Source organism: Dysosmobacter sp. (assembly GCF_034093755.1).
GTDB lineage: Bacteria > Bacillota > Clostridia > Oscillospirales > Oscillospiraceae > Oscillibacter.
On the sequence record NZ_JAXEBZ010000009.1, the window covers coordinates 1 to 55,358 of the forward strand.

The 55,358-nt window shown below is 63.7% G+C and carries 55 protein-coding genes, 1 tRNA gene and 1 pseudogene; 36 read left to right on the plus strand and 21 right to left on the minus strand.

What is annotated here, in order from left to right; genetic code table 11:
• The first annotated feature begins 183 nt into the window (after positions 1-183).
• From SOX55_RS00635 to aspS, 16 genes are all read left to right on the plus strand, one after another.
• On the plus strand, positions 184-762 hold the full coding sequence (locus tag SOX55_RS00635) for a Maf family protein (protein ID WP_325285498.1): 579 nt from the start codon (positions 184-186) through the stop codon (positions 760-762).
• Between the two features lie 41 nt (positions 763-803).
• Positions 804-1,646, plus strand: a complete 843-nt coding sequence (mreC, locus tag SOX55_RS00640; protein ID WP_325285499.1) for a rod shape-determining protein MreC — start codon at positions 804-806, stop codon at positions 1,644-1,646.
• Between the two features lie 27 nt (positions 1,647-1,673).
• Positions 1,674-2,180 carry a hypothetical protein gene (locus tag SOX55_RS00645; RefSeq protein WP_325285500.1) on the plus strand — a complete coding sequence of 169 codons (507 nt, stop codon included), beginning with the start codon at positions 1,674-1,676 and terminating at the stop codon, positions 2,178-2,180.
• Positions 2,181-2,192: 12 nt separating this feature from the next.
• The gene (locus tag SOX55_RS00650) at positions 2,193-4,283 is read left to right on the plus strand and encodes a penicillin-binding transpeptidase domain-containing protein (protein WP_325285501.1); all 2,091 of its coding nucleotides are present in this window, start codon (positions 2,193-2,195) and stop codon (positions 4,281-4,283) included.
• 32 nt (positions 4,284-4,315) lie between these two features.
• On the plus strand, positions 4,316-6,190 hold the full coding sequence (locus SOX55_RS00655; protein ID WP_325285502.1) for a glycoside hydrolase family 13 protein: 1,875 nt from the start codon (positions 4,316-4,318) through the stop codon (positions 6,188-6,190).
• A 253-nt stretch (positions 6,191-6,443) separates the two neighbouring features.
• Complete coding sequence (locus SOX55_RS00660; RefSeq protein WP_325285503.1) at positions 6,444-7,202, plus strand: ParA family protein; 759 nt, start codon at positions 6,444-6,446, stop codon at positions 7,200-7,202.
• 16 nt (positions 7,203-7,218) lie between these two features.
• On the plus strand, positions 7,219-8,127 hold the full coding sequence (locus SOX55_RS00665) for a ParB/RepB/Spo0J family partition protein (RefSeq protein WP_325285504.1): 909 nt from the start codon (positions 7,219-7,221) through the stop codon (positions 8,125-8,127).
• Positions 8,117-8,707 (plus strand): hypothetical protein, encoded by a 591-nt coding sequence (locus SOX55_RS00670; RefSeq protein WP_325285505.1) that lies wholly within the window; start codon positions 8,117-8,119, stop codon positions 8,705-8,707. The genes SOX55_RS00665 and SOX55_RS00670 overlap by 11 nt, the downstream gene beginning before the upstream one ends.
• 229 nt (positions 8,708-8,936) lie before the next feature.
• Positions 8,937-10,241 (plus strand): serine--tRNA ligase, encoded by a 1,305-nt coding sequence (gene serS / locus SOX55_RS00675; protein WP_325285506.1) that lies wholly within the window; start codon positions 8,937-8,939, stop codon positions 10,239-10,241.
• Between the two features lies 1 nt (position 10,242).
• Positions 10,243-10,938 (plus strand): hypothetical protein, encoded by a 696-nt coding sequence (locus SOX55_RS00680; RefSeq protein ID WP_325285507.1) that lies wholly within the window; start codon positions 10,243-10,245, stop codon positions 10,936-10,938.
• Positions 10,939-10,973: 35 nt separating this feature from the next.
• Positions 10,974-11,417 carry a large-conductance mechanosensitive channel protein MscL gene (gene mscL, locus SOX55_RS00685; RefSeq protein WP_325285508.1) on the plus strand — a complete coding sequence of 148 codons (444 nt, stop codon included), beginning with the start codon at positions 10,974-10,976 and terminating at the stop codon, positions 11,415-11,417.
• 31 nt (positions 11,418-11,448) lie between these two features.
• Entirely contained in the window at positions 11,449-12,144 is a 696-nt protein-coding gene (rsmG, locus tag SOX55_RS00690) for a 16S rRNA (guanine(527)-N(7))-methyltransferase RsmG (protein WP_325285509.1), read from the plus strand.
• A 19-nt stretch (positions 12,145-12,163) separates the two neighbouring features.
• Positions 12,164-12,919, plus strand: a complete 756-nt coding sequence (gene minD / locus SOX55_RS00695; RefSeq protein ID WP_325285510.1) for a septum site-determining protein MinD — start codon at positions 12,164-12,166, stop codon at positions 12,917-12,919.
• An 18-nt stretch (positions 12,920-12,937) separates the two neighbouring features.
• On the plus strand, positions 12,938-13,354 hold the full coding sequence (locus SOX55_RS00700) for a methylglyoxal synthase (RefSeq protein ID WP_325285511.1): 417 nt from the start codon (positions 12,938-12,940) through the stop codon (positions 13,352-13,354).
• A gap of 426 nt (positions 13,355-13,780) precedes the next feature.
• Positions 13,781-14,944, plus strand: a complete 1,164-nt coding sequence (locus SOX55_RS00705; protein ID WP_325285512.1) for a hypothetical protein — start codon at positions 13,781-13,783, stop codon at positions 14,942-14,944.
• Positions 14,945-14,996: 52 nt separating this feature from the next.
• Entirely contained in the window at positions 14,997-16,772 is a 1,776-nt protein-coding gene (aspS, locus tag SOX55_RS00710) for an aspartate--tRNA ligase (RefSeq protein WP_325285513.1), read from the plus strand.
• Positions 16,773-17,617: 845 nt separating this feature from the next.
• Here aspS and SOX55_RS00715 read toward each other — a convergent pair.
• The 5 genes from SOX55_RS00715 to SOX55_RS00735 form a co-directional block, all read right to left on the minus strand.
• The gene (locus SOX55_RS00715; protein WP_325285514.1) at positions 17,618-18,793 is read right to left on the minus strand and encodes a toxic anion resistance protein; all 1,176 of its coding nucleotides are present in this window, start codon (positions 18,791-18,793) and stop codon (positions 17,618-17,620) included.
• Between the two features lie 41 nt (positions 18,794-18,834).
• Positions 18,835-19,527 carry a 5-bromo-4-chloroindolyl phosphate hydrolysis family protein gene (locus tag SOX55_RS00720; protein WP_325285515.1) on the minus strand — a complete coding sequence of 231 codons (693 nt, stop codon included), beginning with the start codon at positions 19,525-19,527 and terminating at the stop codon, positions 18,835-18,837.
• Between the two features lie 80 nt (positions 19,528-19,607).
• Positions 19,608-20,132 (minus strand): DUF6512 family protein, encoded by a 525-nt coding sequence (locus tag SOX55_RS00725; RefSeq protein WP_325285516.1) that lies wholly within the window; start codon positions 20,130-20,132, stop codon positions 19,608-19,610.
• Positions 20,133-20,203: 71 nt separating this feature from the next.
• Positions 20,204-20,815: an MBL fold metallo-hydrolase gene (locus tag SOX55_RS00730; RefSeq protein WP_325285517.1), complete on the minus strand. Its 612-nt coding sequence runs from the start codon at positions 20,813-20,815 to the stop codon at positions 20,204-20,206.
• Positions 20,816-20,853: 38 nt separating this feature from the next.
• Positions 20,854-21,789: a DUF4349 domain-containing protein gene (locus SOX55_RS00735; protein WP_325285518.1), complete on the minus strand. Its 936-nt coding sequence runs from the start codon at positions 21,787-21,789 to the stop codon at positions 20,854-20,856.
• A gap of 83 nt (positions 21,790-21,872) precedes the next feature.
• Between SOX55_RS00735 and SOX55_RS00740 the strand changes: the two genes are divergently transcribed.
• Together SOX55_RS00740 and SOX55_RS00745 are read left to right on the plus strand one after the other, a co-directional pair.
• On the plus strand, positions 21,873-22,211 hold the full coding sequence (locus SOX55_RS00740; RefSeq protein ID WP_325285519.1) for a tautomerase family protein: 339 nt from the start codon (positions 21,873-21,875) through the stop codon (positions 22,209-22,211).
• Positions 22,212-22,237: 26 nt separating this feature from the next.
• Positions 22,238-23,257 (plus strand): alpha-hydroxy-acid oxidizing protein, encoded by a 1,020-nt coding sequence (locus SOX55_RS00745; protein WP_325285520.1) that lies wholly within the window; start codon positions 22,238-22,240, stop codon positions 23,255-23,257.
• A 108-nt stretch (positions 23,258-23,365) separates the two neighbouring features.
• On the opposite strand, the gene SOX55_RS00750 is transcribed toward SOX55_RS00745, so the two are convergent.
• From SOX55_RS00750 to SOX55_RS00775, 6 genes are all read right to left on the minus strand, one after another.
• Positions 23,366-24,703: a sodium-dependent transporter gene (locus SOX55_RS00750; protein ID WP_325285521.1), complete on the minus strand. Its 1,338-nt coding sequence runs from the start codon at positions 24,701-24,703 to the stop codon at positions 23,366-23,368.
• A 9-nt stretch (positions 24,704-24,712) separates the two neighbouring features.
• On the minus strand, positions 24,713-25,321 hold the full coding sequence (locus SOX55_RS00755) for an HD domain-containing protein (protein ID WP_325285522.1): 609 nt from the start codon (positions 25,319-25,321) through the stop codon (positions 24,713-24,715).
• 10 nt (positions 25,322-25,331) lie between these two features.
• Positions 25,332-26,990, minus strand: a complete 1,659-nt coding sequence (ilvD, locus tag SOX55_RS00760) for a dihydroxy-acid dehydratase (RefSeq protein ID WP_325285523.1) — start codon at positions 26,988-26,990, stop codon at positions 25,332-25,334.
• Between the two features lie 109 nt (positions 26,991-27,099).
• On the minus strand, positions 27,100-28,062 hold the full coding sequence (locus tag SOX55_RS00765; RefSeq protein ID WP_325285524.1) for a tRNA dihydrouridine synthase: 963 nt from the start codon (positions 28,060-28,062) through the stop codon (positions 27,100-27,102).
• A 17-nt stretch (positions 28,063-28,079) separates the two neighbouring features.
• The gene (locus tag SOX55_RS00770; RefSeq protein ID WP_325285525.1) at positions 28,080-28,355 is read right to left on the minus strand and encodes a hypothetical protein; all 276 of its coding nucleotides are present in this window, start codon (positions 28,353-28,355) and stop codon (positions 28,080-28,082) included.
• A 91-nt stretch (positions 28,356-28,446) separates the two neighbouring features.
• The gene (locus tag SOX55_RS00775; RefSeq protein ID WP_325285526.1) at positions 28,447-29,430 is read right to left on the minus strand and encodes a helix-turn-helix transcriptional regulator; all 984 of its coding nucleotides are present in this window, start codon (positions 29,428-29,430) and stop codon (positions 28,447-28,449) included.
• 145 nt (positions 29,431-29,575) lie between these two features.
• On the opposite strand from SOX55_RS00775, the gene SOX55_RS00780 reads away from it, so the two are divergent.
• Positions 29,576-29,857, plus strand: a complete 282-nt coding sequence (locus tag SOX55_RS00780; RefSeq protein WP_325285527.1) for a hypothetical protein — start codon at positions 29,576-29,578, stop codon at positions 29,855-29,857.
• Entirely contained in the window at positions 29,854-30,324 is a 471-nt protein-coding gene (locus tag SOX55_RS00785) for a metallophosphoesterase family protein (protein WP_325285528.1), read from the plus strand. The genes SOX55_RS00780 and SOX55_RS00785 overlap by 4 nt, the downstream gene beginning before the upstream one ends.
• A gap of 44 nt (positions 30,325-30,368) precedes the next feature.
• Here the strand turns inward: SOX55_RS00785 and SOX55_RS00790 are convergent, their stop codons facing one another.
• Complete coding sequence (locus SOX55_RS00790) at positions 30,369-31,493, minus strand: DUF362 domain-containing protein (protein WP_325285529.1); 1,125 nt, start codon at positions 31,491-31,493, stop codon at positions 30,369-30,371.
• Between the two features lie 43 nt (positions 31,494-31,536).
• Positions 31,537-31,953 carry a hypothetical protein gene (locus SOX55_RS00795; protein ID WP_325285530.1) on the minus strand — a complete coding sequence of 139 codons (417 nt, stop codon included), beginning with the start codon at positions 31,951-31,953 and terminating at the stop codon, positions 31,537-31,539.
• A 220-nt stretch (positions 31,954-32,173) separates the two neighbouring features.
• On the opposite strand from SOX55_RS00795, the gene murI reads away from it, so the two are divergent.
• The 5 genes from murI to SOX55_RS00820 all read left to right on the plus strand — a co-directional run bounded on the left by murI (position 32,174) and on the right by SOX55_RS00820 (position 36,342).
• Entirely contained in the window at positions 32,174-32,989 is an 816-nt protein-coding gene (murI, locus tag SOX55_RS00800) for a glutamate racemase (RefSeq protein WP_325285531.1), read from the plus strand.
• The gene (locus tag SOX55_RS00805; RefSeq protein ID WP_325285532.1) at positions 32,976-33,419 is read left to right on the plus strand and encodes a DUF1934 domain-containing protein; all 444 of its coding nucleotides are present in this window, start codon (positions 32,976-32,978) and stop codon (positions 33,417-33,419) included. The genes murI and SOX55_RS00805 overlap by 14 nt, the downstream gene beginning before the upstream one ends.
• Positions 33,420-33,451: 32 nt before the next feature.
• On the plus strand, positions 33,452-35,197 hold the full coding sequence (gene argS, locus SOX55_RS00810; RefSeq protein ID WP_325285533.1) for an arginine--tRNA ligase: 1,746 nt from the start codon (positions 33,452-33,454) through the stop codon (positions 35,195-35,197).
• Between the two features lie 120 nt (positions 35,198-35,317).
• On the plus strand, positions 35,318-36,019 hold the full coding sequence (locus tag SOX55_RS00815; RefSeq protein ID WP_325285534.1) for an AzlC family ABC transporter permease: 702 nt from the start codon (positions 35,318-35,320) through the stop codon (positions 36,017-36,019).
• Positions 36,016-36,342 (plus strand): branched-chain amino acid transporter permease, encoded by a 327-nt coding sequence (locus tag SOX55_RS00820; protein ID WP_325285551.1) that lies wholly within the window; start codon positions 36,016-36,018, stop codon positions 36,340-36,342. The genes SOX55_RS00815 and SOX55_RS00820 overlap by 4 nt, the downstream gene beginning before the upstream one ends.
• Positions 36,343-36,385: 43 nt before the next feature.
• Here SOX55_RS00820 and SOX55_RS00825 read toward each other — a convergent pair whose 3' ends face one another.
• Positions 36,386-36,814 (minus strand): hypothetical protein, encoded by a 429-nt coding sequence (locus tag SOX55_RS00825; RefSeq protein WP_325285535.1) that lies wholly within the window; start codon positions 36,812-36,814, stop codon positions 36,386-36,388.
• A 120-nt stretch (positions 36,815-36,934) separates the two neighbouring features.
• Between SOX55_RS00825 and SOX55_RS00830 the strand changes: the two genes are divergently transcribed.
• Positions 36,935-37,156: a helix-turn-helix domain-containing protein gene (locus SOX55_RS00830; RefSeq protein WP_325285536.1), complete on the plus strand. Its 222-nt coding sequence runs from the start codon at positions 36,935-36,937 to the stop codon at positions 37,154-37,156.
• Positions 37,157-37,196: 40 nt separating this feature from the next.
• Here SOX55_RS00830 and yfbR read toward each other — a convergent pair whose 3' ends face one another.
• Together yfbR and mtaB are read right to left on the minus strand one after the other, a co-directional pair.
• Positions 37,197-37,772 (minus strand): 5'-deoxynucleotidase, encoded by a 576-nt coding sequence (gene yfbR / locus SOX55_RS00835; RefSeq protein WP_325285537.1) that lies wholly within the window; start codon positions 37,770-37,772, stop codon positions 37,197-37,199.
• A gap of 13 nt (positions 37,773-37,785) precedes the next feature.
• Positions 37,786-39,072, minus strand: coding sequence for a tRNA (N(6)-L-threonylcarbamoyladenosine(37)-C(2))-methylthiotransferase MtaB (mtaB, locus tag SOX55_RS00840; protein WP_325285538.1), 1,287 nt, complete (start codon positions 39,070-39,072; stop codon positions 37,786-37,788).
• Positions 39,073-39,223: 151 nt separating this feature from the next.
• Here mtaB and SOX55_RS00845 point away from each other — a divergent pair, with 151 nt between their 5' ends.
• The 4 genes from SOX55_RS00845 (at position 39,224) to SOX55_RS00860 (ending at position 43,647) form a co-directional block, all read left to right on the plus strand.
• Positions 39,224-40,357, plus strand: a complete 1,134-nt coding sequence (locus SOX55_RS00845; RefSeq protein WP_325285539.1) for a cysteine desulfurase family protein — start codon at positions 39,224-39,226, stop codon at positions 40,355-40,357.
• A 26-nt stretch (positions 40,358-40,383) separates the two neighbouring features.
• Positions 40,384-41,775: an MATE family efflux transporter gene (locus tag SOX55_RS00850; RefSeq protein ID WP_325285540.1), complete on the plus strand. Its 1,392-nt coding sequence runs from the start codon at positions 40,384-40,386 to the stop codon at positions 41,773-41,775.
• Positions 41,772-42,599: a putative RNA methyltransferase gene (locus SOX55_RS00855; protein ID WP_325285541.1), complete on the plus strand. Its 828-nt coding sequence runs from the start codon at positions 41,772-41,774 to the stop codon at positions 42,597-42,599. The genes SOX55_RS00850 and SOX55_RS00855 overlap by 4 nt, the downstream gene beginning before the upstream one ends.
• Positions 42,600-42,681: 82 nt before the next feature.
• A complete protein-coding gene (locus SOX55_RS00860) occupies positions 42,682-43,647 on the plus strand; it encodes a stalk domain-containing protein (protein ID WP_325285542.1) in 966 nt (321 codons plus the stop codon).
• 49 nt (positions 43,648-43,696) lie between these two features.
• Here the strand turns inward: SOX55_RS00860 and SOX55_RS00865 are convergent, their stop codons facing one another.
• Positions 43,697-44,263: a flavodoxin family protein gene (locus tag SOX55_RS00865; RefSeq protein WP_325285543.1), complete on the minus strand. Its 567-nt coding sequence runs from the start codon at positions 44,261-44,263 to the stop codon at positions 43,697-43,699.
• Between the two features lie 100 nt (positions 44,264-44,363).
• Positions 44,364-45,311: a hydroxyacid dehydrogenase gene (locus SOX55_RS00870; RefSeq protein ID WP_325285544.1), complete on the minus strand. Its 948-nt coding sequence runs from the start codon at positions 45,309-45,311 to the stop codon at positions 44,364-44,366.
• Positions 45,312-45,542: 231 nt separating this feature from the next.
• Between SOX55_RS00870 and SOX55_RS00875 the strand changes: the two genes are divergently transcribed.
• A complete protein-coding gene (locus tag SOX55_RS00875) occupies positions 45,543-46,502 on the plus strand; it encodes a threonine ammonia-lyase (RefSeq protein ID WP_325285545.1) in 960 nt (319 codons plus the stop codon).
• A 104-nt stretch (positions 46,503-46,606) separates the two neighbouring features.
• Here the strand turns inward: SOX55_RS00875 and SOX55_RS00880 are convergent, their stop codons facing one another.
• Together SOX55_RS00880 and SOX55_RS00885 are read right to left on the minus strand one after the other, a co-directional pair.
• Positions 46,607-47,866, minus strand: coding sequence for a dicarboxylate/amino acid:cation symporter (locus SOX55_RS00880; protein WP_325285546.1), 1,260 nt, complete (start codon positions 47,864-47,866; stop codon positions 46,607-46,609).
• A 34-nt stretch (positions 47,867-47,900) separates the two neighbouring features.
• Complete coding sequence (locus SOX55_RS00885) at positions 47,901-49,073, minus strand: pyridoxal phosphate-dependent aminotransferase (RefSeq protein ID WP_325285547.1); 1,173 nt, start codon at positions 49,071-49,073, stop codon at positions 47,901-47,903.
• Between the two features lie 228 nt (positions 49,074-49,301).
• On the opposite strand from SOX55_RS00885, the gene SOX55_RS00890 reads away from it, so the two are divergent.
• A complete protein-coding gene (locus tag SOX55_RS00890; protein ID WP_325285548.1) occupies positions 49,302-50,195 on the plus strand; it encodes a LysR family transcriptional regulator in 894 nt (297 codons plus the stop codon).
• A gap of 44 nt (positions 50,196-50,239) precedes the next feature.
• Here the strand turns inward: SOX55_RS00890 and typA are convergent, their stop codons facing one another.
• The gene (gene typA, locus SOX55_RS00895) at positions 50,240-52,066 is read right to left on the minus strand and encodes a translational GTPase TypA (protein WP_325285549.1); all 1,827 of its coding nucleotides are present in this window, start codon (positions 52,064-52,066) and stop codon (positions 50,240-50,242) included.
• Positions 52,067-52,421: 355 nt separating this feature from the next.
• On the opposite strand from typA, the gene SOX55_RS00900 reads away from it, so the two are divergent.
• The 4 genes and pseudogenes from SOX55_RS00900 to SOX55_RS00915 form a co-directional block, all read left to right on the plus strand.
• Positions 52,422-53,594, plus strand: a complete 1,173-nt coding sequence (locus tag SOX55_RS00900) for a phosphoglycerate dehydrogenase (RefSeq protein WP_325285550.1) — start codon at positions 52,422-52,424, stop codon at positions 53,592-53,594.
• Between the two features lie 271 nt (positions 53,595-53,865).
• Positions 53,866-53,942: transfer RNA gene (locus SOX55_RS00905), tRNA-Arg, on the plus strand.
• An 852-nt stretch (positions 53,943-54,794) separates the two neighbouring features.
• Positions 54,795-54,899 (plus strand): annotated as a pseudogene (locus SOX55_RS00910) (DUF5348 domain-containing protein); the annotation flags it as partial.
• 264 nt (positions 54,900-55,163) lie between these two features.
• A partial coding sequence (locus SOX55_RS00915) for a hypothetical protein (protein ID WP_442873593.1) occupies positions 55,164-55,358 on the plus strand: 195 nt, incomplete at its 3' end.

Consider the following 55,358-nt stretch of genomic DNA (forward strand, 5'->3'; position numbering starts at 1 on the left):
CTTAGCGTTTTACTTTCCCCCCGGGCGCGGCGACTTTACTTGGGACGCGACAAAAGAAACGTGGGGGCGCATTCCGCCGGCAAAGCCGGCACCCCCGCACCGAAATCGGTGCATCATCCCGCCGACGATGGCCGGCATCCCCCGCCCGGACCGGCGCAAAACCAGAGATAAAGGACAGAGATTATGGCTAAAATCGTATTGTGTTCCGCCTCGCCCAGGCGGCAGGAGCTGCTGCGGCGCATCGGCATTGAAAACTTTGACATCCGGGTTCCGGAGGTAGAGGAATCCTTCCCCGCCGGGCTGACGCCCCGGGAGACGGTGGAGTACATCTCCCGGGAAAAGGCGCAGGCCGCCCGGGCGCTGTGCGTCCCCGACGAGATCTTCATCACCGCCGACACCATGGTGTTTCTGGACCACCAGCGGCTGGGCAAGCCCCGGGACGAGGCGGAGGCCCTGCGGATGCTGACGGCCCTCCAGGGCCGCTGCCACACCGTCTGCACCGGCGTCACCGTGTGCCGGGGAGACCGGATGGAGACGGAGAGCGAGGCCACGGAGGTCACCTTCCGCCCCGCTTCGGAGGCGGAGCTGCTGGGCTACATCCGCACCGGCGAGCCGATGGACAAGGCCGGCGCCTACGGCGTCCAGGGCAAGGGCGCGCTGCTGGTGGAGAAGCTCAACGGCGACTTTTTCAACGTCATGGGCCTGCCGGTGCTGCGGCTGTCCCGGATGCTGGGCCGGTTCGGCGTGTCCTTTTTCGACTGAAATTCCCTTGTTGAGCGCCGGCGGGCGCGTGGAGGTCTGCTTTGAAACAATTTCTGAAACAACACGGTCTGTGGGTTCTGTTCGCCGCCGCGGTGGTGGCGGTGGCGCTGTCGCTGATGTCCTTTTTCTCCACCACCTCCTCGCCGCTGGTGAATCTGGCGGGCATCCTCTCCTCCCCCTTCCGGTCGGCCCATGCCGCCGTGGCCGGGTGGGCGCGGGACAAGCAGAACTATTTCGCCGACAACGCGGCGCTGAAAGCGGAAAACCAGGAGCTGAAAAACCAGATCGCCCAGATGGAGCAGGAGCTGCGGCAGGCCCGGTCCGACAGCGAGGAAAACGCCCGGCTGCGGGAGCTGCTGAACCTGCGGGAGAAGAAGCGGGACCTGGGGGACCTGGAGCCTGCCCGCATTCTGGAGCACTCCACCTCCAACTGGACCTCCTCTCTGACGCTGGACCAGGGCACGGAGCATGACGTGGCGGTGAATGACTGCGTCATCACCGAGGAGGGGTATCTGGTGGGCGTGGTGTCGGAGGTGGGGCTCAACTGGTGCACCGTGCTGACGGTCACCGACACCGACACCTCCCTGGGCGCCCAGGTGTTCCGCACGGAGGACATCGGCGTGGCGGAGGGCGATTTCTCCCTCATGAGCCAGGGGCGGCTGAAGCTCAGCTACCTCCCCGCCGGCTGCACGCTGCTCAACGGCGACCTGGTGACCACCTCCGGCCTGGGGGGCTACTACCCCTCCGGGCTGGTGATCGGCACGGTGGAGGAGGTGCGGCTGGACGACTCCGGCGCCACCCAGTACGCCGTTGTGGCGCCCTCCGCCGATTTTGACGCCCTGTCCCAGGTGTTCGTGGTCAAGTCCTTTGAGATTGTCAACTGATCCTCCCCTTACGGAAAGGAGCCGCCCATGATCGGCCGTTCGGAAATCTATATCAAGTGGCTGCTGTACGCGCTGGCCACCGCCGCGCTGTTCATCCTCCAGGATCTGCTGCAGGATCTGCGGCTGCTGGGGGTTCTGCCCTTCCTCTACCCCGTCATGGCGGCCGCGCTGTCCATGTACGAGGGGGCCTTCGCCGGAACGGTGTACTCCCTGGTGCTGGGGGTGGTGTGCGACCTGCTGCTGCCGGGGCCCATCCCCTGCTTTTACACGCTGGTGTTTCCCCTGGCGGGGCTTTGCGCCGGGCTGATGGCCCGGAACTGGCTGCCCGCCGGGTTTGCCTGCTGTCTGGCGGCCTCCGCCGTGGCCTTCTTGCTGACGGACGCCTTCCATTGCCTGCTGCTGGCTTTCCGCGGCGAATTCTGCACCGCCGCCCTCACCACGGCCGCCGCCGAGATCTGCCTGACCCTGTGCTTCTCCCCGGCGGCGGTGTTGCTGTTCCGCCCCATCTACCGCAAGTGCCATCTGGACAACTGACGGAGGTACCCCATGCCCGATTCCGAAAACAAGCAAACCCGCCCCCGGCGGCTGTACCTGCTGGCCGGCTTCCTGCTGGCGGTGCTCACCGTCTACACCGGCGTGCTGCTGGACACCCAGTACAACAAGGGCCAGTACTATCTGGAGCAGTCGGTGCGGACCATCACCCGCACGGAGACCATCGAGGCCTCCCGGGGCATTCTCACCGACCGAAACGGCCGGGAGCTGGTGGCCAACCGCCAGACCTACAACCTGACCTTTTCCCCCTCCCTGCTGGGGAAGGAGGATGACCGGAACGAGGCCGTGCTGCGGCTGATCCGGCTGTGCCGGGACCAGGGCCTCACCTGGCAGGACGGCCTGCCCGTCAGCCGGGAGGCGCCCTATGTCTACACGCTGGACGAGGCCGGCTCCGTCACCCGCAGCCGGTTCAACACCTTCCTCCAGAAGCGGATGAAGCTGGTGTCCGCCGACCTGAAGGACGAGGACCTGACCGCCGCCATGCTGAACACCGCGGGCCTGTCCGCCAATCTGCTGATCCGCACCATGCGGGAGGAGTTTGACATTCCCTCCGCCTGGAACGATCAGGACGCCCGGGACGTGCTGGGGGTGCTGTACGAGCTTTCCGTGCGGGAGCTGATCAACACCTCCTCCTACGTGATGGTGGAGGACGTGGACTCCTCCCTGGTGGCCCTCATCAATGACGGCAGCTACCTGGGGGCCAAGGTGGTCAGCGCCGCCACCCGGGAGTACAAAACCGACTACGCCGCCCACATTCTGGGCACCGTGGGGGACATCAGCCCGGAGGAGTACGCCCAGCTCAAGGATCAGGGCTACGCCATGGACGCCACCGTAGGCAAGTCCGGCGCGGAGCTGGCCTTCGAGGAGTATCTCAAGGGCACCAACGGCCGGCGGGTGGTATCCACCAACAGCGCGGGAAAGATCACCGGCGAGTACTACAAAACCGAGCCCCAGCCCGGCAGCACCGTGGCCCTCACCATCGATCTGGAGCTGCAGCAGGCCACGGAGGACGCCCTGGCGGCCACCGTGTCCAAAATGACCGGCGAGGACGGCGTCAGCCGGGGCGCCGGCGCGGCGGTGGTGGAGATCGGCACCGGCGACATTCTGTCCCTGGCCTCCTATCCCACCTATCAGCTGTCCACCTACCGCCAGGACTACACCGCCCTCAGCCAGGACCCGGCCCAGCCCCTGTTCAACCGGGCCACCCAGGGCCGCTATCCCCCCGGCTCCACCTTCAAGCCCCTCACCGCCGTGGCGGCGCTGGAATCCGGAGTCATCACCCCCAGCACCACCATTCAGGACAAGGGCCGCTACACCTACTACGCCCCCACCTACCAGCCCAAGTGCTGGATTTACCCCGGCTCCCACGGGAAGATCAACGTGTCCCAGGCCATCACTCACTCCTGCAACTACTTCTTCTATGAGGTGGGCCGCCTCACCGGCATCGAGACCCTGAACAAGTACGCCAGGGCCTTCGGCCTGGGCGAGAGCACCGGCGTGGAGATCGGCGACAGCGCCGGCGTGCTGGCGGGGCCGGAGTACTGCGAGCGCACCGGCAAGACCTGGACCGACGGCCAGACCATCTCCGCCGCCATCGGCCAGTCCTACAACCTGTTCACCCCGCTGCAGCTGGCCAACTACATCGCCACCCTGGCCGGCGGCGGCCAGCACTGCAAGGCCCACCTTCTCAAGGAGGTCAAAACCTACGACAACACCGCCGTGGTGTACACCGAGCCGGACACCCCCCTGAACACCGTGGAGATGTCCGACTCCACCCTGAAGGCCGTGAAGGAGGGCATGCTGGCCCTCACCTCCACCGGCAGCCTCTCCGGCTACTTCCAGAACTGCGTTGTGTCCGCCGGCGCCAAAACCGGCACCGCCCAGATCACCAAGGACGTGGAGAACAACGGCGTGTTCGTCTGCTTCGCCCCCTATGACGACCCGAAAATCGCCGTGGCCATCGTCATTGAGAAGGGCGGCTCCGGCAGCGCCCTGGCCTCCACCGCCGTGGAGATTCTCAACGCTTACTTTACCGCCGACGAGTCCGGCGCCGCCATTCAGGGCGAATCCGTTCTGCTGCCCTGAGAATTCCCAATAAATGGAAAGGATTTTCTGCCATGAGCGAGCCTTTTGTGTTTGACCCCCGCTGCGACGCCTGCAAAACGCCCTATGGCGCGGTGCCGCTGGGCACCGCCGTGTCCCTGCGGGTCCGCCCGCTGGAGGCGGAGGGCTTTACGGACTGCGCCCTGGTCCGGCTCCATGAATTCGCCGGGGAGCAGCTGGAGACGGCCCTGGTGCGGCAGGGAGCGGACGGTGACCGCCGTCGCTTCTCCCTCACCTTTTCCGCTCCGGAGACGCCGGAGCTGGTGTGGTACTGGTTCCGGTTCCGCCGTGCCGACGGCACCGTCCGGTACCTGGACAAAAACGGATATCACGACAGCGGCGAAAACCTCAGCGCCTGGCAGCTGACGGTGTACGATTCCGCCCTGAAGACCCCGGACTGGTTCGGGAAAGGAATTACCTATCAGATTTTCCCGGACCGGTTCTGCCGGCTGGAGACGCCGGACCCGGCGGGGATGATCGGTGACCGGTGGGTTCACGAAAACTGGGAGGACACGCCGGTCTGGAAGCCGGACCCTGACGGCGAGGTGCGGAACCGGGACTTTTTCGGCGGCTCCCTGGCGGGCATTACCTCCAAGCTGGACCAGCTGAAGGCCCTGTCCGTCACCACCCTCTATTTCTGCCCCATTTTTGAGTCCGCCTCCAACCACCGCTACAACACGGCGGACTACTGCCGCATTGACCCCATGCTGGGCAGCGAGGAGGACTTCCGCACCCTGTGCGACGAGGCCCACAAGCGGGGCATGCGGGTGCTGCTGGACGGCGTGTTCAACCACACCGGCTCCCAGAGCGTCTACTTCAACGCCGACGGCTTCTACCCCACGGTGGGGGCGGCTCAGAGCCAGGACTCCCCCTACTATGACTGGTTCCGCTTCTCCAGATGGCCCACGGACTATGACGCCTGGTGGGGTATCCGGACGCTGCCGGCGGTGGAGGAGAGCACCCCCTCCTACGTGGATTACATCATCGAAAACCGGGACTCCGTGGTGCGCCGCTGGCTCCGGGCCGGAGCCGACGGCTGGCGGCTGGACGTGGCGGACGAGCTGCCGGACTGGTTCATTGAAAAGCTGCGCGCCGCGGTGGACGAGACGAAGCCCGGCGCCCTGGTGATCGGCGAGGTGTGGGAGGACGGCAGCAACAAAATCTCCTACTCCCAGCGGCGGAAATATCTGCTGGGCCGGGAGACCCACGGCCTCATGAACTACCCCTTCCGCACGGCGGCCCTCAACTACCTGCAGGGCGGCGACGCGGCGGACTTTTGCCGGGCCATGGAGGAGATCCGGGAGCACTACCCCGCCCCGGCGTTCTATTCCGCCATGAACTTCCTGTCCACTCATGACACTCCCCGCATCCTGACGCTGCTGGGCGCCCGGGAGGCGCCCCAGTCCAAGGATGACCGGGCGCCCTATCGCCTCAGCCCCGACGAGTACCGCCGGGGCGCGGAGCTGCTGAAGCTGGCGGTGGTGCTGCTGTACTGCTTCCCCGGCAGTCCCACCGTGTTTTACGGCGACGAGGCGGGCATGCAGGGCTTTGAGGACCCCCTGAACCGGGGCACCTATCCCTGGGGCCGGGAGGACCGGGACCTGAAGGACTGGTTCACCCTGCTGGGCAGCCTGCGCTCTTCCCACCCGGCGCTGCAGGAGGGAGACCTCCAGTGGCTGTATGCGGAGGGACGGTGTCTGGCCTTCCGCCGGGCCGCGGAGTCAGAATCCCTGACGGCGGTGCTCAACGCCGGAGACACGGAGGTCACCCTGACCCTCCCCTGCTCCGCCGCCTCAATGACAGACCTGCTGACGGGGCAAGCCCATCCCGCCGCCGGGGAGCGCATCTCCCTGACGCTGGCCCCCAGAAGCGGCATGCTGCTGCAATGAAAAAACCGGAGACGCCAACGCGTCTCCGGTTTTTTTGCGCCGGTTCCGGTTCCAAGGCCCTCTTCCCCGTTGTTTCACGTGAAACACTCCGTCGGCGGCTTCCCCTCCGGTGATTTTTTTGACAAACTTCCGGCACTTTTTGCGGTTTTTTCTTGCAAGTGATTTGTACTGTTGCTATAATATTAGAGATTATGGGGTATTGTGTGTTCCAGGCCCTGTAATTCCGCAAATTCACAGGAAAGCAGGTGTTCTTTTGGCAAAAATCGTGGCCATCGTCAACCAAAAAGGCGGGGTGGGAAAAACCACCACCTGCGTCAATCTGGCCGCCGGGCTGCAGGAGCTGGGAAAGCGGGTGCTGCTGTGCGACTTCGATCCGCAGGCCAACTCCACCTCCGGCATGGGCGTGGACAAAACCGTTTCCCTGGGGGTTTACGACGTGATGATCGGCGAGGCCGAGACGGCAGACGCCATCGTGAAAACCAGATTCGGCGACGTGCTGCCCTCCAACAAGGCGCTGGCCGGCGCCGGCATCGAGCTGATCTCCATGGAATCCCGGGAGTTTCTGCTGCGGGACGCTTTGCGGAAGGTGGCGGACAGCTACGATTTCATTCTCATTGACTGCCCCCCTTCCCTGGAGCTGCTGACCCTCAACGCCCTGTGCGCCGCCGACTCCATTCTGGTGCCGGTGCAGGGGGAATACTACGCGCTGGAGGGCCTCAGCGACCTGATGAACACGGTGCGCATTGTCCGCCGGTCCCTGAATCCCCGGCTGGGGCTGGAGGGCGTGCTGCTGACCATGTTCGACGGCCGCACCAACCTGGCGCTGCAGGTGGCGGAGGAAGTGAAGCACTACTTCCCCGGCAAGGTGTACGCCACCGTGATTCCCCGGAACGTGCGGCTCAGCGAGGCACCCAGCCACGGAAAACCCATTTTTACGTACGACCGCTCCTCCCGGGGCGCCGAGGCCTACGGTGCCTTCGCCAGGGAGTTTCTCAGCAAGAACGGAAGCTGAAAGGAGGACCTGACTTATGGCAAGTAAGAAGCCTTCGGGCCTGGGCCGGGGCCTGGGCGCCCTGCTGGGCGACGATGTGCTGAAAACCGAAACCACCGGCTCCCTGTCCGTGCCCATTTCCATGGTGGAGAGCTGTTCCTCCCAGCCCCGGAAGTATTTCGACGAGGCGGCGCTGGCGGATCTGGCGGACTCCATCCGGGAGCACGGCATCATCCAGCCGCTGACGGTGCGGAAGCTGTCCTCCGGGTACTACCAGATCATCGCCGGCGAGCGGCGGTGGCGGGCGGCCCGGATGGCGGGTCTGGCGGAGGTGCCGGTGATCGTCATGGAGGCCGACGACCGGAAGGCCGCCGAACTGGCCATGATCGAAAACCTCCAGCGGGAGGACCTGAATCCCATGGAGGAGGCCGCCGGATACCAGTCCCTCATTGAAAACTATCACATGACCCAGGAGGAGGCCGCCCAGCGGGTGGGCAAGTCCCGCAGCGCCGTGGCCAACGCCATGCGGCTGCTGGCCCTGTGTCCCGCGGTGCGTGCCATGGTGGAAAAGGGAGAACTGTCTGCCGGCCACGCCCGGGCGCTGCTGTCCCTCTCCCCCGCCATGCAGGAAAACGCCGCCCGGTCCATTCTCTCCGGCGGGCTGTCCGTCCGGCAGACGGAGGCCCTGGTGAAGAAGCTGACCACGGAGAAAAAGCCCGCGCCGCCCAAGGACCCGGATCAGGTGGATTACGCCGCCGTGGCCCAGAAAGAGCTGGCCGAGCAGCTGGGCCGGGGCGTGAAAATCGTCACCGGCAGGAAAAAGGGCCGGGTGGAGCTGGAGTATTACGGTCTGGACGATCTGAACGATCTGCTGGAGGCTCTGGCGCTGCTGCGGTCCCGGCGGCCGGACAGGCAGGCAGAAAGGAACGATAGCATTGAAAATTGAAAAGCGCACCGCCGGCTTTACGGAAGAAGAGCTGGAGGAGCAGAACGCAGCCGGTGAGGAGACGGAGGTCTCCCAGCAGCCGGAGGAGGTCCCCGCCGGCCGGAAGAAGCCGGTGCTGACCTACATTCTCATTCTGTTCATTGTGGCGTTTCTGCTGATGGCCATGTCCTTTGCCATGCACCAGCGCAGCAACACCGAGGCCATGACCCAGCTGCAAAGCTCCGTCAACGCCATTCAGGAGACCCAGCGGACCCAGGAGAAAATCATCGAGGTCCAGGACGCCCTCCGGCAGAAGGAGGAGGAGCTGGAAGCGCTGGAACAGTCCACCGCCCAGGAGCGGGAGGCCCAGCAAAAGCAGATCGACGCCCAGCGGCGGCAGATTGACGCCCTCACCAACCTCTACTCCCTGCAGCAGGCCTACAGCGCCCGGGATTTTGACACCTGCCAGGCGATCCTGCGGCTCATGGAAAGCAGCGGCCAGGTAACCGTACTGAGCGAAATCACCGCCCAGAGCGGCATCACCCCGCCCGCCCAGCGGTACCTGCAGCTGAAGGAGGCCATCGAGGCCCAGGCCGATTGAGCCAAGCCCCGTCCCCAACCGCTTGAAAGCCCAGCAAAACGGGTTTCAAGCGGAGAGGAGCCGCAGCGAAATGAGTGAGCTCCGCCGCAAGCGGCGGATTGAGGGATATGGAGCTTGCGGCGACGACGTTTCACGTGAAACACGCGAAGCAGTCAAAACATTTCCCGAGAATTCCCGCCCCGGCGGCGGAATCAGATACCCAATCAACAACATTGAAGGAGAAGGAATCATGCTGGACATGAAATTCCTCCGGGAGAACCCGGAACTTGTCAAGGAGAACATTCGCAAAAAGTATCAGGATGCCAAGCTGCCCCTGGTGGACCAGGTCATCGAGCTGGACGCCCAGCGCCGCGCCGCCATCGTGGAGGCCGACCAGCTGCGCGCCGACCGCAACCGCCTCAGCAAGCAGGTGGGCATGCTGATGGGCCAGGCCAAAAAGGATCCCTCCAAGCTGGAGGAGGCCGAGGCCGTGAAGGCCCAGGTGAAGGCCGACGCCGACCGCCTGGCGGAGCTGGAGAAGCTGGAGGCCCAGCTGGACCAGCAGGTTCACAAGATCATGCTGGTAATCCCCCAGATCATCGACGATTCCGTGCCTCTGGGCCCCGATGACTCCTGCAACGTGGAGGTGGAGCGGTTCGGCGAGGCCAGGGTGCCCGACTTCCCCATCCCCTACCACACCGAGATCATGGAGAGCTTCGACGGCATCGACATGGACGCCGCCGGCCGGGTTTCCGGCAACGGCTTCTACTATCTGCTGGGCGACATCGCCCGGCTCCACGAGTCCGTGCTGGCCTACGGCCGGGATTTCATGATCGGCAAGGGCTTCACCTACTGCATCCCCCCCTTCATGATCCACGGCAACGTGGTGGAGGGCGTCATGAGCCAAACCGACATGGACTCCATGATGTACAAAATCGAGGGCGAGGACCTGTACCTCATCGGCACCTCCGAGCACTCCATGATCGGCCGGTTCATCGACCAGGTGCTGCCCGCCTCCTCCCTGCCCCAGACCCTCACCTCCTACTCCCCCTGCTTCCGCAAGGAAAAGGGCGCCCATGGCATTGAGGAGCGGGGCGTGTACCGCATTCATCAGTTTGAAAAGCAGGAGATGATCGTGGTCTGCCGGCCCGAAGAATCCAAAGAGTGGTACGAGAAGCTGTGGCGCTACTCCGTGGAGCTGTTCCGGTCCCTGGACATTCCCGTGCGGCAGCTGGAGTGCTGTTCCGGCGACCTGGCGGACCTGAAGTGCAAGTCCTGCGACATCGAGGCCTGGTCCCCCCGCCAGCAGAAGTATTTCGAGGTCTGCTCCTGCTCCAACCTGGGCGACGCCCAGGCCCGCCGCCTGAAAATCCGCTACAAGGACGAAAACGGCAAGATGCAGCTGTGCCACACCCTGAACAACACCTGCGTGGCCCCTCCCCGGATGCTCATCGCCTTCCTGGAGAACAACCTGCAGCCTGACGGCACCGTACTCATCCCCGAAGTGCTGCGTCCCTACATGGGCGGCAAGGAAAAGCTGGTGCCCAAAAAGTAACATGGATCCCAACACCAGCCTCCTGCAGTCGCTCCAGGGCTTTCAGGACCTCTATCACTGCCTGCGGACCAACGCGTATCCCGAGGTCTTCCTGAAAAATGTACTGGGCCTGACGGAAAACGGTATGGCCGCCCTCCCGCGGCGGTTGGAAATCTGGATCGCAGTCTACCTGGTGTGCGGCCTGATCACCGTACTGCTGCGGCAAGTGCGGAAGCAGCGGTCCCTCAGCACCGGAAGCCGGATGGTCAACAATGTGATTCTCATTGCCGCGGATTTCTTTTTCGTTCCCCAGCTTCGGGTGTGTTGGGAGATGGGCCGGATCTCTCTGGCCGGGGTCGCGCCCTGGGCCGGAACCGCGCAGGACTTTGTCCGCTGGTTCTCCGAGGCCTGGACCTCTGTCTTCACCCCCCTGTTTCTGTTCCTGGTGATCTTTTTCACCGCGATTCTCCCCCTCCAGTCCGCTCTGCACTATCTGAAGGTGTACAAGCTCTTCGGTGTGCCCCACATGATTTTCGACGTAGGCACCGGTTTGTATCTCCTGAGTGTGGTGCTGCTGGCGGCATCCATGGGGGACCGGCGGCTGTACCTGCTGATCCTTCCCGCTGTGATCATGCTCTGCATCATCCAGCGGGGCGGGGCGATTCGGGAGGAACGAAGGACCCAGGCCGCTATGGATAAAATCAATTCCAAATCGTAATATCCGAACTAAAATATACAGAAAGGATTGAGTTTATGGCAAAAGATACCGGTTTCTTCGCGGAATTCAAGAAGTTTATCGCCCGCGGCAACGTGATGGACATGGCTGTCGGCGTCATCATCGGCGGCGCTTTCGGCAAGATCTCCACCTCCCTGGTGAATGACGTGATCATGCCCGGCGTGTCCATGCTCACCGGCGGCGTGGACTTCAGCGCCTGGAAGATCGTGCTGAAGGAGGCTGTGGTGGACGCCGGCGGCGCGGAAGTGGCCGCCGAGGTGGCCATCAAGTACGGCTCCTTCCTGGCCACCATTCTGGACTTCCTGATCATCGCCTTCGCCGTGTTCTGCCTCATCAAGTTCCTCAACGGCCTCCATAAGAAGAAGGAAGAGGCCCCCGCCGCGCCTCCCGCTCCCCCCGAGCCCTCCGCCGAGGAAAAGCTGCTGACGGAGATCCGGGACCTGCTGAAAGAGCAGAAGTAACCCAAAATTCACCTGCCGCGAGGAACCGCTTATGAACGAAACCCTCACCGCCGGCCTGACGGCGCTGGGCCTGCCCACCGAGGCCGCCCCGGCGCTGGTGCGGTACGGCGAACTGCTCATCGAAACCAACAAGGTGATGAACCTCACCGCCATCACGGAGCCGAAGGACGTGGCGTCCCTCCACTTTCTGGACAGCGCCGCCCTGCTGACCCTGACGGACCTGCGGGGCAGGTCCGTGGTGGACGTGGGCACCGGCGCCGGCTTCCCCGGCATGCCCCTGCGGATTCTGGAGCCCTCCATCCGCCTGACGCTGCTGGACTCCCTGGGCAAGCGCATCCACTTTTTACAGGGGGTGTGCGACGATCTGGGGCTGAACGACGTGGCCTGTATCCACGCCAGGGCGGAGGAATTCGCCGCCAAGCACCGGGAGACCTTCGACGTGGCCACCTCCCGGGCGGTGGCGGCGCTGCCCATGCTGTCGGAGCTGTGCCTGCCGCTTGTGAAGGTGGGAGGCGTGTTTCTGGCCATGAAGGCCGTGGACAGCGAGGAGGAGATCAACTCCGCCAAGCACGCCATCTCCCTGCTGGGCGGCAAGATCCGGGAGGTGAAGGACTACCCCATCCCCGGCACTGACGTGACCCACCGGCTGGTGGTAGTGGAAAAAATCGCGCCTTCCCCGGCAAAATATCCCCGCGCCTTTGCTAAAATCAAGAAAAACCCGTTATAATAAGGAAGGAGGGTCCGCGTTGGAGAAGCACCGTGGAGAATGTATCGCCGTGGTCTCCGGCAAGGGAGGCACCGGAAAAACCTCCTTCACCGCCGGAGTGGGGGCCGCGCTGTCCCTGGCGGGCAAGCGGGTGCTGTGTCTGGACTGTGACGTGGGCCTGCGGAACCTGGACCTGGCCCTGGGCCTGTCCGACCGGGCGCTGATGGACTTTTCCGACGTGGCCCAGGGGCGCTGCCGGCTGTCTGACGCCGCCGTGCCCCACCCCCAGCTGCCCAACCTCTTTCTTCTGACCGCCCCCGCCCGTCTCCGGGGCCGGCCGGTGACAGCCACGGAGATGTCCGCCCTGCTCGCCGCCGTCCGGAGGGAGTATGACTACTGCCTGCTGGACGCCCCCGCCGGGCTGGGCTACGGCTTTTCCCTGTCCGTCTGCGTCGCGGACCGCTGCGTGGTGGTCACCACCACCGACGCCTCCTCCCTCCGGGACGCCCAGCACACCGTGATGGAGCTGAACCGGTACCCCCGGGGAACGCTGCACCTGGTGGTGAACCGGGTGCGGGGCAAGCTGCTGCGGTCCATGCACGCCACCATTGACGACGCCATCGACACCGCAGGGCTGCCCCTGCTGGGTGTGGTGCCGGAGGACGATCACCTGCCTCTGGCCCAGAACCGGGGCGTGCCGCTGCTGCTGACGGAGTCCCGCATGGCCTCCACCGCCTATCGAAACATCGCAAACCGTATTCTGGGAAACCGCGTACCCCTGATGCGGATTAAATAAAGAAAGGAGCTTCCTCCCATGAACATTGCCCTGATGGCCCACGATCACAAGAAAGATCTGATGGTCCAGTTCTGCACCGCCTACGCCGGCATCCTGTCTCAGCATGACCTCTTTGCCACCAGCACCACCGGCCACGTTGTGTCCGAAAGCACCGGCCTGAACATCCACTGCTTCCTCTCCTACGCTCACGGCGGAAGCCAGCAAATCGGCGCCCGCATCGCCTACAATGAGATCGACATGGTTCTGTTTTTCCGGGACCCCAACACCGACGATATGTCGGAGGATGTGTCCTACATCACCCGGATGTGCGACAAGAACAACATTCCCTTCGCCACCAACATCGCCACAGCGGAAATGCTGGTTCTGGGCCTGGCCCGGGGCGATCTGGACTGGCGCCTGGTGGAGAATCCCCGGAACCGGGCAGTCCTTCTCTGAAAAGCCCCGCTTGACTTTTCGGCAAAACCTGCCTACAATAGAGCCACACCGCGCAGATGCCGCAGCAGTAATCCGGCCCGACGGCCCACAGAGAGAAACGCGATTGCTGAAAGCGTTTCGCTGTCTCCGGATGAAGGACAGCGGCGGAGCGGGGATGGAAACATCCACGGCCCCCTCCCCGTAACAGGAGGACACAAGGAGAGGTTTCGCGCCTCTTGAATTTGGGTGGCACCACGAAGCGTCATGCTCTCGTCCCAAACCGCGGGGACGAGAGCATTCTCTTTTCCGGTGAAACCCTCCCGAATCTGATTCTGTTCCGTAATATCGGGTATATAATATACGGATTGTAATGGTTTCTGGATGACCCGGCCCGCCTTCCGTCCCCTCATGGTACCCCAGACGTCCCGCCGAAAGGAGAATGCAATCATGAAAGGCATCCGTCTTCTGTCCCTGCTGACCGCCCTGACGATGCTGGCCTGCTGCGTAACTGTCTCCGCGTCAGAGACAGACTGGCTGATTCCCAGACAGCGGGACTATCGCTCCTTCACGGACACCGCCGGCACCATCTGCGAAAATGCGGCGGCCACCTGCTGCCAGGCGGGGCTGATGGACGGGGTGGACAGCCGCCATTTCCTGCCGGAGGTGGGCCTGAGCCACGCCCAGATCATCGTCATCGCCGCCCGGTTCCACCGGCTGCTCTCCGGCGGCTCCCTGGACTATTTTGAGCCTATCTCCATCACCGGCCCCGACTGGTGGACCCCCTATGACGGCTACCTGACGGAGCGGATTCCCGCCCTTGCCGACGCGGCGTGGTATCAGAGCGGAAAGGTCATCCCCACCAGCCCCTGCAGCCGGGAGGCGTTCTTCCGGCTGCTGGCGGCCGTGCTGGAGAATCTGAACGTGACCCTGCCGGAGATCAACGAAGTGTCCGCCGTGCCGGACTGCATGGACGAAACCATTCTGCAGTTCTACCGCTGGGGCATCCTCAACGGCAAGGACCCATACGGCTCCCTCCACGGCAGCGCCGCGCTGTCCCGGGCGGCGGCCGCCGCCATGCTGGCCCGGCTCATTGACCCGGCCCAGCGGCTGACCTTTGAACCGCAGACCCTGGACCTGTGCCGGGACATGCTGGACACGGACCCGGAGACAGTGCTGGCCGTCATCGGCGGGCAGTCCCTGACGGCGGCGCAGATCGCCCCCACCCTGGCTCGGTATCTGGACAGCCATAACCGCTCCCACCTGCTCCACACCACCGCCCCGGAGATGGCCCGGGAGGCCGTGAACGCCATGGTAGCCGACGCGGCGATGGAGCGTCTGGCGGCCCGATACGGCATCCCCCTGCCGGAGGGCAACCCCGCCGGCGCCGGCTACATGGGCTGCTCCGCCGCAGGCATGGCCTGGGATGACCAGCACCGACAGCTGGAGCAGCTGGTGACAGCGCTGTTCCCGGCCCGGGCAGATTACGACGCCGCCCTCCGGGACACGGCAGCGCGGCTGACGGTGGAACTCACCGACGCCTGGGCCGCCCTGGACATGGAGGCGTGCGCCGCCCGGCTGCGGCAGCTGCCCGGCTGGCAGCTGTTCCAATAACCTCGCGCATCCAATGAATTTCATTTTCACATACAGAAAGGAACGAACAACAATGATGCAATCCCGTACCCATACCTGCGGGGAGCTGCGGCTCGCCGACGCAGGCAAGTCCGTCACCATCGTGGGCTGGATGGAAAACGTCCGCGTGGTCAGCGCCAGCCTGGCCTTCGTGGTGGTCCGCGACTTCTACGGCACCACCCAGGTGGTGGCCGACACCGAGGACATGGTGAACCAGTTCAAGGCCATCACCAAGGAGTCCACCATCTCCGTGGAGGGCGTGGTCCGCGAGCGCGACAGCAAGAACCCCAAGCAGCCCACCGGCGACATTGAGGTGGTGCCCGCCAAGGTGACGGTGCTGGGCCGCTGCCAGCACAACGAGCTGCCCTTCCAGATCAACCGCAGCCGGGAGGCCGACGAGGCCCAGCGGCTGAAGTACCGCTATCTGGACCTGCGGAATCCCGCCGTCAAGAGCAACATCGTGCTGCGGTGCAATGTGGTGGCCGCCCTGCGGCAGGCCATGACCGCCCACGGCTTCCTGGAGATCACCACCCCCATCCTCACCGCCTCCTCCCCCGAGGGCGCCCGGGACTATCTGGTGCCCGCCCGGAACCACCCCGGCAAGTTCTACGCCCTGCCCCAGGCCCCCCAGCAGTTCAAGCAGCTGCTGATGACCTCCGGCTTTGACCGGTATTTCCAGATCGCCCCCTGCTTCCGGGACGAGGACGCCCGGGCCGACCGCTCCCCCGGCGAGTTCTATCAGCTGGATATGGAGATGGCCTTTGCCTCTCAGGAGGACGTGTTCGCCGTGTGCGAGGACGTGCTGCCTCCCATCTTCGCCAAATTCGGCAAGTATGACCGGGCTTCCTCCGCCCCCTTCGTCCGCATCCCCTACCGGGAGTCCATGGAGAAGTACGGCTCCGACAAGCCGGACCTGCGCATTGACCTGACGGTGCAGGACGCCACCAACCTGCTGGGCGGCTGCGGCTTCGGCCCCTTTGAGGGCAATGTGGTGAAGGCCGTGGTGGTGTCCGACTTCCACGAGACCCGCAAGTTCATCGACAAGACCCTCTCTGACGTGGAAGTGGTGTCCGGCGGCAAGCCCTACTGGTTCCGTCTGGACGAGAAGGGCGAGATCGTGGGCGGCATCGCCAAGTTCGTCAACCCCATCAAGGAGCAGGTCATCGCCGCCCTGGGTCTGAAGGCCAACGACTTCGTGGCCCTGTCCGCCGGCGCCCTGGGTGCCGCCCAGAAGACCGCCGGCGTGCTGGTGAAGACCCTGGGCGCCGCCGTGCCCGGCCACATGGACAAGGAGCAGTACGCCTTCTGCTGGATTGTGGACTTCCCTATGTATGAGATCGGCGACGAGTCCGGCGAGCTGGAGTTCTGCCACAACCCCTTCTCCATGCCCTCCGGCGGTCTTGAGGTGCTGCTGAAGGCGGAGCGGGGCGAGATCGACCCCCTGAGCATCACCGCCGACCAGTACGATCTGGTGTGCAACGGCGTGGAGTTGTCCTCCGGCGCCGTCCGGAACCACGATCCGGAGATCATGATCAAGGCCTTCGAGCTGGTCCGGCTGGGCGAGGCGGACGTGAAGGCCAAGTTCCCCGCCATGTACAACGCCTTCACCTACGGCGCGCCCCCCCACGCGGGCATCGCTCCCGGCGTAGACCGGATGGTGATGCTGCTGGCGGGCGAGGACTCCATCCGGGAGATCATCCCCTTCCCCATGAACAAGAACGCCCAGGACGTGATGATGAGCGCCCCCTCCGAGGTCACTCAGAAACAGCTGGACGAGCTGCATATCGCCCTGGTCAAGCCGGAGGAGTGATTTCTCCACAGGTTCCTGCATTGAAAAGAGGACTGCCTGCATGGCAGTCCTCTTTTTTTGACACCGGGATCGGTGGGGGGGCGCGAGTTCCCCGCGGAGGATAATGCACCGATTTCGGTGCGGGAAATTGCCGGGACCCCGGCGGGAATGCACCCGTCCGGGTTCTGGGAGTGCCGACCATCGTCGGCGGGATTGCACCCCCCATTCTTTTTCGTCTTGCCGAAAAAGAATGCGCCGTGCACGGTGGAAGAAAAAGGCGCTGGGCGTGACCTTTGCTCCGCAAAGGTCAGACCGGGGGTCTCCTCAGACTCTGCCGACTAAGTCCGGCAGCCTTCTGCCGGGTGCGGAGGACCTGTTGCTTATCGGCAGCTTTCCGCCGCAGGTTGCGGAAGTGCGGCGGTTGTCGGGGTGGAAAACCGAAAGGTCTGTTCTTCTCTTCCCGCGCGTTCCGCTTCGCTACGCGCATACCCGGAGTGGTTATCGTTTATTTCCCAGGTAGGGCGTAGCGAAGCGGAACGCCCGGGGCCAACACGCAGGGGCCTTTCGGTTCCGCACCCCGTTGACCGCCCAGGCCCCAAATTGCGACGGCAGATTTTCAATCTTCATTCAATGTTCAGCGCACCCGGCAGAAGGCTTCCGGGCATAGGAAGCAGTGTCTGAGGAGACTCCCGGTCTGGGCTTTCGGCAGAGCCGAAAGCCCACGAAACGTGTTTCTTTTCCACCGCTCCGGCGGCGACTTTTCTTTGCACAGGCAAAGAAAAGTGGGGGCCGGGAAGCCGCAGCCTTCGCTGCATCTCCCGGTGATCACCGGCACACCGCACCGGGTCCGGCGCAATTTCCGGCGCTCAGTTATGCAGCTCCAGCAGCTTCTGCTTCAGCTCGCCCTCGATGCGGCCCAGCTCCGCCTCCGCCTCCCGGCGTTTGGCGGCGCCCTCCTTCTGGATGTTCAGCACCTCGTCCAGGGTGGAGATCAGCTGCTGGTTGGTGTGCTGCAGCGTCTCGATGTCCACCACGCTGCGCTCCGCCTCCTTGGCGGCCTGGACGGTGCCCATTTTCAGCATATCCGCGTTCTTTTTCAGCAGCTCGTTGGTCATCTCCGTCACGGCGCTCTGGGCCGCCGTGGCCTGACGGGTGTGCTCCATGCCCAGGGCCAGCACCATCTGGCTCTTCCACAGGGGGATGGTATTCACCAGGGAGGACTGGATCTTCTCGATCATGATGGTGTCATTGTTCTGCAGCAGCCGGGTCTGGGGGCCCATCTGAACGGACACCATGCGGGTCAGCTCCAGATCGTGGAGTTTCTTTTCAAACCGCTCGCACATCTGCACCATATCGTTGTACCGCTGGGCGTCCTCCTGGGCGCCGCTGGCCTCCGCCCGGGCCTTCAGGGCAGGCAGCTCGTTGGCCCGCACGTCCGCCAGCTTCCGCTTGCCCGCCAGGATGTACATGGTCAGCTCCTTGTAATACTTCAGGTTCAGCTCGTACATCTGGTCAAACATGGCCACGTCCTTCAGCAGCGTCACCTGATGCTGCTCCAGCTCCCGGGCGATCTTCTCCACGTTGCTCTCCACCTTGGCGTACTGGGCCTTCATGGTCTCAATCTTGTTCCCGGCCTTTTTCCGGAGGCCGAACAGGCCCTTCTTCTCCTCTTCCTGGCCGAAGCCCTTCAGCTCCACCACCAGCTCGGACAGGGACTGGCCCACCTCACCCAGGTCCTTGGTGCGAACAGATTTCAGGGCGCTTTCGGAAAAGCCCGCCACGTTTTTCTGGGCGGCGGCGCCGTACTGCAGCACCATGTTGGAATCCATGATATCAATCTTTTTGGAAAACTCCTCCACGGCCTTTTTCTCCGCGTCGCTGAGCAGCCGCTCGTCCATCTCCACCGGCTCCGCCTTGGGCTTCTCCGGCTCAGGAACGGCAGGGGCGGCGGGGGCGTTGGGCTCCAGGGTCAGGGCGGGGACCTCCTCCGCCGCGGCGGCGGTGGGATTCAGGGTCAGCTCGGGGATACTGTTGTCACTCATGGTTCGTTCCTCCGTTTATGTTTTTATTTTCGTCAGTGGGCTCACAGCTCCAGCCGGATGCCGTCATCTCCTCCGGATGTCTGGGCTTTCAGGGGCTGATCCGTCAGGCCCTCCCGGGCCATCATGTTCTCCAGCACGGTGATGTCGGTGGAGATGTCCAGGGCCTCGCTGCCGTACAGGCTGTCCAGCTGCTTTTCAAAGGCGGTGACGATGGTCTCCATCATGCCCTCCACCTTGGTCATGGTGGCGTTCACGTTCTCGCCGGAGATGCCGGCGGAGCTGGCCCGGTCATAGGCGTTGAGCAGCTTCAGCGTGGTGGGCAGGTAGTAATCCATGAAGCGGCGGATCTGGGGCAGCTTCTCCGGGTCCTCTTTCACCCGGTCGAAGATCCGCTGGGACACCTGCTCCAGCCGGACGATCTGGGCGGAGATGGTCTCGTCGGCAATGTTGTCATCCAGCCGCTTCATCTCCGCGATGGCCAGGCGGCCGTCCTTCAGCATTTTATCCAGCCCGGCGCTGCCGGTGGATGTCTCCTTGGGTGCTTCCTCCTTCTTCGGCTCCGCCGCCGGTTCCTTCACGGACGCGCACAGCAGCTGCACCCCCAGAAACACCGCCGCCGACGCGGCGATGACAATCAGGAAGTGAACCGGCCGGTACAACGGGAAGAACAGGGCATACACCAGCCACACCACGGCGGCGGCGTAAAAGGGAGCCACCGGTTTACGGGCAGTCATCGCAGGACCTCCTTGCGTTCATTGGCGAAAGGCGAACCTTTCACACATTACCACGATTATACCGCGCTTTGGCCGGAGGGTCAAGAGAAAGCCCGGGCAGGATCCTGCCACAGCGGAAAGTCCGGCGGCCGGAAGGTGCACCAGGCAAACACGAACACCAGCGCCCACAGCGCCAGCAGCCCCGCCGCCTGCTGCCACCCGGCGTCGAAGGTCCCCCGCCGCAGCAGCCGGCAGTCCAGGGCGAACAGCAGCGCCGCCGCCAGCACAAACAGCAGAATATCCGCCCACAGGGCATGGACGCCCAACGCCCCGGTGTAGGCGTAATAGGCCGCCGGGAGGAACGCCAGCGCCGCCAGCAGTGACACCGCCCGCGCCGCCGGGAGGTTGGGGTACTGCCGCCCCAGCGCCGCCTGCTGCACCAGCGTGAACAGGAACACCGGCACCAGCAGCAGCTTCATGTGCTCCCACACCGACTCATTGACGGCGGAGATCACCGCCGCCCACACCGCTCCGCCGGTCCAGTCATACAGAAAATGCAGCGCCGTTCCCGCCAGCACCGTCCAGAAAAAGCCTCCGGTCTCCCAGTTCCGCAGCCGTTTGCCCATACCGCACCCCCGAAAATGAAAAGCCGCGGCCAGTTACGGCCGCGGCTTCATTTTATGCAGGTTTTTGCCGGTTATCCCCGGTAAGTGGGCACCACAATGCCCCGCAGCTCCGGCGTCACGGTGAAGGACGCGCCGGGGAGGGTGGTCACCTCGCCGCCGCAGAACAGCTCCAGGAACCGCTCCACGCCGCCCACATTGGGCAGCCCGTAGGGCGCGTGGCGGTAGTGCATGGGCACGGTGCAGCGGGGGCTGATCTGCCGTGCCACCGCCTTGGCCTCCTCCGGCCCCACGGTGTACACGCCGCCCACCGGCACCAGCAGCACATCCACCGCACCGATGGCGGACACCTGCTCCGCCGACAGCAGATGGCCCAGGTCCCCCAGGTGGCACACCCGGACGCCGTCCGCCTCAAACACCCGGATGGTGTTGCTGCCCCGGAGGGCGCCGCCCTTTTCATCGTGAAACGAGGACACCTCCGTCACCGTGAAGGGGTTCTCCCCCTCCGGCAGCAGCGTCACGCCCGCCGTGTAGTTGTGGTCATGGTGTCCGTGGCTGCAGTAAACGGCGTTGGCCTCGGCACGGACGTCCGGATACCCCGCCACACCCTCGTAGGGGTCAGTGATGATGGAAAAGCCTCCCTGCTCCAGCCGGAAGCAGGCGTGGCCCAGCCAGGTGATGGTCATAAGCGGCCCTCCTTGTTTGTTTGGATGGACCCACTATATCACATTTCGCCGGATTTGTCATCCGCCGGAGGGATGGCTTTTTTCGCCGCCTTCCGCTTCCGCCGCCGGCGCGCCGCCGTCACAACCGCTCCAATCACCGCCAGCAGAATCAGCACCGCCACCCAGTTGTAGGCCAGGCCCACCGCCAACTCCTCCAGCCCGTCGGTGAAGTTCCGCCAGCCGGAGGACAGGGCGGAGCCCACCCGGTCACCGAAGGTCTCCGCCGCCTCCTCGGTGTTGGACAGGCGGTAGACCTCCTGCAAGGAGATGCAGACGGTGGAGTAGTCTACCAGGGCGTCATAGTGCTGCAGCTCGCCGGACAGGGACTCAATGCGCTCCTCCGTCTCGGAGATGGCGCTCTCCAGGGTGATGATGTCCTCCATGCTCTCCGCCCGGGCCAGCAGTTCCTGCAGCCGCTCCAGCTTGGTCCGCTGGGTCTCCAGGCGGCCCGCCGTGTCATAGTAGTACTCACTGACATCCTCGCAGGAGGAGGTCTGCCAGGTGACGTGGCAAAGCTGCCCCACCTGGTTCAGAAACGGCTGGAACTGCTCCGCCGGAATCCGGACGGTGTAGTTGGCGCTGCGGTAGGTGCGGCCATAGTCGCCGGCGCTGCTGCTCTCAAAGTAGCCCCCCGTCCGCTCCACCAGGGCCGTCAGGTCCGCCACGGCGCTGTCAAAGGCTGTAGTCTCCATCTGCAGATCAGCAGTGTAGATGCGCTTGGCCCCCTGGGGCGCCTCCGCGCCGCTTCCGGCCATGGGCGCCGCAGCAGGCTCCGCCACTTCCGTGGCCGCCATGGCCCACCCTTTTTCCTCCGCCATGGACATTCCGTTGGAGACTGCATTGCTTGCGGTGGCGCCGGAGCTGCTGCCGCAGCCGGACAGCGCCAGCGCAGCCGCCAGCACCAGCGCAGCCAGAGACAAATGCTTCTTTTTCATGAGAGATCCTCCTTCCGAATTTTGGTCCTTTGCCTCTTTAGACGGCTAACGGAGCAAAAAGTTTCCGCTGACAGGAAAAATTTTTGCTTCTTCCAAAGGGTGCGGACCGGCGGCGTCTTGCACTTTTCCCGCCGGTTTGCTATCATAGGAGCAGTCTCAAAATAAGGAGGACATACCCTATGCCGTACTTTTCCATCAAATCCTATCCCCGGGATGACGAGCAGAAGCGAATCATGGTGGAGCGCGTCTCGGAGGTGATCAAGGAGGTCTGGGGCTGCCCCCAGGAGTCCATTACCATTTCTCTGGAGGAAATCACCCCTGAGGATTGGGAGGAAAAGGTGACCCACGATCTGGTGGAGCCTGCCATGGACAACGTTCTGATCCTTTCCGGCAAAAAGCTGGGAATCATGAACCGCGAGTAAGAAAACAGATTTCGGAGGAAACATTCATGACTTATCAGGAGATTCTTGCCAACGCCCGCACCTGCGTGGGCCCCTACTGCAAGGCCTGCCCCACCTGCAACGGCATGGCCTGCAAAAACACCGTCCCCGGCCCCGGCGCCAAGGGCATCGGCACAGGCTTCATCCGCAACTATCAGAAGTGGCAGGAGCTGTGCGTCAACATGGACACCATCTGCGAGAACAAGCCGGTGGACACCACCTTTTCGCTGTTCGGCCAGACCTTCGCCCTGCCGGTGTTCGCCGCACCCGTGGGCGCCATGCAGCTCCACTACGGCGACAAGTATGACGATCTGACCTACAACGACATTCTGGTGTCCGCCTGCGCGGAGGCCGGCATCGCCGCCTTCACCGGCGACGGCACCAACCCCGCCGTGGTGGAGGCCGCGGTGAAGGCCATCGCCAAGAACCATGGCCACGGCGTGCCCACCATCAAGCCCTGGGACGTGGACACCATCCGCGGAAAGATGGACCTGGTCAAAACCGCGGACCCCTTCGCCATCGCCATGGACATTGACGCGGCGGGCCTGCCCTTCCTGAAAAACCTGACGCCCCCCGCCGGCAGCAAAACCGTGGAGGAGCTGCGCCAGATCGCCGACGCGGCGGGCAAGCCCTTCATCCTCAAGGGCATCATGACCGTCCGGGGCGCCAAGAAGGCCCTGGAAGCCGGCGCGGCGGGCATCGTGGTGTCCAACCACGGCGGCCGGGTGCTGGACCAGTGCCCCGCCACCGCCGAGGTGCTGCCGGAGATCGCCGACGCCGTGGGCGGCAAGATGGCCATTCTGGTGGACGGCGGCATCCGCACCGGCATGGACGTGTTCAAGGCCCTGGCCCTGGGCGCCGACGGCGTGCTCATCGGCCGCCCCTTCGTCACCATGGTCTACGGCGGCGGCGCTGAGGGCGTGCAGGTGTACGTGGACAAGCTGAAGGCCGAGCTGGCGGACACCATGGCCATGTGCGGCGCCCACTCCCTGGCGGATATCGACCGCAGCATGATCTTCAGCAAGTAAGAAAGCCGGAAAAAATACGCTGTTCCTTGTAGGAACAGCGTATTTTTTATGGTTTCCACCGTCGCCGAACCGCACCTGACCGTCAATGCTCGTACGCGCCATATCGGCTCAGCCAATGCCGCCCCAGGCGGCGCCTACCGCCAGCACCAGCAGCGTCACGCCGCAGAAGCCGTATTTCGCCAGCGGGTAGAACCAGCCGCCGATGGGCTTCTCTCGGCCCAGATTCACCTGGGACAGGCAGTATTCCTTTCCGCACACCCAGAAGAAGCCGATGCCCGCCAGCGCCGCCCCCAGAGGGCAGACGTAGATGGAGCACACGTCCATCCAGCCGGACACCACGCCCTGAATGCACAGGCTCACCGCCATGGCAAACCCGCCGGTAACGGCTACCGCCGCCGGGCGGTTCAGCCGGAACAGCTCCTGCACCGTGGCGGTGGGAGCCTCCAGCAAATTGATGAGAGAGGTGAGGCCCGCCAGGGTCACCGCCGCAAAGAACACCATCATGATCACCCGGCCGCCGGGCATATTGGAGAACAGGTTGGGCAGGAACACAAACATCAATCCCGGGCCGCTGTTGCTCAGCTGCTCTCCGGCGGTGGCCATGGCAGGGATGATTACCAGCGCCGCCAGCATGGCCGCGGTGGTATCGAACAGAGCCACCATCCGGGCGCTGTAGGGCACGTTCTCCTCCTTGTCCAGGTAAGAGCCGTAGATCAGCGTACCGTTTCCGGCAATGGACAACGAGAAGAAGGCCTGGCCCAGGGCGTAGACCCACACGGCGGGGTCCAGCAGTCCCCGGGGGTCCAGCACGAAGATGTAGCGGTAGCCCTCCGCCGCGCCGGGCAGGGCGGCCACGTACACCGCCAGCCCCACAAACAGGAAGAAGAACAGGGGCATCATCACCTTGTTCACCTTCTCGATGCCTCCGCCCACGCCGAAGGCCATCACCAGCAGGGCCGTCAGCAGCCCCGCGATCTGCCACAGGTTGTTGCCCCAGGCGCAGGCGGTGGCGTCAAACAGGCCGCCGAAGCCCTCCACGCCGGAGTACTGCCCCATGCCGCCGGTGAAGGCGGCGAAGGCGTATTTGAAAATCCAGCCCATGACCACGGCATAGCCGATGGCCATCGCCAGGGACCCCAGCACGGGGATGAGGCCCAGCAGCCGGCCGGGCCGCTCGCTTCCCCACCGCTGCTTCGACGCCAGGCCGAAGGCCTTCACGGGGCCGCCCTCCGCCGCCCGGCCGAAGGCCATCTCGCCGATGACGCCGGTGGAGCCGATGAGCACCACAAACAGCAGATAGGGCAGCAGGAAGGTGGCGCCGCCGTACTGGGAGACGCGGGTGGGAAACAGCCAGATGTTGCCCATGCCCACGGCGGAGCCGATACAGGCCAGGATGAAGCCCCAGCGGGAGCGGAAGCTGTCCCGGGATTTGGATGTACGCATCATGGTTCCTCCTCAGCGCCCGGTGTCCGGGCTGGATTGGGTTTGTGTGTCCGGCGGTCCGCCGGCGGCGGCGATCTTGGCCTCCGTCTGCCGGTCGATCTCCGCCTTCAGCCGCCGCAGATAAGGGGAAAACTCCACGTTTTCCGCCCCGTAGGTCCGCTGCAGGTCATATTCCAGGGGCAGCCAGGTGGCAATGTCTCCCTCGTTGTGCTGGATCACCGCCTCCAGCTTGTCCAGGGCCTTGTAGAGTCTGGCCTCGTCGGTGGTCTGTTCCTCCATCTCCGAGAGCAGCGCCTGAAACTCCGCCCGCTGGCGCTCCGGGAAGCCTGCCACCCAGCTGTGGAGCAGCCGGTCCTCAGTATCCCGGTGGGCATCCGTCTTTTCAAAGGTGGGGATATCCCCGGTAAAGGCCTCTCCCAGGTCATGAATCAGGCACATGCGGATCACCCGGTCCATGTCCAGGGACGGGAACTCGTCCGCCGTCAGCAGGGCCATCAGCGCCAGACGCCAGCTGTGCTCCGCCACGCTCTCCCGCCGCCCGGCGGAGGTATAGGCGTGGCGGGGGACGCTTTTCAGCCGCTCCGCCACCGCCAGAATGTCCAACAGGGTTTTCGGTTCCATGATTTCCTCCTTACGCCTCGCCGCCCATGAGCCACAGAGCGCCCTCGCTGGCGCTTCCCACGCCGCTCCGATAGGGCCGCAGCATGCCCGGCGCCGGGTGATCCGGACGGCGGATGTGCTTCCGCCGCTCCGCCAGCTCCTCATCGGAAAGCTCCACGTCCAGCCGTTTATGCTCCAGATCGATGGTGATGATATCGCCGTTTCGCACGCAGGCGATGGGGCCGCCCTCCCAGGCCTCGGGGCAGATGTGGCCCACGCAGGGGCCGCGGGAGGCGCCGGAGAACCGGCCGTCAGTGATCATGGCCACGGAGGTGTGAAGCCCCATGCCCATAAGCATGGCGGCAGGGATGGACATCTCCCGCATGCCGGGGCCGCCCCTGGGACCCTCGTAGCGGATTACCAGCACGCAGCCCGGCTCCACTTTGGAATGGAGGAAGTGGTCCATCAGGTCCTCCTCCGACTCAAACACCACGGCAGGGCCACGGTGGTAATACATTTTGGGGTCCACGCCGCTCTTTTTCACCACCGCGCCGCCGGGGGCCAGGTTGCCGTACAGCACGGTGAAGCAGCCGTCTGGCAGGTAGGCGTGCTCCCGGTCCCGGATGACGTCCGGATTCACCGGCCGGGTAAAGCCGTCCAGCACCGCCCGGAGGGTGCCGCCGAAGGCCATGGGCACGTCCAGGTGGAGGCTGTCCCGGATGGCGCGGAGGGTTCCCGCCACGCCGCCGGCCCTGTGATAGTCGGTGAGGTGATACCGGGAGGAGGGCTTGAACTTGGCGATCACCGGCACGCTCTCCTGAATGGCGTCCAGCTCCCGCAGGTCCAGCGCCACCCCGGCGGTCCGGGCGATGGCCATCACGTGCATGACGAAGTTGCTGGACCCGCCGGTGGCGGAGGCGTGGCGGATGCCGTTTTCGATGGACGCCCGGGTCAGGAAGGCCCGGGCGGGAACGCCCTCCCGCACCAGCTCCACAATCCGCTCCCCCACGTCCCGGGCCTGCCGGGTTTTGGCGGCGGAGCAGGACAGCATGGTGGTGGAGCCTATGGGGCACAGGCCCACCACCTCCGCGAACACCCCCATGGTGTTGGCGGTGCCGTACATGGAACAGGTGCCGCAGGAGAAGCAGATGTTCTCCTTGTAATCGCCGAAGGTCTCCTCCGTGATCTTCCCGGCGTTCCGGGCGCCGATGGCCTCCTTCAGGTCCGGGGTCACCAGGGTCTCATCACCGGTTTCGTAGGGCACCATGGACCCCGCCGTCAGGAACAGGGAGGGCACGTTGACGGAGGCGGCGGCCATCAGCATTCCCGGCACAATCTTGTCGCAGGAGCAGAGGAACACCAGCCCGTCGAAGGCGTGGGCCTTGGCCATGGCCTCCGCCGACGCGGCGATCAGGTCCCGCTGGGGCAGGATGTACTGCATGCCCAGTAGCTGGGCCATGCCGTCGCAGGGGGCGGGAACGGTGAACTCCGCCGGGGTGCCGCCGGCGGCCCACACCCCCTCCTTCACGTGGTTCACCAGCTCCTTGAAGGGCTTGTGGCCGGGGTTCACGTCGTTCCAGGAGTTGACGATGCCGATCACCGGCTTGCCCAGGTCCTTTTTCCGGTAGCCCACGGCGCCCATCAGCCCGGTGTAATAGGCGTCCGCCATGCTGTCGTGATGCTGTTCCATGGTGTTCCTCCCCATGTTGGATTCCATTTCCAATATAGCAAACCCGGCGGCATATGGCAAGAGGACGCGAAGCAGCCGGAAAGGGAAATCCCCTTTCCGGCTGACAGCCTCAGCCCAGTACGCCCCGCGGCTCCGGCAGCAGCGGCAGGTCACGGAGGATCTCCGCCTCCGCCGCCTCATACTCCCAGGGGTGGGCGGCCCGGCGCATCTTTTTGGCCAGCTTCTCGTTTTCCCCGAACAGGCGGATCAGGAAGAACCACAGTTCCTTCATCCGCTGGGCAGCGGGGTTGTCGTCGCCGTAGTCCGCCCGGTAGCCCTCATACAGCCGCCGGGTGAACGCCGCGATCTCCTCCCGGGAGGCGGTCGGGCCGCCCCGGAGCTTCCGGCCCAGGGCCGGGTCGGCGATGAGGCCCCGGCCCAGCATCACAGCCTCCACGGCGGGAAACCGGTCCTGAAACGCCGTCACGTCCGCTGCCGTCACCAGGTCCCCGTTGTAGCACACCGGCGCCTGCACCCGGGGCAGCGCCCGGGCGAAGGCCTCCAGCCGGGCGGGGCGCTTGTAAAAGTCCTCCCGCACCCGGGCGTGGATGGTCAGCTCCGCAATGGGGAAGCGGTTGTACACCGCCAGCAGTCCGTCAAACTCGTCCTCCTCCCGGAAACCCAGCCGGGTCTTGACGGAGACGGGGAAGTCCGGCAGGGCGCCGTACACCGTCTCAAAAAACACCGCCAGCGCCGCCGGGTCCCGCAGCAGCCCGGCCCCCTTCCCCTTGCCGGTCACCGTGCCGGAGGGGCAGCCCAGGTTCAGGTTTACCTCCCTGTAGCCCATGCCCCGCAGCAGCTCCGCCGCCCAGAGGAAGTCCTCCGGCCGCCTGGCCATGATCTGGGGCACCACCCGGGCAAGGTCATTGTGCTCCGGCGTCAGATCCCGGCGGTCCCGCTCCGTCACCCGGTGCTCCCCGGTGGGGGAGAAAAAGGGGGTGTAATAGCGGTCGATGCCGCCGAACAGCTCTGCGTGAAGTGCGCGGAACCGGTGGGTGGTGACGCCCTGCATGGGGGCGGCGTACAGTCGCATAAAAGGTCCTCCCGCGGTCAAAGATTCCCTTTCAGTATACGGCAGTCCCGGCCGCCGCGCAAGCCCCGCCTTTTCCGCCGCCGGCGGGCGGGGTCCTCCGTCACGGCGCAGAAGCCCGCTGCCGCGCCGCCTCCCAGCACCACGTAACCCGCCAGCAGCCCCTCCGCCAGCGCCTGCCCCTCCGGGCTCCAGCCGATGAACCAGGCGTTCCACGCCAGCACTGCCGCCCCCAGGGCGAACATCACCCACAGATCCTGGTGAAATCCCGGTGCCGTTGTCCATCTCTTTTTCATTGCCATGCTCCTCCCTTTCGGCGTATTGCCTTTTCTGTTCTGGTTTCAGCATAGCAAACAGGGCGCTCAGAAATCTGAGCACCCTGTAACATTACCGGTATTTTTCCGCGATGGCCGACCCGTCGGCCAGAAGCTGGCGCCGCAGCGACTCCGGGTGCAGCACCTCGCAGCCGGAGGGGCCGTACTGCAGGGCGAAGAACCGGACGTTCCGGGCGGTGCCGGTGATGCGCACCTCCATCATGCCCTCCCCGGTCTCCCGCATGGCCGCCCGGTCCCCGAAGGTGTCCCGGACGTAGCCCGCCAGATCCGCGGGCATCCGCAGCACGATGACCTCCAGCTCTCCGCTGAACATCATGCTGTGGGTGGCGGCGTACTCCGCCAGATGGAACCCGTCCCGGCAGCCGGGCAGCTTCCGCACATCCTCCGCCGGCCGGTCCGGCAGCACCTCCGCGTCGGTGAGCCGGTCAATGCGGTAGTGGCGGAGCATCTGCTCCCCCTCCTTGCAGCACACCAGATAGTACTGGCCGTTGGTGCAGATGATGCCGTAGGGGGACACCACGTGCACCTCCCCCACTCGCTCCATGGAGCCGTCGGGCCGCACGGTGTTGCGGAAAAAGGTGGCCTTCGCGCCCCGCTCCATGGCCTCCTCGAACTGCTCGATGTTCCGCAGGAACTCCACGTTGCCCTGGTGGCTCCACTGGTCCGCCATGTGGACGTGCTTCACCTTTTTTCCGAAATCATCGCTGCCCAGGCGCATCAGCTTGTCAATGAGGTACCGGGCGTCCACCGGCGGCAGGTACTTGGAGGCCATGACGCCGTCGATGAGCACCCGCAGCTCCGTCTCGTCGAACAGGCGGACGGCGTAGGAGCCTCTGGAGGTGCGCTCGGCGTAGCCCATGGACTCCAGCGCCGCCACGGCGGCGGCCACGGTGTTCCGGGCCAGGGTCACCCGCTCATCCTGCTGGATGTGGGCGATGATCTGCAGATTGGACAGGGGCTTTTCCTCGCTGGCGTAGCGCTCCAGCGTCCGCAGCACCTGCAGCGGCACCACGCGGTTGCTGCCCATGGATGACATGGCGAATCCCTCCCGGCATCGTTTTTCCCATCATACCACGTTCCGCCGCCCACCCGCAACGCCCGGGATTGATTTTTCCGCCGTTTGTGGTACACTGGGATCACAGGCCGCCGGCCTGATTTCAGAAGAACGCGAGGTTCCGTCCATGTTAGAGTGCTTTTCCCGGCTGACCCCCACCTGGCTCAAGCGTGCCACGGTTTACAGCGGCTCCGTGGGGCCGTTCCGGAAGGATTTCCGCTTCCGGCTGGAGCAGGACAAGGATGCCGGACAGATCCACGCCGCCGTGTACTCCAAAGTGTGCTACGAGCTGGCGGAGGACATTGTGCGGGAGGACTTCCCCTGGGACGAGCCGGGCATTGAGGCCATGAAGACCTGGCTGCAGGAGCGGTACGAGGAATTCGCCGCCGGGCAGGAGGCCGCCCCATGAAGCTGCTGGTGCTGTCGGACTCCCACGGCTGCGTGGAGAACATGGCCCGGGCGGTGGAGCGGACCCGGCCGGACCTGATCTGCCATCTGGGGGACTGCTGGCGGGACGCGGAGCAGCTGCGGATGCTCTTCCCCTCCATCCCCATGGAGCAGGTCCCCGGCAACTGCGACTTCCGGCCGGACGCGGCGGCGGAGCGGCTGGTGTTTCTGGCGGACCGGCGGGTGCTGCTGTGCCACGGCCACACCTACGGCGTGAAGCAGTCCCTGATCTCCGCGGGCTTCGCGGCGGAGGAGAAGAACCTGGACCTGTTCCTGTTCGGCCACACCCACCGGCCGCTGTGGGACTTCCGGCGGCGGACGCTGTTTGTCAACCCCGGCAGCATCGGCCGGGGCGCCCGGCCCACCTACGCCGTGGCGGAGCTGGCGGAGGGACAGCCCATCACCGGACAGATTGTGGAGCTTGCATAAAAAATCACCCCGGATGATTCCGGGGTGATTTTTGTTCGGAACATTCAGATTTTAACCAGTTCATACTGGCGGGTGCCGATGCCGATCTTCTCGCCGTGCTCCACGCACACCTTCCAGTCGGTGTCCGGGTGGTTGGCGTACAGCAGATCGTCCCTGCCGCAGTCGCAGCCGCTGTCCTTGTCAAACAGGACGGAGCCGGGCAGGGGCTTCTGGGCCGCCACCGCGTCGGCGCAGGCCTGGTCCAGGGCCACCGGGTCGAAGGAGGCGAACATGCCGATGTCCGGGGCGATGGGGGCGTCATTCTCGCCGTGGCAGTCGCAGTTGGGGGAGATGTCCTGCACCAGGGACACGTGGAAGCAGGGCCGGCCCGCCACCACCGCCTTGGTATACTCGGCGATCTTCTTGTTCAGGATGTCGGGAGCCTCGTCATTGGCGGCCTCGATGGCGTCCTTGGGGCACACGCCCAGGCAGCGGCCGCAGCCCACGCACTTGTTCTGGTCAATGGCGCACTTGCCGTTTTCGATGACCGGCGCGCCGTGGGCGCAGATTTTGGCGCAGGCATGGCAGCCCACGCACTTCTTCTCCTTGACGTAGGGCTTGCCGGCGCTGTGCATCTCCATTTTGCCGGCCCGGGAGCCGCAGCCCATGCCGATGTTTTTCAGGCAGCCGCCCATGCCCGCCTGCTCATGGCCCTTGAAGTGGGTCAGGGACACAAACACGTCGGCGTCCATGATGGCCCGGCCGATTTTGGCGGCGGTGACGTACTCGCCGCCCTCCACCGGCACCTCCACCTCGTCGGTGCCCTTCAGGCCGTCGCCGATGAGGATGTGGCAGCCGGTGGCGTAGGGGTTGAAGCCGTTGAGATAGGCGGACTCAATGTGGTCCAGGGCGTTCTTCCGGCCGCCCACGTACAGGGTGTTGCAGTCCGTCAGGAAGGGCTTGCCCCCCTGGGACTTCACCAGGTCCACCACCACCCTGGCCCAGTTGTGGCGCAGGAAGGCCAGGTTGCCCGGCTCGCCGAAGTGCATCTTGACGGCAACGTACTTGCCCTCCATTTCAATGTCGCCGAAGCCGGCGGTCATCATCAGCCGGGCCAGCTTCTGGGGCAGGTTCTCCCGCCAGCTGGGGCAGCGGAAATCCGTGAAATAGACCTTTGCTTTCTCTGCCATGTCGTTTCTCCTCTTTCTCTTTTTCCTCTCCGGCAAAAACCGGTCAGTCCTCCCCCAGATCCACCGAGATGTGGTCGGTGCCGTGGGCGTCGAATTCGTCCAGATAGGTGTCGATGCGCTCCATCAGCTGGTCGTAGTTCTCCCGGGTCAACGGCTCCCCGTCCATATCCCGGAGGGCCATCTCCTCCGCCAGAATCTCGTAAAAGGCCACGTCCTCATAGTCGGCGATGACCTCGTGAATGCCGCCGTCGGCAAAGGCCCGGGAGGGGATGATCTCGCCGTCCAGCCGCTCCGCCAGCTTCCGCATGCCGCAGGTGGGGGCGTAGGAAAAGATCAGGCTCTCCACCTGGTCATACTCCCGGATGCGGTCATTTTCCCGGGTGGAGTTCATCACCCAGTTTCCGATGTATACCAGATCCAGCAAATAGCGGTATTGCTGATCCGTCAGTTCAATGTTCATGGACTTGCAGACACCTCCGATCCATTGTCCAGTGAAAGCTGATACTCATTATAGCAAACCCTCCCGGAAAAAGCCATACTCTTGCCGGGGGAATTTCCGCAAAAAATATGGGAAAGCTGTCAAAACTGTCTTGCGGCCCTTTCCAAGACATAGTATAATATGAAATTCAGATGCCGTTTTCTCCTTCCCCGGCGGAAAACGGCTGCTTGGAGGTTTCTCTATGGACAATCGCCCCATCGGCGTGTTTGACTCCGGACTGGGAGGGCTCACCGCCGTTCGCTCCCTGCGGCAGATTCTGCCGGAGGAAAATCTCATCTACTTCGGCGACACCGCCCGGGTCCCCTACGGCGGCCGCTCCCGGGAGACGCTGCTGCGCTACGCCCGGCAGGACGTGCGCTTTCTGCGGACCCACGATCTGAAGGCCATCCTCATCGCCTGCGGCACCGTGTCCACCACGTCTCTCACCACCCTGCAGGCGGAAAACGACCTGCCCATTGTGGGCGTGGTGGAGCCCACCTGCCGCCGGGCCGCCGCCATGACAAAAAACAAACGGGTGGGCCTCATCGCCACCCTGGCCTCCGTCCGCTCCGGCGCCTACGAGGCGTGCCTGGCCCGCATCGCTCCGGAGGTGCAGGTATTCGCGAAGCCCTGTCCCCTGTTTGTGCCCCTGGTGGAAAACGGGCGCATCCACCCCGGCGACATCGTCATTGAGACGGTGGCCCGGGAGTATCTGGAGCCGCTGCTGGAGACGGGCATTGACACCCTGATTCTGGGCTGCACCCACTACCCGCTGCTGTCGGAGATCATCGGCAGCATCTGCGGACCCGGCGTGACGCTGGTGTCCGCCGGAGAGGAGTCCGCCTTCGAGCTGAAGCGGCTGCTGAAGGCCCGGGAGCTGCGGGCGGACCCCCGGCGCGCCGGAACGGCGGAGTTCTGCGTCAGCGACCGGGTGGAGGATTTCGAGCGCATCGCCTCCCTCTTTCTGCAGGAGGAGCTGCGCCACGGCGCACGGAGGGTTGACATTGAGCAGTATTGAACCCAACCGCGTCCCGGTGATCATCACCGTCCGGGGTGAGCAGTACTATGACGGCGCTGACCCCGACGTGACGGAGCTGATGACCGAGGGCTATCTCACCGAAGGGGAGGACGGGCTGTCCTTCTCCTACCAGGAGACGGACCTCACCGGCATGGAGGGGACCACCACCACCTTCACCGTGCAGGGCCGGCAGGCCATCCTCACCCGCACCGGTACCGTCAACTCCCAGATGGTGTTTGAGGAGGGCAAGCAGCACACCTCCCTTTACGGCACCCTGTTCGGCAGTCTCACCGTGGACATCCAGACCAGCCGCCTGCGGCACAATCTCACCGCCCGGGGCGGGATTCTGGAGATCCGCTTCACCATTGCCGTGGAGCACACCGTCACCGGAAAGAACATGTTCAAAATCCGGGTACGGACCAAAAGCTGACAACACAAACTCAACAGAAGAGGTACGATATTATGATCCACATGATCCAGAACGCGAAAGACCAGGCCGCCCGGCTGACCATGGACGCCTACCGCGCCGCCGTGGCCCGGGGCAAGCTGCCGGAGGCCGACGTGAAGGGCGCACCCGTGGAGATTCCCAAGGACACGAAAAACGGCGACTTCACTACCACCTTTGCCCTGGCCGCCGCCAAGCAGCTGCGGATGGCCCCCCGGAACGTGGCCCAGCAGCTGCTGGAGCACCTGAACCTGGAGGGCAGCTACTTCGCCTCCGCCGAGATCGCCGGCCCCGGCTTCCTGAACTTCCGGCTGGACCCCGTCTGGCTCCGGGACGTGATGGCCGCCGTGGAGTCCGAGGGGGAGGCCTACGGCACCTCCGACACCCTGAAGGGCCAGAAGATCATGGTGGAATTCGTCTCCGCCAACCCCACCGGCCCCATGCACATGGGCAACGCCCGGGGCGGCGTGCTGGGCGACACCCTGGCCGCCGTGCTGGCCGCCTGCGGCGCCGACGTGTCCCGGGAGTTCTATGTCAATGACGCCGGCCACCAGATCGACAAGTTCGCCCACTCCATTGAGGCCCGCTACCTCCAGATCATTCTGGGGGAAGACGCGGTGGCCTTCCCGGAGGACGGCTATCAGGGCGGCGATATCCGGGACCTGGCCCGGGCCTACTATGACGCCCACGGCGATGAGCTGCTGAACGCCGACCCGGCGGAGCGGCAGGAGAAGCTGGCCCAGTTCGGCCTGTCCGTGAACCTGCCCCGGATGAAAACCGACCTGGAGCGGTACAAGATTCACTATGACACCTGGTTCTACGAGTCCACCCTCCACGAGAGCGGCTACGTGGCGGAGACGGTGGACCTGCTGACCGCCAAAGGCTGGACCTATGAGAAGGACGGCGCCCTGTGGCTCCGCACCGCCGACATCATGCGCCAGAACCTGCTGAAGGCCGGCAAGAAGCAGGCGGACGTGGACAAGCTGGACCTGAAGGACGATGTGCTGCGCCGGGCCAACGGGTTCTACACCTACTTCGCCGCCGACATCGCCTACCACCGCAACAAGTTCGCCGTCCGGGGCTTCGACCGGGTCATCAACGTCTGGGGCGCCGACCACCACGGCCACGTGGCCCGTCTGAAGGGCGCGCTGGACGCCCTGGACCTCAACGGCACCGAGAAGCTGGACATTGTGCTGATGCAGCTGGTGAAGCTGCTGCGGGACGGCGAGGTGGTGCGCATGAGCAAGCGCACCGGCAAGGCCATCAGCCTCCACGACCTGCTGGACGAGATCCCCGTGGACGCCGCCCGCTGGTTCTTCAACGCCAAGCCCGACACCCAGATGGAGTTCGACCTGGGTCTGGCGGTGCGGGAGGACTCCGAGAACCCCATCTATTACGTGGAGTACGCCCACGCCCGCATCTGCTCTCTGCTGCGGACCATGGAGGCGGAGGGAATTCACGTCCCCGCCATGGCGGACGTGGACATCGGCCTGCTGTCCGGCGAGACGGAGACCGCCCTCATCAAGCAGCTGTCCCAGTTCTGCGAGGAGATCCGCCTTGCGGCCCGGGACTACGATCCCAGCCACATCAACCGCTATCTGGTGGAGCTGGCGGGCTGCTTCCACCGGTTCTACACCGCCTGCCGCATCAAGGGGGAGGATGCCCGGGTGGCCGCCGCCCGGCTGAAGCTGGCAGACTGCACCCGGGTGGTGCTGCGCAACGGCCTGCGCCTCATCGGCGTGGAGGCCCCGGAGAAGATGTAAGCGCAAGAAGATGTCATCACACAAAAAGCCCGTGTCCGCCGGACACGGGCTTTTTCTTGACAAATTTCCCCGGCCGCCGTATGATTCTTTCCAATCACAACATTTCTCAGGAGATGTGGCATGAAATCCAAAACCGCTTCCAGCAGCTGGGGGACCGCTCTCCGGGCCGCCTTTCCCGTCACTCTGCCGGTGCTCACCGGCTTCGCCTGCCTGGGGCTGGCCTACGGCCTGCTGATGCAGGCCAGAGGCTACGGCCCTTTCTGGTCCGCCCTCATGTGTCTGGTGTGCTACTGCGGCAGCATGCAGTACGTGGCCATTGCCCTGCTCACCGCCGCCTTTGACCCGCTGCAGGCCTTTTTGCTGTCCGTCATGGTCAACGCCCGCCACATGTTCTACGGCTTGTCGCTGCTGGAACAGTACAGGGGCATGGGCGCCGCCCGGTTCCCGCTGATATACACCCTCACCGACGAGACCTTTTCCCTGGTGTCCTCGGTGAAGGTGCCGGAGGGCGTGGACCGGAAGCGGTTCTACCTCTCCGTCTCCCTGCTGAACTACGTCTACTGGTTCGCGGCCTCCCTGCTGGGAGGTCTGCTGGGCAAGGCCCTGACCATGGACCTCACCGGGGTGGACTTCGCCCTGACGGCCCTGTTTGTGGTGCTGTTCATGGAGCAGTGGAACAAGAAAGAAAGCCGCCCCGCCGGGCTGGTGGGACTGGGCTGCGCCGCGCTGGCCCTGGGGCTGTTCGGCGAGGACCTGGTGATTCCCGCCATGGCGCTGATCCTGGCGGTGCTGCTGGGAGGGAGGAAGGTGCTGTGCAGATGACGCCGTTTCAGATCATCGCCACCATGCTGGCCATCGCCGCTGGCTGCCAGCTGACCCGGTGGCTGCCCTTCCTGCTGTTCCCGGAGAACAAAACGCCGCCGAAAATCGTGCAGTACCTGAGCCGGGTGCTGCCCCCCGCCACCATGGGGCTGCTGGTGGTGTACTGCCTGAAAGGGGTCCGGTGGACCGCCGCCCCCCACGGCGCGCCGGAGCTGATGGCCATCGCGGCGGTGGTGCTGCTCCACCGCTGGAAGGGAAACGTGCTGCTGAGCATCGCCGGCGGCACCGCCGTGTACATGGCCCTGATCCGCCTGGTCTTTTAAAAAAAGGTCCCGCCCGCGGTCCGCCGCGGACGGGACCTTTCCTTTACCGCACCGGCCGCAGCCGCAGCCACCGGCCATTCTCCGTTCCCAGCAGCCCCACCGCCCGCTCCATGGCGAACTGTGGCTCATCCTGCCCGTTCACCACAATGGCAAGCTCCCGCCGGCGCACAGCCCCGCCGCTGTCCGGAACCTCCACCCAGGTCAGAATATACCGGAGGTCCGCGGTCCTCCACCGTCCGTCCTCCCACAGCTCCGCCGTCTCCTCCCGGACCATGGAGGCTGTCAGCGGCGGAAAGGACGCCCGGGACGCATTCCGGTATCCCCGGAGAATATGCCGCCGGAGATACGCCTCGTACCGCCGGGCAGCCGTGTCCGGCTCGAGCCTCCGGCGGACGTTTGCCAGCTCCGCCGCTGTCAGCGCGCCCTCCGCCGCCAGCCGCTCCGCCGCCTCCAGCTGCTCTTCCCTGGTCATTCCCGCCGCCCCCTTTCTGTGTCCGTCCATTATATAACATTTTGTTATATAAATCAATATAACAAAATGTTATACATATACTTTTGTGTATCCATCCATGCCGGAAAGGAGACACAAGCCATGTACCGCAGGATTCGTGACCTCCGGGAGGACCGGGACTTGCTGCAGACGGACCTTGCCCAATACCTGAACTGCTCCCAGGTGTGCTACTCCCACTATGAAAACGGAAGGCGGGATATCCCCACAGAGGTGCTGATCCGCCTGAGCCGCTATTATGATACCAGCGTGGACTACCTGCTGGACCTCACCAACGAAAAAAAGCCCTATCCCCGGAAGAAGTAGAAAGACGCCGCCCCGCCGTAAAACGGCAGGGCGGCGCCGGTCATTTCAGCTCGTCCAGAGTCAGGGAGAAGCTGTCCATAAACGTGTCCAGGAAGTAGTCCACCTCCGGCAGGCCGTACTCCTCCAGGGACCGGCGGGTCTGGGCCGCCGCCTCCCGGAACTCGGCGTTGCCGGCCTTCAGCTCTTCCACGCACTTGATGTAGGCGGACAGCTTGTCCGCCGCCTTTACCAGCCGCCGGGTCTCCGGGTCGTACTCGTCCAGGATCTCCCCGTAGACGCCCCGCAGCTCCTCCGGCAGCATGGACACCAGCTTTTCGTTGGCCACTGCCTCCACCTGACGGTAGGCCGCCTGAATGGCGGGGTTGTCATACTTCACCGGGGTGGGCATGTCGCCGGTGAGAATCTCCGAGGCATCATGGTACAGCGCCGCCACCGCCACCTTACCGGGGTCCGTGTGGCCGCCGAACTTCTCGTTGCGGATCACCGCCAGGGCATGGGCAAGCACCGCCGCCTGATGGCTGTGCTCCTGCACGTTCTCCGGGGCGGTGTTCCGCATCAGCGCCCAGCGCTGGATAAACCGCATCCGGGAGATATAGGCAAAAAAGTGACTTTTCACGTCCGACTCCTCCTCAATCCGCAATCTCGCCCACCAGGGCGCCGTCCTCGATGCCGGTGACGCGGACATTCCGGACCTGGTTGTGCAGGTCCTCCCCCACCGCCAGCACCTCCATGTAGTTGGGGGCGTGGCCGGAGAACCGGTCCCCCTTGGGCTGCTCAAACAGCACCGGGTACACCCGGCCCACGCAGCCCTCCAGATACGCCCGGTGCAGCTCCGCCGCCACCGCGGCGGCCCGCCGGGCCCGGTCCTCCTTCACCGCCGCGGGCACCTGCTCCATCTTCGCCGCCGGGGTGCCGGGACGGACGGAGTAGGGGAAAATGTGCATCTGGGCAAAACCGCAGCGGCGGATGAAGTCCAGAGTCTTTCCGAACTCCTCCTCCGTCTCGCCGGGGAAGCCGGCGATCATGTCCGTGGTGACGGCGGGCCGGTAGAAATGCCGGTTCAGCAGCGTCACGGACTCCAGGAAGCGCCCCGTGTCATACTTCCGGTTCATGCGGCGCAGCGTCTCGTCACAGCCGCTCTGCATGGACAGGTGGAACTGGGGGCACAGGTTGGGCAGCGCCGACGCCCGGCGGCAGAACTCCTCCGTGACGGTGCGGGGCTCCAGGGACCCCAGCCGCACCCGCAGCTCCGGCGCGGCGGCGCACACCGCCTCCACCAGGTCAATGAGGCTCTGTCCGTTTTTCAGGTCATGGCCCCAGGAGGAAATCTCAATGCCGGTGAGGACGATCTCCCGGTAGCCCTCCGCCGCCAGCTGCCGGGTCTGGGCCACGGCGTCGGCCAGCGGCTCCGACCGCACCGGTCCCCGGGCGTAGGGGATGATGCAGTAGGTGCAGAAGTTGACGCAGCCGTCCTCCACCTTCAGCATGGCCCGGGTGCGGGTGGCCAGGCCCCCGGCGGGCAGCACCTCGAACTGCCGCCGCTTCAGGGACTCGTCCACAAACTCCAGAGGCTGCTTCTCCGCCGCCGCCTGCTCCAGCCGCTCCACGAACTTCCCCCGCTCGCCGGTGCCGGCGATCAGGTCCACCCCCAGCTTCCGCACGTCCTCCAGGTGGGTCTGGGCGTAGCAGCCGCACACCGCCACCACCGCGTTGGGATGGCTCCGCTGAACCCGGTGGACCGCCTGGCGGGATTTCTGGTCGCTGACGGCGGTGACGGAGCAGGTGTTCACCACGTAGGCGTCGGCGTCGCCGGAAAAGTCCACGATCTCGTGGCCCCGGCTCACCAGCTCCTGCTCCATGGCCTGGGTCTCATATTGATTCACCTTGCACCCGAGGGTGTAAATGGCAACTTTCATAGGGGATACTCCTTGCTATTCGGGTCACTTCCCGATATAATAATGTATTCGGGACGCGGTCAATCCGCCGCGCTGCCGTTCACGAGGGTATTATACCGATATTTCCGCCGGGGGGCAACCCTCCCGGCGTCTTTCCCGGAGGTTTTTTGTTATGGTTTATCTGGATCACGCCGCCACCACGCCTGTTCCCCGCCCGGTGGCCGACGCCATGTATCAGGTGCTGGCGGAGCAGTTTGCCAACCCCAGCGCTCAGTACGCCATGGGGCTGGAGATGAAAAAGCAGGTGGAGCGGCAGCGGGAGACGGTGGCCCGGGCACTGGGCTGCGCCGCAAAGCAGCTCCACTTCACCTCCTGCGGCACGGAGGGGGACTGCTGGGCCATCCGGGCCGCCGTGTGGCAGAACCGGCGGCTGGGCCGCCACATTGTCACCACGGCGGTGGAGCACAGCGCCGTGCTGGAATCCTGCCGCCAGCTGGAGCAGGAGGGCTGCGAGGTGACGTACCTGGCGCCGGACAGCGACGGCGTCATCAAGGCGGAGCAGGTGCTTCAAGCCGTCCGGCCCGACACGGCGCTGGTGTCCGTCATGCTGGTGAACAACGAGCTGGGCACCGTCTTCCCCATCGCCGACATCGCCCGGGGGCTGAAGCGGAAGAACCCCCAGACCCTGCTGCACACCGACGCGGTGCAGGGCTTCCTGAAGGTACCCTTCTCCGCCAGGACCCTGGGGGCGGACTTCATCACCATCTCCGCCCACAAAATTGGCGGGCCCAAGGGCATCGGGGCGCTGTACATCGGCGACCGGGTCCGCAATCCCCGGCCGCTGCTGCCCGGCGGCGGCCAGGAGGCCGGCCTCCGCTCCGGCACCGAGGCCACCGCCCAGATCGCCGGCTTCGCCAAGGCGGTGGAGCTGCGGACGGAGCGCCTCTCCGAAACGCTGGCGGAGATGGCGGCCCTGCGGGACTACGCCGCTGCCGCCTTCACCGCCATCCCCGACTGCCGGATCGTGGGCGGCGGCACGGCCCCCCACGTGCTGGCCCTCGCCCTGGTGGGCTACCCCAGCCAGAACATCGTCAACGACCTGTCGGCCCAGGGCATCTGCATCTCCGCCGGCTCCGCCTGCCACCGGGGCAAACCCAGCCACGTGGTGGCCGCCCTGCACCTGCCCAAAGAGGTTCAGGGCAGCGTCATCCGGATCAGCTTCGGCCCGGAGACCACCCGGGAGGACATCGACGCGTGCGCCGCGGCTCTCCGCCGCCACCATGACACCCGGTTCCCCCGGCTGTAATCATCAAATTCTGGAGGTCATCCCCCATGTTTCAGCTTCTCCGGCAGAAGCCGGGCTTTTACCGCCGTCTGGTGCAGCTGGCGCTGCCCATGGTGCTGCAGAACCTGATCACCACGTCCCTGGCCTTTGTGGACACCTTCATGGTGGGCCTGCTGGGCAGCAATGAGCTGTCTGCCGTCACCGCCGCCAACACCCCTATTTTCCTCATTCAGGTCATTGTGTTCGGGCTGATGAGCGGCCTTTCCGTGCTGGTGAGCCAGTACTGGGGCAAGGGGGACGCGGAGGCCATCAACCGCTGCATGGGGGTGGTGCTGTACGCCGGGCTGGCCATCTCCGGGGTCATGGCGCTGGTCCTGTTTGTGTTCCCCGCGGGGGTGCTGTCCATCGTGACGGACAACGCCGCCCTCATCACCACCGGCGCCCCCTACCTGCGGATTGTGGGCGTCTCCTACGTGTTCAATACCGTCAGCTCCGTGTACGTGGGCATGCAGCGCAGCACGGAGAACCCCCGGTTCGGCATGCTGGTGTTCGGCACCTCCATGCTGCTGAACACCTTCCTGAACTACTGCCTGATCTTCGGCCATTTCGGCTTCCCCGCCCTGGGGGTGGTGGGCGCTGCCGCCGCTACCCTCACCGCCCGGATGGTGGAATTCGCCATTGTGGCGGTGTACGCCGTCACCAACCGGCGGCTGCCCCTGCTGCCCGCGGCCCTGCTGCGGCCCGGCACCGCTGTGTTCCGGGGCGTGCTCCACTACTCCGGCCCCGTCATGGTCAACGAGACGCTGTGGGGCCTGGGAACCAGCGTCCTCACCGCCATTATGGGCCACATGGCCATCTCCGGCGACATGCTGGCGGCCTACGCCATTGTGGGCAACATCGACAAGTTCTCCACCGTGGCCTGCTTCGGTCTGGCAGGCGCTACCTCCGTGGTCATCGGCAAGAGCATCGGCGAGGGCCGGGACCGGGAGGAGGTTTACTCTCTGGGGGCCTGCCTGCTGCTGCTGAGCTTCCTGCTGGGGCTGATCATCGGCCTGTGCCTGCTGGTGCTGCTGCCCACCTTCTTCATCCCCGTGCTGTTCCCCCTGTTCCGGCTGTCGGAGCAGGCGGCCTACATCGCCGCGGCCATGACCCTGGTCTATCTGACGGTGATGCCCACCCGGGCCTTTGACATCACCAACATCACCGGATTGCTGCGGGCCGGCGGCGACACCCGCACTGCCGCCGTGCTGGACCTGCTGCCCCTGTGGCTGCTGGCCATTCCCCTGACGGCCCTGTTCGCCCTGGTGGTGGAGGTGCCCGTCTTTCTGGTGTGCGTGGCCACCCACTGCGAGAGCCTCATGAAAACTCCCATGGGCGTGGTGCGGCTGCGGAGCCGGAAGTGGATCAACGACGTTACGCTGCAGGAGGAACCGTCATGACCAGTCTGTTCTGCTGTCCCCTGTGCGCTCAGCCCCTTGTCCGTCAGGAGCGGACCTACCGCTGCCCCGGCGGCCACAGCTTCGACATCGCCAGGGAGGGCCACACCCACCTGCTGCCGGTGAACCGGAAGCACTCCGCCGCCCCCGGTGATGACCCCGGCATGGCCCGGGCACGGCGGGAGTTCCTCTCCAAGGGGTATTACTCCCCGCTGTTGAATACTCTTTGTAATCTTTCTGTGGCCCACACCGGCTCCGCGCCGGCCATTCTGGACGCCGGCTGCGGCGAGGGGTACTACACCGCCGGCATCCGCCAGGCCCTGCTGGACGCCGGGAAATCCCCCCGCATGGCGGGCATTGACATCTCCAAGGCCATTCTCCGTTTGGCCGCCAAACGGACCGGAGACGTGGAATTTGCCGTGGCCTCCTGCTACCGTCTCCCGCTGGCGGACAGCTCCGTAGAGCTGCTGCTGGACTGCTTCTCCCCCCTGTCCGTTCCGGAGTTCCGCCGGGTGCTGCGGGGCGGCGGCACGTTCCTCTACGTGGTGCCGGCGGCGGAGCACCTGTGGGAGATGAAGCAGGTGCTGTATGACCGCCCCTACCGAAACGAGGAAAAGGAGGTTGCCTACGAGGGCTTCACCCTGCAGGAGGTGGTCGGCGTGGAGGCCATGATCACCCTGCCCTGTCAGGAGGACATCCACGCCCTGTTCCAGATGACCCCCTACTACTGGAAAACCCCGAAAGAGGGGGCGGCGCGGCTGGCGGCGCTGGACAGCCTCACCACCCACATTGCCTTCCATGTTCACGTGTTCCGCCGGGATGCGTAAGCCCGGAAGATTTCCGAAGCCGGGAACTTTTTCCCCTCTCCGGCCGTCCAACCAATAAATGCCATGAAAGGATGGAACGATCATGAAGAAATTCTCCCGCCTTCTGTCCCTGACCCTGTGCGCCCTGCTGCTGGGCGTCGCCCCCGCCATGGCCGCTGAGGCCCTGGAGCCGGAAATGCCGGCGTACCTGCCGCCGGTGCAGGTGTGGGGCCGGGTAACCCGGCTGGAAAACGGCAGCCTGCACCTGGAAAACTCCAACGAGAATGACCCTTACCACGACATCATCCTCCATCTGCCGGAGAACACCCCCTGTCTGGACGCCGTCACCGGATTGCCTCTGGACCGGGAGCTGCGGGACGGGGAGACCATCTACGCCTGGGTGGGGCCTGCCATGACCATGAGCCTGCCGCCCCAGGCCGCGGCGGAGCTGATTCTGGCCAACATCCCGGCGGACTTCGGCGTCCCCCAGTACTATCAGATCGCCCGGGTGGAGCCCCGGGCCGTGATCGCCATCTATCCCACACCGCCCATGACCCATGCGGACCTGGTGACCACCGGCGGGGAAGCCCTCACCGTCACCAAGGATGCCGTTCTGTTCCCCTACCGGACCCGGCAGATGGTGACGCTGGAGTCCCTGCGGCCCGGCAGCCGCATTCTGGTGTGGACGGATGACGAGGGCGCCGTCACCAAGGTGATGGTGTTCGCCTATGAGTACCGGGGCTATGCCGGCTGGACGGCGGAGGGCCGCGCCGCCGTCAATGACGCGCCGGTGGCCGTCCCCGGCAAGGTGGTGGACGGCGAGGTGCTGCTGCCCATCCGGGCGGTGGCGGAGGCTGCCGGCTATCAGGTGGAATGGGTGGCCGGACAGGGCGCCGTGGTGCGGGAGAGCAGCGGCGAGTTGGTGTTCTCCGTGCTGCCCGGCCTGGACACGGCCCGCACCGCCGGCGGCGAGGAGTGGCTCATCGCCCCCTGTCTCTTTGAGGCGGGCGTCACCTACCTGCCGGCCGAAAACCTGCTGTCCCTGCTGAACCTGTTCCCCACCTATTAAGCGCAAAAGAGGTCCGTGCCTTGCGGCACGGACCTGTTACTTGCTGCGGTTACTCTCCCAGCCACTTTGCCAGGTCGGACAGCTGCTGCTGATACTCCGGATTCTCCCGGACGGAGCCGGCGGGGAAAATGCCTCCCAGCACCAGCGCCTTCGTCTCATCGGCGCCCATGATGCCCAGCGCGCCGGCCAGGTCCCGGGCATGGGCGGTGTACACGTCCACGGGACCGCCGCCGCAGGTGCAGACCAGGGCGCCCTTCTTGCCCCGTTTGGTGGCGGCGGAGGCGCCGGGCTTCGTGGGGTTGTAGAAGCAGTACAGCCGGTCAATGAAGGTCTTGGCCTGGCCGCAGATGCCGTTGAAGTAGATGGGTGCGGCAATCACCAGCCCGTCGCACTGGTCGATGCGCTCCACCAGGGCGCCCATGTCGTCCTTCTGGACGCACCCGGGAGTCTCCTTCCTCTTGCAGACGTCGCAGCCCAGGCAGGGCTTCACCGTCTTTTCCTTCAGGCGGAACACCTCCACCTGGGCGTCGGGAATCTCCGCCGCCAGCTTGTCGGCAATGCAGGCGCAGTTGCCCCTGGCCCGGTAGGTGCTGTCCACCACGATGATCTTTTTCATAAGTGTCGGCCTCCTTGTGGATTTTTCTCCATTTTAATCCAGTTTCCCGCAAAACGCAACAGCCTCCGCCCTTTCCGGCGGAGGCTGTTGGTTCATGGTTTCAGTTGATGGGGTGAGCAGGCTCCCGGCCGTTGAGGACGGCGTCGATATCGGCGGCGGCCATCAGGCCCATGCGGTCCATGGCCTCCTGGGTCAGGGCGGCGCAGTGGGGGGTCATCACCACGTTGTCCAGGTCCAGCAGGGGGCAGTTCTCCGCCGTGGGCGGCTCGGTGGCGTAGACGTCGGTGCCGTAGCCGGCGATGCCGTTGGCCTTCAGGCAGGCCACCAGGTCCTCCGTGTTCACCACGTCGCCCCGGGCGGTGTTGATGAGGAAGGCGCCGGGCTTCATCAGCGCCAGGGTCTCCTTGTTGATGAAGTTGCGGGTGGCGGGGGTGCTGGGAATGTGGAGGGACACGAAGTCCGCCTCCCGCAGCACCTGCTCCATGCTCTCTGCCTTGACGCAGCCGGCGGGATACCGGTCGGCGGGCAGGGAGCGGGCATAGCCGATGGCCTTCATGCCGAAGCCACGGATGCACATCTCCGCCACGTGGCCGCCGATGTGGCCCATGCCGATGATGCCCACGGTCTTGCCCGTCAGCTCAAAGCTGCGGCAGGTATCCCGGACACCCCAGACCTGGTTCCGGACGTTCCGGTCGAAGTAGGGAATGTGGTGGGCGCAGGCCAGCATCAGGCCCACAGCGTGCTCCGCCACGGAGACGCTGTTGGCGTTGGGGGTGATGCAGACCTTGACACCGTTGGCGGTGCACCAGTCCATGTCGATATTGTCAATGCCCACGCCGTAGCGGCCGATGACCTTCAGCTTCTTGGCGGCGGCGAGCACCTCGGCGGGATAGGGGCAGGTGCGGGCGATGATGGCGTCGGCGTCGGCAATGTCCTCCTTCAGCAGGGCCTGGTCATAGCCGCCCCGGCCCATGACCACCTCATAGCCTCTCTCCCGGAGGTAGTCCTTGCCGGCCTCGGTGATCTCCTGGGGAATCACAACTTTCATATTTTCTCATTCCTTTCCTGACTGCGCGGCCCCGGAGGACCGCTCTTTCATTTGTGGTTTTATCATATCACGGCTTTTTTCCCGGAACAAAGTGCAAACCCGCCGTTCTTTCCGCAGGCCGGACCTGTTTCTCCGGCTTTTTCACGGAAAGCCGCAAACTTTACAAAATCAGTTTTACATCCATTTCAATCTGCGTTATACTGAAGGCAACAACCAAAGGAGGTATTTGCCATGTCCTTTACCATCGAAAACATCCGGGAGGCCAGAGAGCGCATCGCGCCCTATATCGCCCGTACTCCCCTGCTGCGGCTGCAGAATCTGGACAGCTATCTGGGCTGCCAGGTCTACGTCAAGGCGGAATGCATGCAGACCACCGGCGCGTTCAAACTCCGGGGCGCCATGAACAAGATGCTGTCCCTGACGCCGGAGCAGCTGAAAAACGGCGTGGTGGCCTCCTCCTCCGGCAACCACGGCCGGGCGGTGGCCTATGCCGCCAGAATGCTGGGCACCAAGGCCACCATCGTCATGCCCAACAGCGCGCCGGCTATGAAGCTCAACGCCATCAAGGCCCTGGGGGCGGAGATCGTCATGTGCGAGCCCTCTGAGCGCCACGCGGCGGCGGACCGGATCTGCGAAGAGACGGGAGCCGTTCTGGTGCCGCCCTTCAACGATCCCGCCATTATGGCCGGTCAGGGCACCGCCGGTCTGGAAATCGCCGAGGACTGCCCCGACGTGGACGTGGTGATCACGCCCCTCAGCGGCGGCGGCCTTCTGAGCGGTGTGGCCACCGCCGTCAGAACCCTGTGCCCCAACGCCCGGGTCTACGGCGCCGAGCCGGCTCCCCTGCCCCGCTACACCGTCAGCCTGGCGGAGGGCAAGGCGGTCACCGTGCCTCAGAAGCCCACCATCGCCGACGCCCTCATCGGCCAGACCCCCGGCAGCCACTGCTTCCCCGTGGTGCAGCAGCATGTGGCGGGCACCCTCCCGGTGGACGATGCCTACACCCTGAAGGCCATGAAGCTGCTGCTGACGGAGGGCAAGCTGCTGGGCGAGCCTGCCGCCTGCATCGGCATGGGCGCCGTGCTCCAGGGCCTGCTCCCCGTGAAGCCGGAGGAGAAGGTGTGCTTTCTGGTGTCCGGCGGCAATGTGGGCTTTGAGCAGCTGCGCGTTCTCGACGACGTGACGCTGTAATCCCCCGATCTCCCTCATTCCGTAACAAGCCCCCGTATCGTCTGATACGGGGGCTTGCTGCAGTTCAGTGCATCCGCAGACTTGTGATGTACGCAGCCGGTGAATTACTCAGCGGACTTGGCAGCGGCGTGGGCAGCCTCGGCGTCATAGCCGGGCTCCCAGACCTTGGTGTTCAGAACACCCTCGGTGCGGCAGACGGAAGTGGTGCAGACCATATCGCCGCAGATGTTGACGGTGGTCAGACCCACGTCGATCAGCACGTAGCTGGCCAGGATCAGGCCGAAAGCGTCAGAGGGCAGGCCGAACTGGCCCAGGATCATCAGGATGAAGATGGAAGCGCCAGCGGGGATACCGGCAGCGCCGATGGACATGATCAGGCACAGGAACACGATCATGATCAGCTCAGCAAAGGTGAACTTCATGCCGTAGATCTGAGCGGTGAACAGCAGGCAGATGGGGATGTTCAGGCCGGCGCCGTCCTGGTTGACGGTGGAGCCCAGGGGGAAGGAGAAGCCGCCGATGGAACGGGGCACGCCCATGTGGGACTCGCACAGCTCCAGCTCCAGGGGCACGGTAGCAGAAGAGGAAGTGGTGGAGAAGGCCATGATCAGCACGGACTTCACGCGGTTGATGAACTTGAAGATGTTGATCTTGCCCATGATGGCCAGCAGGACGCCGTAGACCACCAGGATCTGGGTCAGCATGGCAGCATACTCAGTGATGAGGAACTTGCCCAGAGGCAGGATCACGTCCAGGCCATTGGCGCCGGCCATGTTGGCCATCAGGGCAAACACGCCGATGGGGGCATACTGCAGGCAGATGTTGATCATCTTCAGGATGGCGGCGTTCAGGGAATCCAGCACCTCAATGACGGGCTTGTTCTTCTCGCCGATCAGGGAGATGGCGATACCGAACATGATGGCGAAGAAGATGATGGACATCAGGTTGGCGTTGGCCAGGGCCTGAATGATGTTGGTGGGAATGATGTTCACCAGGGTGCTGACGATGTCGGGAATTTCCTTCTCAACAGCGCCGGCAGTGGCGGCGGAGAAGCCCACGCCGGGACGGATGATGGTGGCCCAGCAGATGCCGTTGACGGCAGCCAGGGCGGAGGTGATGCAGTAGAACACGAAGATCTTGATACCGATGCGGCCGAAGGCCTTCAGGTCCGTCACCTGGGCAATGCTCAGGGTGATGGAGACGAAGATGACAGGCACCATGCACATCTTCAGCAGGTTCACGAAAATGGTACCGAAGGGTTTAATCCAGGAAATGGACGGGCCGACGACAATGCCCACGATGAGACCGAGGGCCATGCCAATCAGCATTTTGGCGGACAGACCAATCTTTTTCTTTTTTTCCATACGTTTTCTCCCTTTCTGCAGTGGTATTTATGCTTCAACGCACCTTTGCAATGAATTGCAGGATGCGTGCAGCACCTTCCCTGAGGTTCTCTTCGCTGTTGGCAAAGGAAATGCGGATGTTGCCCTCGCCCTTCTGGTCAAAGGCAGTGCCGTAGGTGGTGGCCACGCCGGTCTCCTCCAGCAGCCTGAAGACGAAGCTGTGGGAGTCGATGCCCAGCTTGCTGATGTTGGGGTACATGTAGAACGTGCCGTCCGGCACCCGCAGGCTCAGGTCCTCGCACTCCAGCAGCAGCTTTGCCAGCATATCGCGGCGGCGCTGATACTCCCGGCGCATGGCCTCCACGTCGGCCTCGCCGTTGTTGAGGGCCTCGGCGGCGCCGGCCTGGACGAACACCGGCAGGCAGGTGGTGGAATACTGGTGGACCTTCAGCATGGGCAGCACCAGGTTCTCGTCGGCGGCCACATAGCCCAGGCGCCAGCCGGTCATGGCGTAGGCCTTGGACAGGCCGTTGATGGTGATGGTGCGGTCCTCCATGCCGGGGATGGAAGCGATGGAGACGTGCTTTGCGTCACCGTAGATCAGCTTCTCATACACCTCGTCGGAGACGACGATCAGGTTGTGCTTCACGCACAGCTGCGCGATCTGCTCCAGCAGCTCCCTGGGATACACGGCGCCGGTGGGGTTGGTGGGGCTGTTCAGCAGCAGAATCCGGGTGCGGCTGGTGATGGCCTTCTCAATGTCCTCCACGTCGGGCAGCCAGCCGTTCTCCTCCCGGGCGCGGACGATCACCGGGGTGCACTGGGCCATTTTGGCCAGCTGGATGTAGTTGATGAAGGTCGGCTCGATGATGATCATCTCTTCGCCGGGGTCCAGAATACCCAGGGTGGCGCACTGCAGCGCCTCGGCGCAGCCGTTGAGCACCAGAATGTTCTTCTCGGGGTCGGCCTTGATGCCGTTGTCTCTCCACAGCTTGTCGGAGATGGCCTTGCGGCACTCCATGGTGCCCCGGTTGTGGGCATAATGGGTCTCCTTCCGGTTCAGAGAGGCGATGGCGGCGTCAATGATATGCTGCGGGGTGTCAAAATCAGGCTCACCCACCTGCAGCTTGATCACAGAGCGGCCCTCTTTGGCCATCTGGCCTGCCAGCTCGCCGATCTGACGAATCTTGGACAGCTGGATTTCGTCCATGTGATTGCTGAATTGCACTTGCTCTCCTCCTCCCACTCTTGCACTTTTTGCGCAGGAGCAATTCGACAAATTGCCCAATTCTATAGGCTTTTCCGTTTCAAAATCAGACACTTTGCGTCACACGTTTACTATACCATGGGATTTATATCTTGTAAAATGAATTATTTGGTGGTAAATTATTGATATCATGAATAATTCCCGGGCAATCAGCCGCAACTTTCTTCCCGTTCAGAAAGGAGATTTGTGATGGATACCAATCAGGTGGAGGCATTTATCAAGCTAATTGACTGCAAAAGCTTCACAAAAGCGGCGGAAACCCTGTGCATTTCCCAGTCCGCCCTCAGCCACCGGCTGAACCATCTGGAGGAGGAGGTGGGGATGCCGCTGATCGTCCGCTCCCGGGGAAAACGGGAGTTTGAGCTGACCCACGCCGGCATGGAGTTCATCCCCATCGCGGAGCGGTGGCTCTCCCTGGCCCAGGAAACGGACAACCTGAAAAAGAGCATTCTGCAACGGTCTTTGTCCGTCTCCTCCTCGGAAACCATCTCCTATCTGTTTTCCAGACTGTATCAGGAGATCATCGCCGAGCAGCCCTTTTTCCTGTCCATCCGGACCTCCAGCTCCTATCAGACCATCTCCGACATGGAGGCCCAGACCTCTGACATCGGCTTCACGGTCCGGGAGCGGGTCAGCCGCACGCTGAAAGTGGTGCCCATCTTTTCCGAGCGGCACTATCTGGTGGGCTGCCTGGGCTCCGACAAGCGGGTCATCGACCCCCGGACCCTGGATTCCCGGAAGGAGCTGCTGACGGACTGGAGCTCCAGCTTCCGGGAGTGGCACGACGCTTACTTCGATCTGGGCCACCGGCCTCTGGTGGCGGTGGACACCGCCGCCAACGTTTGCAACTACCTGTCCGACGGCATCTGGTGCATCGTTCCCGCCTGCGCCATTCCCTATCTGCAGCTCACCGCCACCGCCAGCGGCCATCCCGTGCAGGTTTACGAGATTCCCAATCCCCCGCCGGACCGCATCTGCTACAAGGTCACCAACCGGATTCCCCGGCCCAACCGGGTGGAGGGCATCCGCTATTTTGAGGAGAAGCTGAACGTCTTTTTAAAGGAGAATGACCTCCACATGTAACGTGAAAGCCGCCGCGGACCGTGGTCTGCGGCGGCTCTGCTTCTTCAATTCTTCTTACCGTGGAGGGCCTTCATGCGCTTTTCGTGGTCCAGAATGGCCTTGCGCATCCGCAGGCTCTTGGGGGTGACCTCCAGCAGCTCGTCGTCCGCCAGGAACTCCAGGCACTGCTCCAGGCTCATCTGCTTGGGGGGCACCAGACGCAGCGCGTCATCGGAGCCGGAGGCCCGGGTGTTGGTCAGCTGCTTCTTCTTGCAGACGTTGACGGTCATGTCCTCGCTGCGGGGAGACACGCCGATGATCATGCCGCCGTAGACGGGAACGCCGGCGCCGATGAACAGGGTGCCCCGCTCCTGGGCGTTGAACAGGCCGTAGGTGATGGACTCGCCGGTCTCGAAGGAGATCATGGAGCCGTTGCCCCGGCGCTGGATGTCGCCTTTGTAGGGGGCGTAGGAGTCAAACACGGAGGCCATGATGCCCTCGCCCCGGGTGTCGGTGAGGAAGTCGCTGCGGTAGCCGAACAGGCCCCGGGCGGGAATCAGGAACTCGATCTTCATGCGGTCGCCCACGGGGGTCATCTCCACCATGTCCGCCTTCCGCTGGCCCAGCTTCTCGATGACGGAGCCCACGCAGTCGCCGGGCACGTCCACCACCAGCCGCTCAATGGGCTCGCACTTCACGCCGTCGATCTCCTTATAGAGCACGCGGGCGGGAGACACCTGGAACTCGTAGCCCTCCCGGCGCATGGTCTCAATCAGGATGGACAGGGACATCTCGCCCCGGCCCGCCACGTTGAAGGCGGTGTCCCGGTCGGTTTCCGTGACCCGGAGGGACACGTCCTTCAGGGTCTCCCGGAACAGCCGGTCCCGGATCTGGCGGGAGGTGACGAACTTGCCCTCCTTGCCGGCGTAGGGGGAGTCGTTGACGGAGAAGGTCATCTCCAGGGTGGGGGCGGAGATCTTCACGAAGGGCAGGGCCTCCACGCAGTCAGGGGCGCAGATGGTGTCGCCGATGGTGATGTCGGGGATGCCGCTCATGGCGATGATGTTGCCGGCGGTGGACTGGGTCACCGGGTTCCGGGCCAGGCCCTCGAACTCATAGATGGCGGTGGCCTTGGCCTTGCGCAGGATGGCCTCGGGATCGTGGTAGTTGCACACGGCGATCTCCTGGTTCTGCTTCAGGGTGCCCCGCTCAATGCGGCCGATGGCAATCCGGCCCACGAAATCGTTATAGTCGATGGAGGACACCAGCATCTGGAAGGGCTCGTCCACGTTGGCCTCGGGGGCGGGGATATACTCCAGAATGGTGTCGAACAGGGGCTTCAGGTCGGTGCCCACCACGTCGGGAGAGTAGGAGGCAGTGCCCTGCCGGCCGGAGCAGAACAGCATGGGGGAATCCAGCTGCTCGGGGGTGGCGTCCAGGTCCATCAGCAGCTCCAGCACCTCGTCCACCACCTCGTGGATGCGCTGATCGGGGCGGTCGATCTTGTTCACCACCACGATGACCCGGTGGCCCAGCTCCAGGGCCTTGCTCAGCACGAAGCGGGTCTGGGGCATGGGACCCTCGGCGGCGTCCACCAGCAAAATGACGCCGTTGACCATTTTCAAAATGCGCTCCACCTCGCCGCCGAAGTCGGCGTGGCCCGGGGTGTCCACAATGTTGATCTTGGTTTCGCCGTAGCGGATGGCGGTGTTCTTGGCCAGAATGGTAATGCCCCGCTCCCGCTCCAGGTCGCCGGAGTCCATGACGCGCTCCACCGTCTCCTGGTTTTCGCGGTACACGCCGCCCTGCTTGAGCATCTCGTCCACCAGGGTGGTTTTGCCGTGGTCCACGTGGGCGATGATGGCGACGTTTCTCAAATGTTCGTTCTGCATAAGCGATCTCCTTACTGCATGGCGGGAAAGCCGCCGGGGGACGTCTCCCACAGATGCAAGATTTTCACACAGGTTCCTATTATATGCCTGCAATTGGCTGTTTTCAAGAGAAAACTCCCCGTTTTCTGAAAAAAACAGACATTTTTTCGCGTCTCACACCCAGTCTCCCCCGGGAGCCGCATTTTTGTACAAAGAACCTGAAAAACCGTCCCGTTTTTTGACTTTTCCCACATTGACGGCTGTCTTTTCCCTTCCTATAATGGAGTTTGCTGCAGCGAGAAGCGGCGCCAGCGCCGCACGTTCCCCTGCAAGTATCCTGATGTACTGTCATCAGCAGTTTTGGAGGAATCCTCAAATGTACCGCATCAAAACCATGAACAAGATCTCCCCTGTGGGCCTCAACCGTTTCGACCGGGAGCGCTACGCCGTGTCCGACGCCCTGGACAATGAGAACGCCATTCTGGTCCGCTCCGCCAAGCTCCACGACTACCCCTTCCCCGACAGTCTGCTGGCCATCGCCCGGGCCGGTTCCGGCGTCAACAACATCCCGCTGGACCGCTGCTCCGAACAGGGCATTGCCGTGTTCTCCACCCCCGGCGCCAACGCCAACGCCGTGAAGGAGCTGGTGATCTGCGCCATGCTGCTGGCCTCCCGCGACGTGGAAGGCTCCTCCCGCTGGGTGCAGGAGCAGGTGGACGCCGGCGTGGACGTGACCACCGTGGTGGAAAAGGGCAAGGCCGCCTTCGCGGGCCCGGAGATCTACCGCAAGACCCTGGGCATCATCGGTCTGGGCGCCATCGGCGCGCTGGTGGCCAATGTGGCTCTGGATCTGGGCATGGACGTTTATGGATACGACCCCTTCCTGTCCGTGGACGCGGCGCTGCGTCTGGACCGCCACGTCCACGTGGTGAAGGACATCAACGAGCTGTATAAGAAGTCGGACTACATCACCGTCCACATCCACCTGACCGACGCCACCCGGGGCATGATTGACGCCAAGGCCATCGCCGCCATGAAGCGGGGCGCCCGGTTCATCAACCTGGCCCGGGGCGAGATCGTGGACGATGACGCCATGATGGCCGCTCTGGAGACCGGCAAGGTGGCCTGCTACGTCACCGACTTCCCCAACAACAAGATTGTCAAGGCCCGTCACGTGGTGGCCTTCCCCCACCTGGGCGCCTCCACCCCGGAGAGCGAGCAGAACTGCGCCGTCATGGCCGCCGACGAGCTGATCGACTATCTGGAAAACGGCAACATCCGCAACTCCGTGAACCTGCCCTCCGTGTCCCAGGAGCGCAGCGGCGTCATGCGCCTGTGCCTCATCCACCGGAACATCCCCGCCATGCTGGCCAGCATCACCAGCCTGCTGAGCAAGGACGGCGCCAACGTGGAGAACCTGAGCAACAAGTCCCTGGGCAACTACGCCTACACCATCGTGGACCTGGGCTCCGTGGTGGATGACTCCGTCATCCGCGACGTGGAAAACCTGTCCGGCGTCATCCGCACCCGGGTGCTGCGCTGGGAGTAATTGTGAAACGCAGGCAGCCGTCCCGGAATCCCGGGACGGCTGCTTTTTGCCGTTGACAGCGGCGGCAAAAACGGGTAAAATCAGGTGTTGTACGAAATTGGTACTCCGGTACGCGGCTGGTCCCCCGCCGCCGCAATGCCGCCATCTGTCTCCGTAGCTCAGCAGGATAGAGCATCCGCCTCCTAAGGTGGCGTTATAACGGGCAACTCATAAAAACTTCATATAGGATTACAGTTCGAGTTTCTTCGGGCTTAATCATAAATTTAGCCATGTCGCAATAGCTCAGTTGGATAGAGCACACGCCTCCTAAGCGTGGGGTCGGGGGTTCAAGTCCCTTTTGCGACGCCAGCTAACAACGCCGAAAGCCTTTGTTTTCAAGGACTTTCGGCTTTTTTTAACAAATTCCTGTGTGATTGCGGAGACGAAATAATGTTTTCAAATTTTACTTCAAATTCTGATTTTTGACAAGCCCTAAAAAATTGAACTGCTATGATAAGACAAATATTTCTGCTAATCATTAGCAGAAAAAGGGCCGTTTTTGCTAATGAAAATGCCCTTCCAGCTAATTAGGCGAAAAAGCGTGCTAAAAACCCTGCTAATACAAAAGGCGGATGTTTTGAGTACAACGCCGTTATAAGAAATAAAACTGAATATTACCATGTACATAGAGCGTCTATTTGCCCCTGTATCGGGGATGGATAGACGCTCTTTTTTTATGCCCAAAATTCATGGGTAAATCTGAAAGATTGGAGGTTTGATTTTTGAGTAAGATCGTCTATTCCCCAGACAAGCCAAACGACTGCCGTTACTGCCATTTCTGGAAAAACAATAAAAAGGGCTGCTGCCTGGGCGAAGAGAATTGCTACTACTTAATCTCCGTACCCCCAAAGCCGAAGTCGGAATGTGAAGGTTGTCCTTATGGGCGGGTTCATCCCTGCATCGGCTGGTGTACCAGGAAGATTATGAAGGAAGTGGGGGTGCGTTGATATGTATGAGTATGAATACAATCGCCGTGATAAGCCGAAGTGCTGCAAAGACTGTGAGAATTATCAGCCACGATGGAAGTACCGCTTCTGCTTTTTTGTCCGCTGTCCGTACAAGCTGAAGGATACGACTTTCCGCAGAACCCCTCTGAAAAAGGAGCATTTCCCGCAGAAAGAGGTGGTGAGAATGAGTGACGTATGATTATTTCTATTCACAGGCGGCAAATGGAAGCCGACCCGCATTGAAATGAGCGCGGCGCAGGAATGGTACCTTGTGGGTATCCGCGCCGAGGATTTGAACGGCTTGCGCGTCCGTATCTAAAGAGAAAGCTGTCTGCGATGCGGTAGTCAATGCAACGGAGCTTGGCGAGGATTGCTTTACTGTTTACAAAATCGGTATGAAGATAAAGGTCTGCATTCCTGTGAATGAAAAAACGGAATCACACATCAGAGAGAAAGAAAAAATGCTTGGAACTTTGCGTCAGAATTATGAAAGTGCGGAGATTGAATTTGTTATTCGCTAATCCCTAATAGGATAAGTACGATTAGAAAACTTCAGTTTCACACAGACAATAAAAATCAAATAATGACCAAGCCAAAAGGCACGAACCGTAAAAAGTTCGTGTCTTTTGTTTTGCCCATTATCAAAAATCTGAAAGGAGTTGCCCCGATGCCAAGTGAAGAATTGGAAAAACTGAAACAACAGCAACACAAGCTGGAGAAGAAATTGACCGCAGCCAAGCACAAGGAAAAGCAGTTGGAACACAAGCTGAAACAGTTG

Coding starts and splice junctions, on each gene's coding strand:
- SOX55_RS00655 (WP_325285502.1), top strand. CDS start 4,316: ATGAGCGAGCCTTTTGTGTTTGACCCCCGCTGCGACGCCTGCAAAACG.
- SOX55_RS00890 (WP_325285548.1), top strand. CDS start 49,302: ATGGATACCAATCAGGTGGAGGCATTTATCAAGCTAATTGACTGCAAA.
- mtaB (WP_325285538.1), bottom strand. CDS start 39,072: ATGAAAGTTGCCATTTACACCCTCGGGTGCAAGGTGAATCAATATGAG.
- SOX55_RS00720 (WP_325285515.1), bottom strand. CDS start 19,527: ATGACTGCCCGTAAACCGGTGGCTCCCTTTTACGCCGCCGCCGTGGTG.
- SOX55_RS00865 (WP_325285543.1), bottom strand. CDS start 44,263: ATGAAAAAGATCATCGTGGTGGACAGCACCTACCGGGCCAGGGGCAAC.
- serS (WP_325285506.1), top strand. CDS start 8,937: ATGCTGGACATGAAATTCCTCCGGGAGAACCCGGAACTTGTCAAGGAG.
- SOX55_RS00830 (WP_325285536.1), top strand. CDS start 36,935: ATGTACCGCAGGATTCGTGACCTCCGGGAGGACCGGGACTTGCTGCAG.
- murI (WP_325285531.1), top strand. CDS start 32,174: ATGGACAATCGCCCCATCGGCGTGTTTGACTCCGGACTGGGAGGGCTC.
- SOX55_RS00820 (WP_325285551.1), top strand. CDS start 36,016: ATGACGCCGTTTCAGATCATCGCCACCATGCTGGCCATCGCCGCTGGC.
- SOX55_RS00780 (WP_325285527.1), top strand. CDS start 29,576: ATGTTAGAGTGCTTTTCCCGGCTGACCCCCACCTGGCTCAAGCGTGCC.
- SOX55_RS00870 (WP_325285544.1), bottom strand. CDS start 45,311: ATGAAAGTTGTGATTCCCCAGGAGATCACCGAGGCCGGCAAGGACTAC.
- SOX55_RS00775 (WP_325285526.1), bottom strand. CDS start 29,430: ATGTCATCCATGGGCAGCAACCGCGTGGTGCCGCTGCAGGTGCTGCGG.
- SOX55_RS00680 (WP_325285507.1), top strand. CDS start 10,243: ATGGATCCCAACACCAGCCTCCTGCAGTCGCTCCAGGGCTTTCAGGAC.
- ilvD (WP_325285523.1), bottom strand. CDS start 26,990: ATGGAACAGCATCACGACAGCATGGCGGACGCCTATTACACCGGGCTG.
- SOX55_RS00665 (WP_325285504.1), top strand. CDS start 7,219: ATGGCAAGTAAGAAGCCTTCGGGCCTGGGCCGGGGCCTGGGCGCCCTG.
- SOX55_RS00635 (WP_325285498.1), top strand. CDS start 184: ATGGCTAAAATCGTATTGTGTTCCGCCTCGCCCAGGCGGCAGGAGCTG.
- SOX55_RS00900 (WP_325285550.1), top strand. CDS start 52,422: ATGTACCGCATCAAAACCATGAACAAGATCTCCCCTGTGGGCCTCAAC.
- SOX55_RS00770 (WP_325285525.1), bottom strand. CDS start 28,355: ATGAAAAAGAGATGGACAACGGCACCGGGATTTCACCAGGATCTGTGG.
- SOX55_RS00725 (WP_325285516.1), bottom strand. CDS start 20,132: ATGGGCAAACGGCTGCGGAACTGGGAGACCGGAGGCTTTTTCTGGACG.
- SOX55_RS00765 (WP_325285524.1), bottom strand. CDS start 28,062: ATGCGACTGTACGCCGCCCCCATGCAGGGCGTCACCACCCACCGGTTC.
- SOX55_RS00645 (WP_325285500.1), top strand. CDS start 1,674: ATGATCGGCCGTTCGGAAATCTATATCAAGTGGCTGCTGTACGCGCTG.
- SOX55_RS00750 (WP_325285521.1), bottom strand. CDS start 24,703: ATGATGCGTACATCCAAATCCCGGGACAGCTTCCGCTCCCGCTGGGGC.
- SOX55_RS00850 (WP_325285540.1), top strand. CDS start 40,384: ATGTTTCAGCTTCTCCGGCAGAAGCCGGGCTTTTACCGCCGTCTGGTG.
- aspS (WP_325285513.1), top strand. CDS start 14,997: ATGATGCAATCCCGTACCCATACCTGCGGGGAGCTGCGGCTCGCCGAC.
- SOX55_RS00880 (WP_325285546.1), bottom strand. CDS start 47,866: ATGGAAAAAAAGAAAAAGATTGGTCTGTCCGCCAAAATGCTGATTGGC.
- typA (WP_325285549.1), bottom strand. CDS start 52,066: ATGCAGAACGAACATTTGAGAAACGTCGCCATCATCGCCCACGTGGAC.
- SOX55_RS00755 (WP_325285522.1), bottom strand. CDS start 25,321: ATGGAACCGAAAACCCTGTTGGACATTCTGGCGGTGGCGGAGCGGCTG.
- SOX55_RS00825 (WP_325285535.1), bottom strand. CDS start 36,814: ATGACCAGGGAAGAGCAGCTGGAGGCGGCGGAGCGGCTGGCGGCGGAG.
- rsmG (WP_325285509.1), top strand. CDS start 11,449: ATGAACGAAACCCTCACCGCCGGCCTGACGGCGCTGGGCCTGCCCACC.
- SOX55_RS00650 (WP_325285501.1), top strand. CDS start 2,193: ATGCCCGATTCCGAAAACAAGCAAACCCGCCCCCGGCGGCTGTACCTG.
- argS (WP_325285533.1), top strand. CDS start 33,452: ATGATCCACATGATCCAGAACGCGAAAGACCAGGCCGCCCGGCTGACC.
- SOX55_RS00795 (WP_325285530.1), bottom strand. CDS start 31,953: ATGAACATTGAACTGACGGATCAGCAATACCGCTATTTGCTGGATCTG.
- SOX55_RS00855 (WP_325285541.1), top strand. CDS start 41,772: ATGACCAGTCTGTTCTGCTGTCCCCTGTGCGCTCAGCCCCTTGTCCGT.
- SOX55_RS00745 (WP_325285520.1), top strand. CDS start 22,238: ATGACTTATCAGGAGATTCTTGCCAACGCCCGCACCTGCGTGGGCCCC.
- SOX55_RS00815 (WP_325285534.1), top strand. CDS start 35,318: ATGAAATCCAAAACCGCTTCCAGCAGCTGGGGGACCGCTCTCCGGGCC.
- SOX55_RS00700 (WP_325285511.1), top strand. CDS start 12,938: ATGAACATTGCCCTGATGGCCCACGATCACAAGAAAGATCTGATGGTC.
- SOX55_RS00705 (WP_325285512.1), top strand. CDS start 13,781: ATGAAAGGCATCCGTCTTCTGTCCCTGCTGACCGCCCTGACGATGCTG.
- SOX55_RS00875 (WP_325285545.1), top strand. CDS start 45,543: ATGTCCTTTACCATCGAAAACATCCGGGAGGCCAGAGAGCGCATCGCG.
- SOX55_RS00785 (WP_325285528.1), top strand. CDS start 29,854: ATGAAGCTGCTGGTGCTGTCGGACTCCCACGGCTGCGTGGAGAACATG.
- SOX55_RS00735 (WP_325285518.1), bottom strand. CDS start 21,789: ATGAAAAAGAAGCATTTGTCTCTGGCTGCGCTGGTGCTGGCGGCTGCG.
- SOX55_RS00715 (WP_325285514.1), bottom strand. CDS start 18,793: ATGAGTGACAACAGTATCCCCGAGCTGACCCTGAATCCCACCGCCGCC.
- SOX55_RS00845 (WP_325285539.1), top strand. CDS start 39,224: ATGGTTTATCTGGATCACGCCGCCACCACGCCTGTTCCCCGCCCGGTG.
- SOX55_RS00790 (WP_325285529.1), bottom strand. CDS start 31,493: ATGGCAGAGAAAGCAAAGGTCTATTTCACGGATTTCCGCTGCCCCAGC.
- mscL (WP_325285508.1), top strand. CDS start 10,974: ATGGCAAAAGATACCGGTTTCTTCGCGGAATTCAAGAAGTTTATCGCC.
- SOX55_RS00860 (WP_325285542.1), top strand. CDS start 42,682: ATGAAGAAATTCTCCCGCCTTCTGTCCCTGACCCTGTGCGCCCTGCTG.
- SOX55_RS00730 (WP_325285517.1), bottom strand. CDS start 20,815: ATGACCATCACCTGGCTGGGCCACGCCTGCTTCCGGCTGGAGCAGGGA.